The 57,671-nt window shown below is 64.2% G+C and carries 44 protein-coding genes and 5 pseudogenes (2 of these 49 only partly in view); 36 read left to right on the top strand and 13 right to left on the bottom strand.

What is annotated here, in order from left to right:
* A protein-coding gene (locus tag ABIF91_RS26970) for an ABC transporter substrate-binding protein (protein WP_284282233.1) crosses the window boundary here: on the bottom strand, positions 1-885 show its 5' portion. 246 nt of this gene lie to the left of the window's left edge; only the first 885 of its 1,131 coding nucleotides appear in the window; the start codon lies at positions 883-885; the stop codon falls past the left edge of the window.
* A 172-nt stretch (positions 886-1,057) separates the two neighbouring features.
* On the opposite strand from ABIF91_RS26970, the gene ABIF91_RS26965 reads away from it, so the two are divergent.
* The 6 genes and pseudogenes from ABIF91_RS26965 (at position 1,058) to ABIF91_RS26940 (ending at position 4,225) form a co-directional block, all read left to right on the top strand.
* Entirely contained in the window at positions 1,058-1,669 is a 612-nt protein-coding gene (locus ABIF91_RS26965; RefSeq protein ID WP_050995282.1) for a TetR/AcrR family transcriptional regulator, read from the top strand.
* A 48-nt stretch (positions 1,670-1,717) separates the two neighbouring features.
* Positions 1,718-2,677: an alpha/beta fold hydrolase gene (locus ABIF91_RS26960; protein WP_424579481.1), complete on the top strand. Its 960-nt coding sequence runs from the start codon at positions 1,718-1,720 to the stop codon at positions 2,675-2,677.
* A 20-nt stretch (positions 2,678-2,697) separates the two neighbouring features.
* A pseudogene (locus ABIF91_RS26955) lies at positions 2,698-3,018 on the top strand (alpha/beta fold hydrolase); the annotation flags it as partial.
* A 34-nt stretch (positions 3,019-3,052) separates the two neighbouring features.
* The gene (locus ABIF91_RS26950; RefSeq protein ID WP_424578780.1) at positions 3,053-3,412 is read left to right on the top strand and encodes a transposase; all 360 of its coding nucleotides are present in this window, start codon (positions 3,053-3,055) and stop codon (positions 3,410-3,412) included.
* A pseudogene (locus tag ABIF91_RS26945) lies at positions 3,409-3,615 on the top strand (IS3 family transposase); the annotation flags it as partial. The gene ABIF91_RS26950 and the pseudogene ABIF91_RS26945, both read left to right, overlap by 4 nt.
* Before the next feature lie 49 nt (positions 3,616-3,664).
* Entirely contained in the window at positions 3,665-4,225 is a 561-nt protein-coding gene (locus tag ABIF91_RS26940; protein ID WP_424579083.1) for an IS3 family transposase, read from the top strand.
* Positions 4,226-4,324: 99 nt separating this feature from the next.
* Here the strand turns inward: ABIF91_RS26940 and ABIF91_RS26935 are convergent.
* The 3 genes and pseudogenes from ABIF91_RS26935 to ABIF91_RS26925 form a co-directional block, all read right to left on the bottom strand.
* Positions 4,325-4,684, bottom strand: a pseudogene (locus tag ABIF91_RS26935) (glutathione peroxidase); the annotation flags it as partial.
* 2 nt (positions 4,685-4,686) lie between these two features.
* Entirely contained in the window at positions 4,687-6,087 is a 1,401-nt protein-coding gene (locus ABIF91_RS26930; RefSeq protein WP_028177530.1) for an amidase family protein, read from the bottom strand.
* Between the two features lie 137 nt (positions 6,088-6,224).
* Entirely contained in the window at positions 6,225-6,482 is a 258-nt protein-coding gene (locus ABIF91_RS26925) for a DUF6894 family protein (protein ID WP_028177529.1), read from the bottom strand.
* A gap of 247 nt (positions 6,483-6,729) precedes the next feature.
* On the opposite strand from ABIF91_RS26925, the gene pqqA reads away from it, so the two are divergent.
* The 10 genes from pqqA (at position 6,730) to ABIF91_RS26875 (ending at position 16,919) form a co-directional block, all read left to right on the top strand.
* Entirely contained in the window at positions 6,730-6,810 is an 81-nt protein-coding gene (gene pqqA, locus ABIF91_RS26920; RefSeq protein ID WP_007595659.1) for a pyrroloquinoline quinone precursor peptide PqqA, read from the top strand.
* Between the two features lie 132 nt (positions 6,811-6,942).
* Positions 6,943-7,872 carry a pyrroloquinoline quinone biosynthesis protein PqqB gene (pqqB, locus tag ABIF91_RS26915; protein WP_284279185.1) on the top strand — a complete coding sequence of 310 codons (930 nt, stop codon included), beginning with the start codon at positions 6,943-6,945 and terminating at the stop codon, positions 7,870-7,872.
* The gene (gene pqqC / locus ABIF91_RS26910; protein WP_424579480.1) at positions 7,869-8,648 is read left to right on the top strand and encodes a pyrroloquinoline-quinone synthase PqqC; all 780 of its coding nucleotides are present in this window, start codon (positions 7,869-7,871) and stop codon (positions 8,646-8,648) included. Before pqqB ends, pqqC begins: the two co-directional genes overlap by 4 nt.
* Positions 8,649-8,660: 12 nt before the next feature.
* Entirely contained in the window at positions 8,661-8,972 is a 312-nt protein-coding gene (pqqD, locus tag ABIF91_RS26905; protein ID WP_028177526.1) for a pyrroloquinoline quinone biosynthesis peptide chaperone PqqD, read from the top strand.
* A complete protein-coding gene (pqqE, locus tag ABIF91_RS26900; protein ID WP_028177525.1) occupies positions 8,969-10,162 on the top strand; it encodes a pyrroloquinoline quinone biosynthesis protein PqqE in 1,194 nt (397 codons plus the stop codon). The genes pqqD and pqqE overlap by 4 nt, the downstream gene beginning before the upstream one ends.
* The gene (gene pip, locus ABIF91_RS26895; protein ID WP_028177524.1) at positions 10,152-11,138 is read left to right on the top strand and encodes a prolyl aminopeptidase; all 987 of its coding nucleotides are present in this window, start codon (positions 10,152-10,154) and stop codon (positions 11,136-11,138) included. Before pqqE ends, pip begins: the two co-directional genes overlap by 11 nt.
* A 24-nt stretch (positions 11,139-11,162) precedes the next feature.
* Positions 11,163-11,840 carry a DUF4286 family protein gene (locus ABIF91_RS26890; RefSeq protein WP_028177523.1) on the top strand — a complete coding sequence of 226 codons (678 nt, stop codon included), beginning with the start codon at positions 11,163-11,165 and terminating at the stop codon, positions 11,838-11,840.
* A gap of 240 nt (positions 11,841-12,080) precedes the next feature.
* Positions 12,081-13,880, top strand: a complete 1,800-nt coding sequence (locus ABIF91_RS26885) for an FAD-dependent oxidoreductase (protein ID WP_028177522.1) — start codon at positions 12,081-12,083, stop codon at positions 13,878-13,880.
* On the top strand, positions 13,850-15,697 hold the full coding sequence (locus ABIF91_RS26880; protein WP_028177521.1) for a 2-oxoacid:acceptor oxidoreductase subunit alpha: 1,848 nt from the start codon (positions 13,850-13,852) through the stop codon (positions 15,695-15,697). The genes ABIF91_RS26885 and ABIF91_RS26880 overlap by 31 nt, the downstream gene beginning before the upstream one ends.
* A 166-nt stretch (positions 15,698-15,863) precedes the next feature.
* Entirely contained in the window at positions 15,864-16,919 is a 1,056-nt protein-coding gene (locus tag ABIF91_RS26875; RefSeq protein ID WP_028177520.1) for a 2-oxoacid:ferredoxin oxidoreductase subunit beta, read from the top strand.
* Here ABIF91_RS26875 and ABIF91_RS26870 read toward each other — a convergent pair whose 3' ends face one another.
* A complete protein-coding gene (locus ABIF91_RS26870) occupies positions 16,920-17,369 on the bottom strand; it encodes a DUF4399 domain-containing protein (RefSeq protein ID WP_028177519.1) in 450 nt (149 codons plus the stop codon). It abuts the gene before it with no gap.
* Positions 17,370-17,487: 118 nt separating this feature from the next.
* Positions 17,488-19,017: an SUMF1/EgtB/PvdO family nonheme iron enzyme gene (locus tag ABIF91_RS26865; RefSeq protein WP_028177518.1), complete on the bottom strand. Its 1,530-nt coding sequence runs from the start codon at positions 19,015-19,017 to the stop codon at positions 17,488-17,490.
* Positions 19,018-19,345: 328 nt separating this feature from the next.
* Between ABIF91_RS26865 and ABIF91_RS26860 the strand changes: the two genes are divergently transcribed.
* From ABIF91_RS26860 to ABIF91_RS26835, 6 genes are all read left to right on the top strand, one after another.
* Positions 19,346-19,969, top strand: coding sequence for a hypothetical protein (locus tag ABIF91_RS26860; protein ID WP_028177517.1), 624 nt, complete (start codon positions 19,346-19,348; stop codon positions 19,967-19,969).
* 40 nt (positions 19,970-20,009) lie between these two features.
* The gene (locus ABIF91_RS26855; RefSeq protein WP_028177516.1) at positions 20,010-20,459 is read left to right on the top strand and encodes a DsrE family protein; all 450 of its coding nucleotides are present in this window, start codon (positions 20,010-20,012) and stop codon (positions 20,457-20,459) included.
* A 291-nt stretch (positions 20,460-20,750) separates the two neighbouring features.
* Entirely contained in the window at positions 20,751-21,074 is a 324-nt protein-coding gene (locus ABIF91_RS26850) for an ArsR/SmtB family transcription factor (protein WP_028177515.1), read from the top strand.
* Positions 21,071-21,502, top strand: coding sequence for an SRPBCC family protein (locus tag ABIF91_RS26845; RefSeq protein WP_028177514.1), 432 nt, complete (start codon positions 21,071-21,073; stop codon positions 21,500-21,502). Before ABIF91_RS26850 ends, ABIF91_RS26845 begins: the two co-directional genes overlap by 4 nt.
* A 42-nt stretch (positions 21,503-21,544) precedes the next feature.
* Positions 21,545-21,757 carry a hypothetical protein gene (locus ABIF91_RS26840; RefSeq protein ID WP_028177513.1) on the top strand — a complete coding sequence of 71 codons (213 nt, stop codon included), beginning with the start codon at positions 21,545-21,547 and terminating at the stop codon, positions 21,755-21,757.
* A complete protein-coding gene (locus tag ABIF91_RS26835; RefSeq protein WP_028177512.1) occupies positions 21,754-22,191 on the top strand; it encodes a DUF1801 domain-containing protein in 438 nt (145 codons plus the stop codon). Before ABIF91_RS26840 ends, ABIF91_RS26835 begins: the two co-directional genes overlap by 4 nt.
* A gap of 366 nt (positions 22,192-22,557) precedes the next feature.
* On the opposite strand, the gene ABIF91_RS26830 is transcribed toward ABIF91_RS26835, so the two are convergent.
* From ABIF91_RS26830 to ABIF91_RS26820, 3 genes are read right to left on the bottom strand one after another with little or no spacing between them, the layout of a single operon-like run.
* On the bottom strand, positions 22,558-24,096 hold the full coding sequence (locus ABIF91_RS26830; RefSeq protein WP_028177511.1) for a SpoVR family protein: 1,539 nt from the start codon (positions 24,094-24,096) through the stop codon (positions 22,558-22,560).
* A complete protein-coding gene (locus ABIF91_RS26825) occupies positions 24,093-25,370 on the bottom strand; it encodes a YeaH/YhbH family protein (protein ID WP_028177510.1) in 1,278 nt (425 codons plus the stop codon). The genes ABIF91_RS26830 and ABIF91_RS26825 overlap by 4 nt, the downstream gene beginning before the upstream one ends.
* 30 nt (positions 25,371-25,400) lie before the next feature.
* Positions 25,401-27,344, bottom strand: a complete 1,944-nt coding sequence (locus tag ABIF91_RS26820; RefSeq protein ID WP_028177509.1) for a PrkA family serine protein kinase — start codon at positions 27,342-27,344, stop codon at positions 25,401-25,403.
* Positions 27,345-28,279: 935 nt separating this feature from the next.
* Here ABIF91_RS26820 and ABIF91_RS26815 point away from each other — a divergent pair.
* The 6 genes and pseudogenes from ABIF91_RS26815 (at position 28,280) to ABIF91_RS26790 (ending at position 35,789) form a co-directional block, all read left to right on the top strand.
* Positions 28,280-31,129 carry a bifunctional transaldolase/phosoglucose isomerase gene (locus ABIF91_RS26815; protein WP_035672322.1) on the top strand — a complete coding sequence of 950 codons (2,850 nt, stop codon included), beginning with the start codon at positions 28,280-28,282 and terminating at the stop codon, positions 31,127-31,129.
* Between the two features lie 13 nt (positions 31,130-31,142).
* Entirely contained in the window at positions 31,143-32,150 is a 1,008-nt protein-coding gene (gene gnd / locus ABIF91_RS26810; RefSeq protein WP_424579479.1) for a phosphogluconate dehydrogenase (NAD(+)-dependent, decarboxylating), read from the top strand.
* Positions 32,151-32,187: 37 nt separating this feature from the next.
* Positions 32,188-33,701, top strand: a pseudogene (gene zwf / locus ABIF91_RS26805) (glucose-6-phosphate dehydrogenase).
* Positions 33,701-34,450, top strand: a complete 750-nt coding sequence (gene pgl / locus ABIF91_RS26800) for a 6-phosphogluconolactonase (RefSeq protein ID WP_028177505.1) — start codon at positions 33,701-33,703, stop codon at positions 34,448-34,450. The pseudogene zwf and the gene pgl overlap by 1 nt, the downstream one beginning before the upstream one ends.
* On the top strand, positions 34,437-34,979 hold the full coding sequence (locus ABIF91_RS26795; protein WP_028177504.1) for a gluconokinase: 543 nt from the start codon (positions 34,437-34,439) through the stop codon (positions 34,977-34,979). The genes pgl and ABIF91_RS26795 overlap by 14 nt, the downstream gene beginning before the upstream one ends.
* Positions 34,976-35,789, top strand: a pseudogene (locus ABIF91_RS26790) (Cof-type HAD-IIB family hydrolase). The gene ABIF91_RS26795 and the pseudogene ABIF91_RS26790 overlap by 4 nt, the downstream one beginning before the upstream one ends.
* 190 nt (positions 35,790-35,979) lie before the next feature.
* Here ABIF91_RS26790 and ABIF91_RS26785 read toward each other — a convergent pair.
* Both ABIF91_RS26785 and malQ read right to left on the bottom strand, forming a co-directional pair.
* Positions 35,980-37,779 (bottom strand): glycoside hydrolase family 15 protein, encoded by a 1,800-nt coding sequence (locus tag ABIF91_RS26785; protein WP_284279184.1) that lies wholly within the window; start codon positions 37,777-37,779, stop codon positions 35,980-35,982.
* Positions 37,780-37,810: 31 nt separating this feature from the next.
* The gene (malQ, locus tag ABIF91_RS26780; RefSeq protein WP_028177502.1) at positions 37,811-39,772 is read right to left on the bottom strand and encodes a 4-alpha-glucanotransferase; all 1,962 of its coding nucleotides are present in this window, start codon (positions 39,770-39,772) and stop codon (positions 37,811-37,813) included.
* Between the two features lie 205 nt (positions 39,773-39,977).
* On the opposite strand from malQ, the gene ABIF91_RS26775 reads away from it, so the two are divergent.
* The 6 genes from ABIF91_RS26775 to treY are packed head-to-tail and all read left to right on the top strand — an operon-like array spanning position 39,978 to position 53,975.
* On the top strand, positions 39,978-41,924 hold the full coding sequence (locus ABIF91_RS26775) for a maltotransferase domain-containing protein (protein ID WP_028177501.1): 1,947 nt from the start codon (positions 39,978-39,980) through the stop codon (positions 41,922-41,924).
* An 11-nt stretch (positions 41,925-41,935) separates the two neighbouring features.
* Positions 41,936-45,229, top strand: coding sequence for a maltose alpha-D-glucosyltransferase (gene treS / locus ABIF91_RS26770; protein ID WP_028177500.1), 3,294 nt, complete (start codon positions 41,936-41,938; stop codon positions 45,227-45,229).
* Positions 45,222-47,360, top strand: coding sequence for a 1,4-alpha-glucan branching protein GlgB (glgB, locus tag ABIF91_RS26765; RefSeq protein WP_028177499.1), 2,139 nt, complete (start codon positions 45,222-45,224; stop codon positions 47,358-47,360). The genes treS and glgB overlap by 8 nt, the downstream gene beginning before the upstream one ends.
* A 3-nt stretch (positions 47,361-47,363) precedes the next feature.
* Positions 47,364-49,442: a glycogen debranching protein GlgX gene (gene glgX, locus ABIF91_RS26760; protein ID WP_035672299.1), complete on the top strand. Its 2,079-nt coding sequence runs from the start codon at positions 47,364-47,366 to the stop codon at positions 49,440-49,442.
* Entirely contained in the window at positions 49,439-51,187 is a 1,749-nt protein-coding gene (gene treZ / locus ABIF91_RS26755) for a malto-oligosyltrehalose trehalohydrolase (protein ID WP_424579478.1), read from the top strand. The genes glgX and treZ overlap by 4 nt, the downstream gene beginning before the upstream one ends.
* Position 51,188: 1 nt before the next feature.
* A complete protein-coding gene (gene treY / locus ABIF91_RS26750) occupies positions 51,189-53,975 on the top strand; it encodes a malto-oligosyltrehalose synthase (RefSeq protein WP_284279183.1) in 2,787 nt (928 codons plus the stop codon).
* Positions 53,976-53,977: 2 nt separating this feature from the next.
* On the opposite strand, the gene ABIF91_RS26745 is transcribed toward treY, so the two are convergent.
* A complete protein-coding gene (locus ABIF91_RS26745) occupies positions 53,978-54,295 on the bottom strand; it encodes a polyhydroxyalkanoic acid system family protein (protein WP_028177495.1) in 318 nt (105 codons plus the stop codon).
* Between the two features lie 181 nt (positions 54,296-54,476).
* Here ABIF91_RS26745 and ABIF91_RS26740 point away from each other — a divergent pair, with 181 nt between their 5' ends.
* Entirely contained in the window at positions 54,477-54,641 is a 165-nt protein-coding gene (locus tag ABIF91_RS26740; protein WP_074117325.1) for a DUF3309 family protein, read from the top strand.
* Between the two features lie 126 nt (positions 54,642-54,767).
* Here the strand turns inward: ABIF91_RS26740 and ligD are convergent, their stop codons facing one another.
* Positions 54,768-57,446 carry a DNA ligase D gene (gene ligD / locus ABIF91_RS26735; RefSeq protein ID WP_028177494.1) on the bottom strand — a complete coding sequence of 893 codons (2,679 nt, stop codon included), beginning with the start codon at positions 57,444-57,446 and terminating at the stop codon, positions 54,768-54,770.
* Positions 57,447-57,562: 116 nt separating this feature from the next.
* Between ligD and ABIF91_RS26730 the strand changes: the two genes are divergently transcribed.
* A protein-coding gene (locus tag ABIF91_RS26730) for a Ku protein (protein WP_028177493.1) crosses the window boundary here: on the top strand, positions 57,563-57,671 show its 5' portion. The gene runs 776 nt beyond the window's last position; 109 of the gene's 885 nt are visible here — the first part of the coding sequence; it begins with the start codon at positions 57,563-57,565; its stop codon lies off the right edge, out of view.

Here is a 57,671-nt window from a genome sequence, read left to right as displayed (position 1 = left end):
CGGTGCAATTTCGTATCGATCACGATAGTTGGAGCTGAACCAGCGGTTCAACTCAGTGTCATGCGCCAGCAGTCCGTGCGAACCACGGCCCCCAACGATAGTGCCATCGGGAATTATCCCCGCCAACCGATGAAGGCCGCTCTCACCGGACACCAACAGCAAGCGTGCATCCGGTATCTTTGTTCGTGCGACTTCGACCAGACGGAACAGATCCACTCCCCAATTTCCGGAATGAATGAGCTGAGCACCCTGCTCCTTCAGAAAGTTGATAGGGGTTTCGACAGAACCGGAATAGAGCGGCGCAAAGTGACCTCCGACCTCCTGCGCATCGGGCTGGAGGACCTGCAAGGCGGCGCGAAATTCTCTCCAGCTATCCGTCCCCCAGAGATATTTTTGGTTGATACCACCAAAAGCCAGGCCGCAGATCCCGAGTTGGGCAGCCACGTAGCGCGCTGCGCCGACAGAATCAGCCGTTGTCGTCGTCTGGGTACGAAAGACCCAATCCCACTGGCGTGCAAACAACTGACTTGCGCCGCCGCCGGAAACTACCGTTAACAAGCCAAGTTCTTCGGCAACTGGCGCAATGGCCATCGCGACAGCGCTGCCCGCGTACCCGACCACGATATCCGCACCGTCAGCATGTATACGCCGCAATAGCGCGATCTGTTCGTCTTCCGAGCCACTCTCGTCGTAGACCCTGAGAGACAGCTTGCGACCAGCGAAGCCCGAAGCAGCGTATGGTTCTGGGAGCTCGCCTCCGGCATTGATGGCTTCGACCATGAACTCCGCGGCGTTGCGCGCTGGAAAGCCAAAAGGCGCTGCTGCGCGCCCGGACACGTAGGTCACTACGGCGACATTCACAGGTCTGTTTGCATCCGTCGCCATCTGTGCACTCCGGTTATTGGACTCCTTATTTTTGGACCATTCGGTCGTTATTTGCAAGAGCTGTCCGTTAAGTTGCAAAGTCCGAATTGAGGCCCGTCTTGGCCTCGCATCTTCCTGCCTCCTCCGAGGAAACAGGCTTGATATTAACGACCGCTTAGTCTAGATGTTGATCATGATACGAGAGACTTCGCAGCGGATGCGCGGCCGTCCAAGAGAGTTCGATCCCGATGACGCTATCGAAAGCGCCATGGGCGTGTTCTGGACATCAGGTTATCATGCGACGTCGCTTCCGGAGTTGCTTGAGGCGACGAATCTTTCTCGTGGAAGTCTCTACGCCGCCTTCGGCGACAAGCATGGGCTATTCTTGCGTGCGCTCGACCGATACATCGCAGACTCCTTGACACGCCTGGATGCCGACCTTGATCCGCGCAAAGACGTGTTGGACGGCATCCGGGCGTGCCTTGCAAGATACGTCGAGCGAACCAGCGGGGCTGGCGCCAAGCGCGGATGCCTGATTGTGGCAACCGCCATGGAATTGGGAAGTCAGGACGTCGAAGTGGAACAGCGCATTCGACGCTTCTTCAAGGCGATGGAAGCGCGGCTGACGACGGCATTGGAACGCGCGAAGTCCGAGCGACGATTGGCTGATGAGGTCGAGCCCTCGACCGCCGCGCGTCTCATTATGTGCCTGCTCGAAGGCATGCGCGTCGTCAGCAAGACAAACGCCGACCGCGGCTCATCGCAAGCCGTCGTTCAAGCCCTGCTTGATCGTTTTGCAAAATGAGGTTTTCGATGGTTTCGTCGCCAACGGCCTTGCGCATTTTTGGACCACATGGTCGTCAAATTGCCTTCGCTCCTTTTTCAGCCGTTTGCCGTCCAACCATCGCGGGGAAGCGCCATGGACGCTGAGTTATACCCCTACCGATCACTACGGGCCGGCGACATTCGCTTTGTCTACTATCGGATGGGCTCAGGTGGTCCCCCGATCATTCTCCTTCATGGCTGGCCGCAGACATCGCATGCCTGGCGCCGCGTGGCGGGGCCTCTCAGCTCTGCGTATGACGTCGTGGTTCCGGATCTGCCGGGTTTTGGCTACACGTCAAAGCCCGACGCGGGCTTCGATAAAAAGACAATTGCCCGTCGCCTTAGAGAATTCGCGCATGGGCTCGGTTTGTCTCGTGTCGCTCTTGCCGGACACGATCTGGGTGGACACGTCGCGTACGCCTACGCGGCACAATGGCCTGAAGAGGTCAACAACCTGATTTTTATCGAGAGCAGTCTTCCGAGCTTCGGCCAGGAAGAGGCAATGGATGTTTCGAAAGGCGGAAGCTGGCACTTCGGCTTCAACATGGCCGGTGACATCTCGGAGGAATTGGTCCGGGGACGAGAGAAATTGTTCGTCGATCACTTCATGAGACGCGAGAAAGTCGGTCTGTTCGATGCCAATTCAGTGAGCGACGCGGACATTGAATTTTACGCGCGCGCGCTTCAGCGGCCTGGAGCACTGAGATCGTCGTTCAGCTATTACCGCACGTTGCCGATCGACCGAAGAGACAATTCGGCCTGGGGACAAACGCCGCTTCCGATGCCAGTTCTCGCGATCGGGGCTGACTGGGGTTACGGAGCCGCATCCGAGCAGACGGTACGTCGGGTCGCCAAGGATGTTCAAGGAGCCGTCATCGAACGCTGCGGGCACTATCCCGCGGAAGAACGTCCGGACGAACTAGCTCGCTTGATCGCCGATTTTCTGGCGAAGACGCCATCGGCCACACATCCAGCGCCGCAACGCTAACTTCAATGAAGGGGTCAACAATGAATTCTGAACTAAACGGCTTCCGTCACAAATTGCTACGTGTGGGCGACGTAAAGATCCATGCTGTCGTAGGGGGCGATGGACCCCCGCTCGTACTGCTCCATGGCTGGCCACAGACTTGGTGGGAATGGCGCAGGATCATGCCGGTACTCGCCGAACATTATACCGTGGTTGCCCTCGATCTACGCGGGGCGGGGCATTCCGACTGCCCCCAGAGCGGCTATGACAAGGCAAGCCTGGCCGAAGACGTGCACGGGGCGATGGTCGTACTCGGTTTTAGCCGCTACGCCGTCTGCGGCCATGACATCGGGGCGATGGTTAGAGCTGGCCCCGCAAATTCGGACAGTAGCTTGAGTGGATTTTCTGCCTGACAGCGGCGAGGATTCTTGCTGCGAATCAGGAGCGAAGATGACGAAGAAGAGCCGCCGGACGCATTCTCCGGCATTCAAGGCGAAGGTTGCTTTGGCTGCGGTCAAAGGCGACAAGACACTGGCGGAGCTGGCGCAACTGTTTGATGTTCATCCGAACCAGATCACGATCTGGAAAAACCAGCTCCTGGAAGGCGCCGCCGGCGTGTTTGGGCATGACAAGACATCGGCCGAGACGCCGGTCGATTTGAAGGCGTTACATGCCAAGATCGGCGAGCTGGCGTTGGAAAACGATTTTGTGTCCGGCGCGCTCACCAAGGCGGGCCTGCTGAGCGCAAAGCGATGATCGACCGCGATCATGATCTTTCTATCGTGCGCCAGGCGAAGGTCCTGAAGCTGGCTCGCAGCACGGTCTACTATGAACCTCGGCCAGTTTCGGCCGAGGACCTTGCCTTGATGCGTCGGCTCGATGAGCTGCATCTCGATTATCCCTTCGCGGGAGCGCGTATGCTGCGATCGTTGCTGCGGCGGGAGGGCGTATACGCCGGTCGCCGCCACATCGCGACGCTGATGAAGCGCATGGGGATCGAGGCGGTCTATCGTCGCCCGAACACGAGCAAGCCGCAAGATCTACCCGTACCTGTTGCGCGGATTGAAGATCGAGCGGCCCGACCATGCGTGGGCAATGGACATCACCTACATTCCGATGCGGCGTGGCTTCGTCTATCTCGCGGCGGTCGTCGATGTGTTCAGCCGACGGGTCCTGGCCCATCGCGTCTCGATCACAATGGAGGCGGCCTTCTGCGTCGAAGCGGTCCAGGAGGCGTTGGCGAAGCACGGCAGGCCCGAGATTTTCAACACGGATCAGGGCAGCCAGTTCACCAGCCTCGAGTTCACCGATGTGCTGCTGGACGCGAAGATCGCCATCAGCATGGACGGCAAGGGCGCCTGGCGCGACAACGTGTTTGTCGAGCGGCTCTGGCGCACGGTCAAATACGAAGAAGTATATCTCCGCGCCTACGACAGCGTGTCCGAGGCGCGAGCGTCAATTGCCAAGTATCTGGCCTTCTACAATCAGGGACGCCCTCACTCGAGCCTTGACGGGCGCACGCCCGACGAGGCTTACTTCGGCACGCAAGCTATGGTGATGGCCGCATGACCGTCGCCGACGGTTTTGTCGTCGCTCTGGTCGGGCTACGCCCTCCCGACGCAACGACAAAACCGTAAAGCCCCGCGTTCAGCATAACCCGGCAGGAATCCACTTAAATCCAGCGGGGCGCTGTCCAAACAACCGGGGCCAGCTCTGATGCGCCTTCGGCCCGTTGACGTCGATCTTCTCGAACAGGGGAAAGGTGACGTCGTAATTAGTCGAGCAGAACTCCTGGATCTCGCTCGCCTGCCCCGGCTCCTGCGCCCCGAACTGGTTGCAGGGAAAGCCGAGCACGGAGAAGCCGCGCGGCGAGAGATCGCGGTAGAGATCCTCGAGGCCGCGATATTGCGGCGTGAAGCCGCATTTGCTCGCGGTGTTGACGATCAGCAGCACCTGCCCCTCGAAACGCCTCATCAGCACCTCCTCGCCGGCAAGCGAGTTGGCCTTGAAGTCGTAGATGGCGGTCATCGCTAGCCCACGGGATCGATCGGCGACGGCGGCACGCCACCGGCCTCGATCGCTTCGCCCGCGAGCAGGCAGAGGTCTTCGCGATAGCGGCCGGAGACGATATGCACGCCGACGGGCGACTTGCCGACGAGGCCGGTCGAGACCACGAGGCCCGGCAGGCCCATGAAGGGAATGGCGATCTGCGGCAGCTGCGCTTCCCAGACCCGCTTGAAGGATTCGTCGTCCTTGCGGTCGAGATGATCCGGGAACGGCAGCTCGCCGGAGACCGGCGTCAGCAGCACCGCATATTTCTCGAAGAACAGCATCCACTCGCGGGTCAGCGCGGCCCTTCGGGTCAGCGCCTTGGCGTAATCCGCCTGGTCCATCGGCGTGACCCTGGCGCGGTTGCCGCGCAGGCAGGCCAGCGCACCGGGATCGCCCTCGCGCTCGGCCATCTCGAGCTGCGCCTCATAGCCGTCGCCGAGCCAGAGCTTGATCTGCCACTCCACCGCCTCGCGCATCGGCGGCGTGTCTTCGATGACGTCGACGGTCCAGCCGGCGCGTTCGAGGCGCTTGCCGGCATCGCTCACCGCCGCCTTCACCTCCGGCGTGGTGGCAAGGCCGCCCGGGTTGAGACAGAGCGCGGCGCGCTTGTCCCGCGCGGGGCCTTGCAGCGGCGTCGGCACGAACCAGGGATCGCGGATGTCGCGGGCCGACATCGCCTCGAGCGAAATCCTGATGTCGTTGACGGTGCGCGCCAGGGGTCCCGACACCGCCATGATCTGCGGCCCGATCGGGCGCTCCGGCAGCGCCGGGTTGAAGGCGGGGATCCGGCCGAGCGTCGGGCGCAGGCCGTGGACGCCGCAGGCATAGGCGGGATAGCGGATCGAGCCGGCGATGTCGGTGCCGTGGGCGATGTGGCCGATGCCGGCCGCGACCGCCGAGCCGGCGCCGCCGGAGGAGCCGCCCGGCGTCAGCGCGGCGTCGCGGGGGTTCTTGGTATCGCCATGAATGAGATTGGTGGTGAACCAGCGGTAGGAGAAGGCCGGGCAATTGGTACGGCCGAGCAGGACGGCGCCGGCTTTGCGGAAATTGGCGACCACCGGATTGTCCTCGCGCGCGATGACGTCGCGCTGGAGCTTCAGGCCGTTGGTGGTGGCAAAGCCTTCCTGGTCGACATTGGCCTTGATGGTGACGGGCACGCCGGCGAGCACACCGGGGTCCTCCCCCCGGGCGATGGCGGCATCGACGGCATCGGCCTGCCTGAGGACATCGTCCGGCCGGTGATCGATCACCGCGTTGAGCCGGGGATTGACGGCATCCAGGCGCGCGAGGCCGGCCTGCGCGGCCTCCCTGGCGGAGACCTTTTTGGATTTGACGAGGGTGGCGAGGTCGGCGGCCGACAGGCGCCAGAGATCTTGCATGGCTTGCTCCGTGTAATCGGCGTCTTTTAGCGCCGGGAACGCGGCAAAGCCATGCGGATTTCGCGGGGGTGAGGAGGTCGCTCACCTCTCCCGTAGGGTGAGGTGGACACCGCCGCCCCAGCCATGGCTGACCCGCGCTAATGCCTCGTCGCGGACTGGTCGGGGATGTCGAGCAGCGCCTCGGTGAAGGGAAACTCCAGCACGATTTCCCCATCATCGTCGGTCACCTCGATGACCGCCTCGAGCAGCGCCGGTTGTGCACCTTCAGACTTCACCACCTCCAGGATCATCTGGCGGGCGACCTCCCAGGCGCGGTCGGGGTTGCGCAGGTCCTCGCCGTCGGGGTCCACGATCAGCTCGTCGCCGATACGGGTGTTGAAGAAGTATCTGGGCATATCGAGATCCAGTTGGTTCGCCTGTATCGGATTTAAGCTGCACTGCACTCCACAACAGCTTTATCAGGGCAGGGTTCGCGACCGAATGCGTCTGACGCAAGGCAGCGCTTCAGAAGTGAAGTTCCAGTAGCATTTTTCGCGGCGCAGCATGACTTTCTCGGGAAAATTTCACTGGCGAAGTTCTCCGCCAGCATTAGTCTAACGGGTGGGCGGATACGTCCCGAATTCGCGAATATGGAGAGCCGAAATGGCCTGGAAAGCCCCGAAGATCGTCGAAGTGCCCTGCGGCATGGAAATCAACATGTATGTGAGCGCCACCCGCAAGTAAGCGGTTGGTGAGTGCGTTCCGCGCAGGTGGATCTTTCGGCCCGAACTCTTTCGGTCACGATACGTTTCCGGAAGACAGGATTTGTGTGGGCCTGAGATCCACCTCGCGACTTTACCTTCCAGGAGACGGATCATGCTTCGCGTCGTCGTCCTGGGCGCCGGGGCCGGCGGCGGAGTTCCGCAATGGAATTGCGGCTGCGAGGGCTGCCGAGCGGCTCGTAGCGGCGGCCACGAGCTTCAAAGGACGCAAGCCTCGGTCGCCTTCAGCGGCGACGGCGAGCACTGGTTCCTGATCAATGCCTCCCCCGACCTGCGGCAGCAATTGAATGCCACGCCACAGTTGCACCCCAAGGCGGGCGCACTGCGTCACTCGCCGATTGCGGGCGTGATCTTGACCAATAGCGAAGTCGATGCGGTGGCGGGCCTGCTGTCGATGCGCGAAGGCTCGCCCTTTACGGTCTATGCGCATGAGAAGGTGCTGGCGATCCTCGCGAGCAACAGCATCTTCAACGTGCTGAACGAAAAGAACGTGCGGCGCCAGCCGATCACTCTCCGCGAGCCGTTCGAGCCCCGCCTGCCGGATGGTGCGCGCTCAGGCCTGGAAGTGCTGCCCTTCGCGGTGCCGGGCAAGTCGGCCTGGTATCTGGAAGGCAAGGCACATCCGGGCGGCGAGAGCGGCGACGGCGACACGCTGGGCCTTGAGATCACCGACAAGGCGACGGGCAAGTGCTTCTACTTCATCGCGGCCTGTGCCGAGGTGACCGACGCGCTCAAGGCCCAGATTGACGGCGCCGCGCTGGTGTTCTTCGACGGCACGGTCTGGCGCGACGACGAGATGATCAGGGCCGGCCTCGGCCACAAGACCGGCAAGAGCATGGGACATGTCGCCATGTCTGGCGACGACGGCGCCATCGCGCGGCTGGCCGACCTCAGTATCGACAGGAAGATGTTTCTGCATATCAATAACTCGAATCCGGCGCTGCTGCCCGGCTCGCCCGAGCGCAAGGCCGCTGAGCAGGCGGGCTGGCAGATACCCGCGGATGGAACGGAGATCGTGCTGTGAACGCCGCATCACTGACTGGAATGACCGCGCTCTCGATCGGCAAGGACATCAGGCTCACCAGCGCCGAGGAGCTGGAGGCGACGCTGCGCCATATCGGGGCGACGCGCTATCACAGCCTGCATCCGTTCCATAAGCTGCTGCATGGCGGCAAGCTGAACAAGGGCCAGGTGCAGGCCTGGGCGCTCAACCGCTACTATTACCAGAGCACGATCCCGATCAAGGACGCGGTGGTGATCTCGCGCTTCCGCGACCGCGCCACGCGCCTGGAATGGCGCCATCGCATCGAGGACCATGACGGCGATGTCGGCAGCGAAGGCGGCATCGAGCGCTGGCTGAAGCTGACCGAAGGGCTCGGCCTCGACACGGCGTACGTGGAATCCACCGAGGGCATCCTGCCGGCGACGCGCTTCGCGGTGGAGGCCTATGTCCACTACTGCCGCGAGAAGAGCCCGCTGGAGGCGATCGCCTCGTCGCTCACCGAGCTGTTCGCGCCGAACCTGCATGAAGAGCGCATCGCCGGCATGCTGGAGCATTACGATTTCGTCAACCCCGACATCATGAGCTACTTCAAGCGCCGCCTGACCCAGGCGCCGCGCGATGCCAATTTCGCGCTCGACTATGTCAAGACGCATGCGAGAACGCCGGAGGAGCGCGCCTCCGTCTGCAATGCGCTGATCTTCAAGACCAACGTGCTGTGGGTGCAGCTGGACGCGCTCCAGCACGCCTATGTCGAGAGCCACATTCCGCCGGGCGCGTTCGTGCCCAAAGCGAGCTGAGGGACAAGAGCAATGGCCGGGCCGCGGAACATCAGCGTCAGCGAGGCAAGCCGCCCCGTGCTGCCGCGGCATGCCAAGCTGAAGTATGACGAGACGCGAAAGGTCTGGGTGATCCTGGCGCCGGAGCGGGTGCTGGCGCCCGACGAGATCGCGGTCGAGGTCCTGCAGCTCTGCGACGGCCAGCGCAACGTCGGCGAGGTCGCCGATCAGCTCGCGGCGAAATACGCCGCGCCGCGCGAGGCGATCCTGGCCGACGTCATCGTCATGCTGCAGGACCTCGCCGACAAGGGCTTCCTCACCGAGATCAGGGAGAAGACGCCATGAGCGACGTGCTCCCGAACATGCCCCCTGAAACCAGCGACAGCCTCGCAGTGCTGGAGAAGCAGCGCTCGACGGTGGAGACCTTCGGCATCCCGCTCGCGGTGCTGCTCGAAATCACCCATCGCTGCCCGCTGCAATGCCCCTATTGCTCCAACCCGGTCGAGCTCGACCGCTCGGCCAAGGAGCTGACCACCGGGGAATGGAAGAAGGTGCTGAGCGAGCTCGCCGAGATCGGCGTGCTCCAGGTGCATTTCTCCGGCGGCGAGCCGACCGCCCGCAAGGACCTCGTCGAGCTGGTGAAGCACGCCAGCGACGCCGGCCTCTATACCAACCTGATCACCTCGGCGGTGCTGCTGACGCGCGAGAAGCTCCGCGATCTCGCAGATGCCGGGCTCTGCCATGTGCAGATCTCTTTCCAGGGCATCGAGGAAGGCCTCGCCGATCGCGTCGCCGGCTACAGAGGCGGCCACCGCAAGAAGCTCGAAGTCGCGAAATGGACGCGCGAGCTCGATCTGCCGCTCACCGTGAACGCGGTGATGCATCGGCAGAACCTGCATCAGCTCCCCGACATCATCCAGATGGCGCTCGACCTCGACGCCGACCGGCTCGAGGTCGCCAACGTGCAATATTACGGCTGGGCGCTGAAGAACCGCGCCGCGCTGATGCCGACCGTGGCGCAGCTCGACGAGTGCACCCGCACCGTCGAGGAGGCGCGCGAACGGCTGAAGGGCCGGCTGACGATCGACTACGTCGTGCCGGACTATTACGCGCTGCGGCCGAAGAAATGCATGGGCGGCTGGGGCCGGCAGTTCTTCAACATCTCGCCCGCCGGCAAGGTGCTGCCCTGCCACGCCGCCGAGAGCATCACCGGGCTCGACTTCGAATCCGTGCGCTCCAACCATTCGATCGCCTGGATCTGGCAGAACTCGGAGGCCTTCAACCGCTATCGCGGCACCGGCTGGATGAAGGAGCCGTGCAAAAGTTGCGAATTCCGCGAGATCGATTTCGGCGGCTGCCGCTGCCAGGCCTTCGCGCTAACGGGCGATGCCGCCAACACCGATCCGGCCTGCGCGCTGTCGCCGCTGCACGAGACCATCTTCAAGCAGGCCGAGCGCGAGGCCGAGGGCGAGACTAACCGTTTCCTCTATCGAAATTTCGCCGGCGGCACTCTGGAATCCGAGAATGATGCCTGACGCCGACGCGGCCAGTTCGGTCAGGCGCGCCGATCCCTTTGCGCCGCTGACCTCCGAGATGCTCGATGTCGGCGACGGCCACGAGCTCCATGTCGAGAGCGTCGGCCGCGCTGACGGAATTCCTGCGGTCTATCTGCATGGCGGGCCCGGCAGCGGCTGCCAGCCCGACCATCGCCGGCTGTTCGACCCCGATCGTTTCTGCGCCATATTGTTCGACCAGCGCGGCTGCGGCCGCAGCCGGCCCAAGGGATCGCGCGAGCACAACACGACGGCGCATCTGGTCGCGGACATGGAGAAGATCCGCGAGAAATTCGGCTTCGAGCGCTGGATGATGGTCGGCGGGTCCTGGGGCGCAACGCTGGCGCTGGCCTACGCCGAGGCGCATCCGGAGCGCGTCTCCGGCATTGCGCTGCGCGCAACCTTCCTCGGCACGCGGGCAGAGGTCGAGACGGCCTTCACCTCGCGCCTGTCGCAGTTCTATCCCGCGCTCTACGAGGATTTCCTCAGCGTGCTGACGCCCGAGGAGCGCGAGCAACCGGTGGGCGCCTATTGGCGCCGTATCCTCGATGCCGATCCTGCCGTGCACGGTCCCGCGGTGCGAGCCTGGCACGACGCTGAACGAACCTTGTCCGAGCACAAGCCGGCACGGACCCGGCTGGACCTCGCCGCGCTGAACGTCTGGCGCACACTGCCGGCGACGCCTTTCATGGAGGCGCACTACTTCGTCAACGACAGCTTCATGAGCGAAGATCAGCTGTTGCGGAACGCGCATCGGCTCGCCGGCATTCCCGGCATCATCGTGCAGGGCCGCTATGACCTGCTATGTCCTCCCGGGACATCGCAGGCGCTCGCGAAAGTTTGGCCGGGTTCCGAGATTCGCGTCGTGGAAGAGGCCGGACATTCGCTCTATGATGGCGGTGTGAGGGATGCCGCCATGAAGTCGATTGCGGACCTCGCGTCGAAGGCCGCGCGCTAGCGCGCATAACAGGACGACAAGAAAATGTCGCTCGCCGCGAAAGGCATGCTGCTGACGTCGATGAATATCGACGCAGCCGATGAGGCCGATTTCAACCGCTGGTATGATCGCGAGCATCTGGAAGAGCGCGTCGCGATCGAGGGGTTCCTCGAAGCGCGGCGCTATGTCGCGCATGCCGCCAATCCCAAATATCTCTCATTGTATTCGACCGCGACGCTCGACGTGCTCGACAGCCCTGCCTACCGGGCGCGGCTCGCGAGCCCGACCGACTGGTCGCGGCAGACCATGGCGCGCTTCAAGGACATGCTGCGCGTCGTCGCGCGCATCACCATCAGCAAGGGCACCGGACGCGGGGCCGCGCTCGGCCTGGTGCGTCTGCGGCCGACGCCCGACAATGCCGGAGCGTGGCGTGATGCACTGCAAGACAGACTGATGCCGGAGACGCGCGACGGCATCATCTCCATGCATCTGCTCGAGAGCGAGCCGGAACTGTCGGGTGCAACGGCAGGGATTCCGGCGACAGCTAACGAAGGCGCGCGCGACTGGTTCGTGCTGATCGACGGCACGCGTATCGGCGCAGTCTCGGCCGTCATCGCCGAGCGCTTCACCGGTCCTGCGGCGGCGCCCTTCCCGCTTCCGATCTCGGTCGGCACCTACTGCCTGATGTGGGACCTCGCGAAGAGCGATATCGCGCACGGCTGAGGCAGTCATCCGCAACGCAACATATTGCACCGCACATGCTGCGCGCGGCGCGTTAATGCTGTGCGCGCGCAGCTCCCATGAAAGGCGATGATCGCACAAATTTGCCGTTGTACTTCGGAACGGTTCTAATAAGCTAACCCAATGACGTCATTCAGAAACCGGATCGAGACGCATTAAGCGTCCACCAAGCTCAAACAAAAAAGGCCGCGGGGTCTTTGAGCCTGCGCGGACAGGGTAGGAATGAAACCGACCGATATCGCGGCCCCCGACTACTTTCACAAAGTGGTCGATTGCCAATGGGCCTGTCCTGCGCACACCCCCGTTCCCGAATACATCCGACTGATCGCACAAGGCCGCTACAGCGACGCCTACATGATCAATTGGAAGTCGAACGTGTTTCCCGGCATCCTGGGACGCACCTGCGACCGTCCGTGCGAGCCCGCGTGCCGCCGCGGACGCGTCGAGGAGACTCCGGTGGCGATCTGCCGCCTCAAGCGGGTCGCCGCGGACTTCAAGGACGACATCAGGCAGCGCCTGCCGCGGCCCGCGCCGAAGAACGGCAAGCGTGTCGCGCTGGTGGGCGGCGGTCCCGCGTCGCTGACGGTGGCGCGCGATCTCGTGCCGCTCGGCTATCACTGCACGGTGTTCGATGCCGATCCGGAAGCCGGCGGCATGATGCGCACGCAGATCCCGAAATTCCGCCTGCCCAATTCGGTGATCGACGAGGAGACCGGCTACATCCTGGGTCTCGGCGTCGACTTCAAGGGCGGTCACCGCATCGACAGCATGAAGGCGCTGCTCGCGGAAAAATATGATGCGATCTTCGTGGGCTCCGGCGCACCGCGCGGCCGCGAGCTCGACATTCCCGGCCGCAAGGAAGCCGCCGGCAACATCCATATCGGCATCGAATGGCTGGCCAACGTGTCGTTCGGCCATGTCGACAAGATCGGCAAGCGCGTGATCGTGCTCGGTGGCGGCAACACCGCGATGGATTGCTGCCGAACCGCGCGCCGCCTGGGCGGCGAGAAAGTCACGGTGATCGTTCGCTCCGGCTTCGAGGAGATGAAGGCCTCGCCGTGGGAGAAGGAGGACGCGATCCACGAGGATATTCCGATCCTCAACTACATGGTGCCGGTGGCATTCAAGCAGGTCGCCGGCAAGCTCATCGGCGTCACCTTCCAGCACGTCAAAGCCGAATATGACGCCAAAGGCCGCCGCAACCTCGTGCCTTCGGGCGACCCCGATCAGACCATTCCCTGCGACGACGTCCTGGTCGCGGTCGGCCAGGAGAACGCCTTCCCCTGGATCGAGCAGGATTGCGGCATCGAGTTCGACAAATGGCACATGCCCAAGGTCGACCCCAAGACCTTCGCTTCGACCAACCCGAAAGTATTCTTCGGCGGCGACGCCGCCTTCGGTCCCAAGAACATCATCTGGGCGGTCGCGCACGGCCATGACGCCGCGCTGTCGATCCACAAGATGCTGTCGGGCGAGGATATCAGCGAGCGGCCGCTGCCGGAGGTGCATGTCTCCTCGCAGAAGATGGGCATCCACGAATGGAGCTATGACAACGACATCTCGGTCGACAAGCGCTACAAGGTGCCGCATCGCGACAAGGTGGTCGCGCTCAAGGACATCCGCGCCGAGGTCGAGCTCGGCTATGACGTCAAGCTCGCGCTCGGCGAGGCGCATCGCTGCCTGAACTGCGACGTGCAGACCGTGTTCTCGACCTCGCTCTGCATCGAGTGCGATGCCTGCGTCGACATCTGCCCGATGGATTGCATCACCTTTATGGACAACGGCGAGGAAAGCGACCTGCGCCAGCGCCTGAAGGCGCCTTCACTCCATCCGGACCAGGACCTCTACGTCTCCAGCGACCTCAAGACCGGGCGGGTGATGGTCAAGGACGAGGACGTCTGCCTGCATTGCGGGCTGTGTGCCGAGCGCTGTCCCACCGGCGCCTGGGACATGCAGAAATATTTGATCGAGATGACCTACGCAGGTTCGACATGTCCGACAAAAAGCCGATCAGCAGCGTAAACGACTTCGTCGTCCGCTTCGCCAACGTCAACGGCTCGGGCTCGGCCAGCGCCAACGAGATGTTCGCCCGCGCGATCCTGCGCCATGGCGTTCCGGTGTCTCCGCGCAACATCTTCCCCTCCAACATCCAGGGCCTGCCGACCTGGTATGAGGTGCGGGTGACGGAAGCCGGCCATCTCGGCGCCCGCGGCGGCGTCGACATGATGGTGGCGATGAATCCGCAGACCTGGGACAAGGACGTCGCCGGCATCGAGCCCGGCGGCTATCTGTTCTACGATTCCACCAAGCCGATGCCGTCAACCAAATTCCGCGACGACATCACCGTGATCGGCGTGCCGCTGACCGCGATCACCAATTCGACCTACACCGATCCGCGCCAGCGCCAGCTGTTCAAGAACATCATCTATCTGGGCAGCCTCAGTGCACTGCTCGACATGGATCCGAAGCTGATCGAGCAGCTGATCGGCGAGCAGTACAAGGGCAAGGAGAAGCTGCTCTCCTCCAACGTCCATGCGCTGCATCTCGGCCGCGACTGGGCGCTGCAGAATTTGAAATGCCCGATCGGGCTCAGGGTGAAGAAGTCCGACAAGGTCGGCGACCGCATCTTCATCGAAGGCAACAGCGCCGCCGCGCTCGGCGCGGTCTATGGCGGCGCGACCGTGTGCGCCTGGTATCCGATCACGCCGTCCTCGTCGGTGGCGGAGGCTTTCACCGCCCACTGCAAGAAGTACCGGCACGATCCGGAGACGGGCAAGGCGAAGTACGCGATCGTGCAGGGCGAGGACGAGCTGGCCTCGATCGGCATCGTCATCGGTGCGTCCTGGAACGGCGCCCGCGCCTTCACCGCGACCTCGGGCCCCGGCATCTCGCTCATGACGGAATTCATCGGCCTCTCATATTTCGCCGAGATCCCGGCCGTGATCATGAACATCCAGCGCGCCGGCCCCTCCACGGGCATGCCGACCCGCACCCAGCAATGCGACATCATCGCCTGCGCCTATGCCTCGCATGGCGACACCAAGCATGTGCTGCTGTTCCCGGAGGATCCCGCCGAGGCGTTCGAGTTCGCGGCAGCGGCGTTCGATCTCGCCGAACGGCTCCAGACCACGATCTTCCTGATGCTCGATCTCGACATCGGCATGAACCACCGGCTTTGCCGTCCGCTGAAGTGGGACGACGCCCGGCAGTACGACCGCGGCAAGATCATGACCGCACAGATGCTGGAGGAGGGTCGCGACTTCGGCCGCTATCTCGACGTCGACGGCGACGGCATTCCCTACCGCACCTATCCCGGCACCCATCCGACCAAGGGCTCCTACTTCACCCGCGGCACCTCGCGTGACCGCTATGCGCGTTACTCCGAGGAAGGCACGGTCTACGCCGACAACATGCAGCGCCTTGTGCGCAAGTTCGAGACCGCGCAGGACTTGGTGCCGCGGCCCCTGCAGGCCAATGCGGAACGTCCGACCAAGTATGGCGTGATCTATTTCGGCTCGACTTCGCCGGCGATGGACGAGGCGATCGGATTGCTCGAGGCGCGCGGGCATCAGCTCGACCGCCTGCGCATCCGCGCCTTCCCGTTCCATTCGAGCGTCGCGAGCTTCCTCGCCGAGCACGATTTCGTCTACGTGGTCGAGCAGAACCGCGACAGCCAGCTGCGCCAGCTGATCGTCAACGAGAACGGTATCGACCCGGTGCGGCTCGTGCCGATCGTGCATTACGACGGCACGCCGATCACCGCCCGTTTCATCGCAAAAGCCATTGGCGACCACCAGGATCACCTCAAGGTGACCCCGCTCCGCAAGGCCGTGTCATGATTTGCGCGTCACTCTCTCCGTCGTCATGCCTGGGCAAAGCCGTCCCAAGGACGGCGCCGCTTCCGCTCGCCTATGCCCGGGCATCCACGCATTTCTTCTTCCTGGCCAAGACGTGGATGGCCGGGACAAGCCCGGCCATGACGCCGCGGAAGCTTCAGGTGCTCGCATGACCTACATTGCAAAGCCGAAATTCCATCACCCCGGGCTGAAGAAGAACGAGCTCGGCTACACGCATCGCGACTACGAGGGCAAGATCTCGACGCTGTGCGCCGGCTGCGGCCACGATTCGATCACCGCCTCGATCATCGAGGCCTGCTACGAGCTCTCGATCGAGCCGCACCGGGTGGCAAAGATCTCCGGCATCGGCTGCTCGTCGAAGACGCCGGACTATTTCCTCGGCAATTCGCACGGCTTCAATTCCGTGCACGGCCGCATGCCCAGCGTGCTGACCGGGGCCAACCTCGCCAACCGCGACCTGATCTATCTCGGCGTCTCCGGCGACGGCGATTCCGCCTCGATCGGTTTCGGCCAGTTCGCGCATTCGATCCGGCGCGCCGTCAACATGACCTATATCGTCGAGAACAACGGCGTATACGGCCTGACCAAGGGCCAGTTCTCGGCGACCGCCGACCGCGGCTCGAAGAGCAAGAAGGGCGTGATCAACACCGACAATGCGATCGACCTCGTCGCGATTGCCCTGCAACTCGGCGCCACCTTCGTCGCGCGCTCGTTCTCGGGCGACAAGACCCAGCTGGTGCCGCTGATCGCGGCCGCGATCCGCCACAAGGGCGCGTCCTTCATCGACGTCATCAGCCCCTGCATCGCCTTCAACAATCACGCCGGCTCGACCAAGAGTTTCGATTATGTCCGCGAGCACAACGACGCGGTGAACCGGCTCGACGTGCTGGTCGGCCGCGATCCGATCGCCGTCGATTACGCGCCGGGCACGGTGCAGGTGGTCGAGCAGCACGACGGCAGCAAGATTGCGCTGCGCAAGATCGATGCCGACTACGATCCACACGACCGTCTGGGAGCGATGACCTTCCTGCAGAAGCACGCCGCCAAGGGCCAGATCGTCACCGGCCTGCTCTATGTCGATCCCGACGCCGAAGACCTGCACGAGCATCTCAACACGGTCGAGACGCCGCTCAACAGCCTGGAGGCGGACACGCTGTGCCCGGGCTCGGCGGCGCTCGACAAGTTCAACGCCAGCCTGCGGTGATCATCGGCGCCGGACCAGACCGGGCTGCCTCACTCGCACGGTGATCTTGTCGGACACGACGGGCGGTTCGAACGGATAGTGCTTCGCATCGCCGAGCACCAGCTGCAGCGTGTGCGTGCCGGGCGGAAGCTCGAGAAAAGTCTCGGTCTGCCCTGCTCCGAAATGCAGATGGGACTTGTCCTGCGGGATCGGCTCCTTGGGATCGATGGGAGCGTTGACGTCGACCAGCAGATGATGATGACCGGCGTTCTGGTAGTCGTCGCCGGCATGCGTCACGCCCATGTTGCGCAGGCCGAACCGGACCCAGAACCCACCACGGATCTTCTGCCCGTCCTGCGGAGTGATGAAATAGAGCTTGGCGTCCTTGGGAGCGGTCTTGCCCTGAGAGTAGGCCGCGCCCGGCAACAATGCGAGCGCCGCCGCCAGCGCGGCGCAGCAAATGATCTTCATCAAACCTACTCCAGCTCAAAAAGCGCGATGCGATCAGGAAGAATCGTCATCGCGATTTGGGTTATTGTTTGAGCATGATCCTTTCGGAAGAGCGCTGCACGCTTTTCCGGATCATGCGTCAGGGACTGAGCGCGATCCGGAATCCATGCGTGGGATAACGGACATTGGTATCGTAGCCATCGCGGTTGGAAGGCCGCACGTATCTCGAATCGTTCTTCCATGAGCCCGAGCGCAGGAGGTGCGATGAGCAATCACCGCTCGTCCATGCCGAACCGTCGACCGGCGCACCCTGATAGTTCTTGTGCCAGCAGTCCTCGACCCACTGATCGATGCCGCCGCCCATGTCGTGGAGTCCGAATGGATTGGGCTTGAAGCTGCCGACCTTCGCCGGCTGCTCGGCGGCGAGGTCGCCGCAGTCCTTGCATCCGGCCATGCCCGGCTGGAGCTTGTCGCCCCACCAATACTTGGTTTGCGTTCCGCCGCGGGCCGCGTATTCCCATTCGGCCTCGCTCGGGAGCCGATACTGCTTCTTCGTCGCCTGCGACAGAAAGGCGGCATATTGCTGCGCGTCAGTCCAGCTCACGTTGCTGACCGGCGCATCGTCCTTGCCGGTCGCGGTGAAACCACAGGCGCCCGCAGCCGCGCATTCGTTCCACTCCCGCACGGTCACCGGATATTTTCCGATCGAGAACGGCTTGACCGTGACCTGGTGGACGGGACGCTCGGTCGGATCATCATTGCTTCCCATCGCGAAACTGCCGCCGCGAATGGCGATCATTTCGGGCTCGCGTATCGGCGTCGCGGACGCGCTTGGCGCCGGTGCGGGCGATGAAGGCGCCGAAGCCAATGAGGGAGATGGTTGCGGCGCCTGCGTCGCCGCTTCGCGCGGCGGAGCTTGCGGGACCGGGGATGGCGCCGGAGAAGCGGCGGGCGTTGCGACCTGCTCGCCCACCTTGCCCTGAGGCTGTGCCAGCAAATACCAGAGTGCGCCGGCGGCAATGACGAGCAGCGTGATGCCCAGGAGAAAGATCAGCGTGTTCTCGCGCCGGCTTCTTGTCTTGCCGACGGCATCTGCATCCGGCAGCACCCGATAGACGCGCACGGGATCGGTGATGTTCTTGACCTTGCGGTCTCCGAGCGACTCATAGCCGCACACGACCTTGTGCTTGATCTGTTCGTAGATCGCGCCGGAGATGTAGACCTGCCCCGGCTCCGCGATGCCCTCGATACGCGTGGCGATGTTGACGCCGTCACCATAGATGTCGTCCGGCTCCACGATGACATCGCCGAGATTGACGCCAATCCGATATTCGAGCCGGGAATGCTTGGGAAGCGAGGCGTTGCGGCCGATGAGATTCTGCTGGATGACGATGCTGCATCGAACGGCCTCCACCGGACTGTCGAAGATGGCGATGAAGCCGTCGCCGGTCGTCTTCACCAGGCTTCCATGGTGCTCGATGATGCTGGGCTGGATGAGATCTCGCTCGATCCGCTTGACGCGAACATGCGTGCCTTCCTCGTCGGCCTGCATCAACCGACTGTAGGAGGCGATGTCACCGACGATGATCGCGGCGAGTCGACGAGGCACTCCGCTGTGTGGCGGCGGCTCATCCTGATTTCCGGATCTGAAGTTGCGAATTTCGCCCATGCGGGGGGACTCCAGAAACTTGCGAGGCAGTCCCAGCTTACGACAGCCAAAGGCAGCCGTCTGTGAAGGCTATCACATTGACGAACCGAGACAATGTCGCAGCGATCGCCGGCGTCGGGTTCCAAAGAACCAGGGCGCGTGCACCCATTGAACCTTCTTGATCGCAGCAATGACTAAGGCCCGACGAAGGGCTACTGGCCCGCGTCCCCTGCACGCTGCTCACACGCGCGACGTGCGAACGTTGAACGCAGTGCATCTGCCGGGCGTCTAACGGACAGCAGTTCTGTTGTGCTGCGGTAAAGTCGTCCCCCCCCCCCCCGAGGCCATCATGAAGCTCTCCCTCATTGCTGCCCTGGCTTTCGCTGCCCTGACCGGCGTCGCCCATGCGGATGAGGCCGACAACGTCCGGGAGACCACAAAGGCCGAAGCCGACGCCTTCAACGCGCGGCTCTATGCGGAGATGCCCGGCACCAAGTCCTATGCCTGCTTCGTCCGTCGCTACGATGCCGAGCATCTGGCACGGCATCCCAAGCAGAAGGTGGCTTCCATGAAGCTGCTGATCTCGGCGGAAATCGACAAGGAGGACAAGCAGCTGCACAATTCCTTCCGTCTGGGTTTTCGCTATCGCCATCGCTCCGGCGATTTCGACTCCAGCGGCTCGTGCGGCAGCCACGCGGTGCTTCTCAGCCAGGGGGACGAGGTCCGCCTGGGCTGCGGCGTGGACTGCGAAGGCGGCGGGATCGAAGTGGCACTGTCCAAGGACAACAAGTCCGCGATCGTCCGCCTCGAGCGGATCAGGGTCTGGCAGAACAACAAGCCGGACGACGACGCCGAGCAATCGCTGGTCGCCGGCGCCGACGACAAGATTTTCCGTCTCGACCGCATCGACAACAGCGAGTGCGCCTCGCTCGTGACTGACCGCAAGGAACTCGCCGCATTGCGCCACAAGTGATATCTGTCGCGCGAACTCGGTCGAGCCGAAGGAGATCGCCATGAACCGACGGAACATCTTGTGGAGCGCCGTCTCGGCCCTGGGCGCGGCGCTGAGCACTTCCAGCGCGAAAGCTGCGACGGAAGCCGGCACGGGCAACAAGCTGAAGGTCGTCTATCATCTCAACGATGCCGAGAAGGTCAACTTCGTGCTCGGCAACATCCAGAACCACATCGATGGCGTCGGCGGTCCCGAGCACGTGACCCTTGCGCTGGTGATCCATGGGCCGGCGCTGAAAGCGTTTCACGCGGCGCAGGCCAATCCCGATGTCAGCAAGCGCGTCGGCGCGTTCTCCAAGGACGGCGTCGAGCTCGCCGCCTGCGGCAACACCATGAAGGCGCAGAACGTGACGCTGAAGGAGCTGCTGCCTGGCTTCGTCAGCGCGGAGAACGGTGGCGTGGTCCGCCTCGCCGAATTGCAGTCGCAGGGATATTTGTATCTGCGGCCGTAAGGCACTGCACTTGCCACGAGAGAGGTGCGCTCCCTGCCCCGCCGGCGGGGGAGGGTTGGGGAGAGGGTGTCTCGGCGATGGGACAACCCCCTAGAAGAAAGAGCCCTCACCCGGCGCACGGGACGATGCTGCGCATCGCCCGGGCGCGCCGGCCTCTCCCGCAAGCGGGAGAGGTAGGAGGAGCCCGCGGATGCCTTCCGCTTCAAAGCAACCAGCGCTGCAATCTCACTTGACTTACCCATAACTCCACGGTTATGAATTAACCCATAACTTCCCAGTTATGGATCCCGCATGTCCGCCACCCACGACCTCCTGTTCAGGACGCTCGCCGATCCGACCCGGCGGGCGATCTTCGAGCGGCTGTGCCGCGAGGGAGAGCAGACCGTCGGGGCACTGACGGCGCGATCGGGCGTGTCCCAGCCGGCCGTGTCGAAACATCTCGGCGCCCTGAAGCAGGCCGGCCTGGTGCGCGACCGCCACGAGGGACGCCAGACCCATTACAGCGCGCGGCCCGGTGCGCTCAATCCGCTGATCGACTGGACCGGCCAGATGGCCGGCTTCTGGCAGAACCGGCTCGACGCGCTCGACGATCTCCTGAAGAGGATGGACCAATGATCGAAACCGCGACCGAGAAGCGTTCAGTCGTCATCGAGCGCGAATTTGCCTATCCGGCTGAACGGCTCTGGCGCGCGCTGACGCAGCCGCATCTGATCGAGGAATGGCTGATGAAGAACGACTTCAAGCCGACCGTCGGTCATCGCTTCAACCTGCGCGGTGAATGGGGCGGCGTGCTGGACTGCGAGGTGCTCACCATCGAGCCGCAGAAGACGCTCGCCTACACCTGGAATTTCTCCCACGAGGACGCCGCGTTCGACCTCAAGAGCGTTGTGACCTTCACGCTGACGCCGACGAACGCTGGCACGCATTTGCGCGTCGAGCAGGCGGGCTTCAGCCCGACGCAGAAGCAGGCTTTCGGCGGCGCGCATGCCGGCTGGAAGCAGTTCTTGGTCAGGCTGGACGAGGTGCTGGCGCGGGCAGGCTAGCTCCGCCGGCGCCAGCTTTAATAAGTTTCGAGGGAGGACCCAATGAGCACGCATATGTGGATTCGGCAGATTCATCGCTGGCTGTCGATGGCCTTCACGCTTGCGGTCGTCGCCAACATCGTGGCGATGATCATGCAGGTCCAGGCCGTGTGGATCGGCTTCCTCGCGCTCGTGCCGCTCATCCCGTTGCTTGCGACCGGGCTCTTCGCGCTGCCCTATGTCCGCCGCGGCACCCGCGTGAACGAGGCGCAATGATGAAGACGACGAAGAAGACCGGCACGAAGGACGCGAATGCGGCTTCGCCTTCCAAGATGATCGACGGTCGGATCGAGGAGCTCGGCGACTGGCGCGGCGCGATGCTGGGGCGAATCCGCGGCCTGATCAGGGAGGCCGACCCTGATGTGGTCGAAGAGTGGAAATGGCGCGGCGTTCCCGTATGGGAGCACGACGGCATCATCTGCACCGGCGAAACCTACAAGGAAGTGGTGAAGCTGACCTTTGCCAAGGGCGCGGCGCTGGAGGATCCGTCAGGCCTGTTCAATTCCAGCCTCGATGGAAATGTGCGCCGCGCGATCGATATTCGCGAGGGCGAAAAGATCAACGAGAAGGCGTTCAAGGCGCTGATCCGGGCGGCGGTGGGGCTGAATGCGGCCAAGGCGAAGAAGACGGCGAAGAAGCGATCGGCCTAAAGCGCGATGCGATTAGGATGAATCGTCATCGCGCTTTAGGTTGTTGTTTAAGCATGATCTTTTCGGAAAACCGCTGCGCACTTTTCCGGATCATGCTTTAGAACAGCCATTGTGCAGCCGCGGAGGCCTTCCTTCTCTCCTTGTGGGAGAAGGTGGCATAGGCAGCCTTCGGCCGCCGTTCTAAAGTGGACGCCGAAGCAAAGCTTCGGCTATGGCGCCGGATGAAGGGTCCATCGGCACGGGAAAGTGCGGAGAGATACCCCTCACCCCAGTGAGCTTATGTCTACCGGCGTCGCTGCCCTCTCCCACAAGGAGCGAGGGCACATCAACGCGCATCTCGCCTGGTACCCCACGTAGCCAGCGGCCTTACGCCACCGCGGCCGGGATGGGGCGCGGGCTCACGACATATTCGCGCAGGACCTTGTCGTTGGCATCGACCTCGATCAGCGCGACGTCGTAGGTCCAGAGATCTGCAAGGTGCTGGAGCACGCGCTTGGCGTCGGTCTCGTTGAGCTGCGAGCCCTTGATGACGTGGTGATGCAGGATCAGCCGGCGGTCGCCGGCGAGATCGACGTCGACCACCTCGATGTTGGCGTCGATATAGCCGACATCATGCTGCCGCGCCAGTTCGCGGCGGACGCGGCGGAAACCGCGCTCGTCATGGATGGCATCGACGCGGATGCCGGCGCGCTCCTCGGGATCGTCGTGCAGATGGAACATGCGGAAGTGCCGCATCAACTTGGGACTCAGGAACTGGCCGATGAAGCTCTCGTCGCGGTAATTGGCCCAGACGTCGCGCAGCACGCCCATGACGTCGTTCTTGCCGGCGATGTCGGGGAACCATTCGCGGTCCTCGTCTTCCGGCCTGGTGACGATGCGCTCGATGTCCTGCATCACGGCAAAACCGAGCGCGTAGGGGTTGAAACCCGAGAAGCGCGGGTCGTCGAATTCGGGCTGGAACACCACGTTGGTGTGCGATCCCAGGAATTCGAGGAAGTTGCCGTCGGTGATGCGACCCTGCTGATGCAGCTGGGTCATGATGCGGTAGTGAACGTAGGTCGCCGTCCCCTCGTTCATCACCTTGGTCTGGCTCTGCGGATAGAAATATTGGGCGATGTGGCGGACGATGCGCAAGAGCTCGCGCTGCCAGGGCGCCAGCCGCGGCGCGCTCTTCTCCAGGAAATAGAGCAGGTTCTCCTGCGGCAGGCCGAGCAGCTTGCGGCGGCGCTCGATGCTGAGCGCGGACCGGCTCTTGGCGACGCCCTTGGGCACGGTGCGCCAGAGATCGTTGAAGACCTCCTCCTCATGCTGGCGGCGGCGCCCTGCCCGCTTCTCCTCGGCGCGCAGATCGAGCTTCTTCTTGCCGGGATAGCGGTCGATGCCGTGCGACATCAGCGCATGCGCGGCATCGAGCGTGCGCTCGACCTCGATGCGGCCGTAGCGATCCTCGCACTGCATGACGTAGTTCTTGGCGAAGTCGAGATAATCCAGGATGCCGTCGGCATCGGTCCACTGCTTGAACAGATAATTGTTCTTGAAGAAATGGTTGTGGCCGAAGGCCGCGTGCGCGATCACCAGCGTCTGCATCGTCGCCGTGTTCTCCTCCATCAGATAGGAGATGCAGGGCGAGGAGTTGATCACGATCTCATAGGCGAGCCCCATCAGGCCCTTGCGATAGGACGCCTCATGGAAAGCGAAGTGCTTGCCGAACGACCAGTGCTTGTAGAACAAGGGCATGCCGACCGAGGAATAGGCGTCCAGCATCTGCTCGGCCGTGATGACCTCGATCTGGTTCGGATAGACGTCGAGCCCGAGATCCTTCAACGCCACCTCTTCGCAGGCATCGGTGATGCGCTGCAAGGTGTGGAAATCCCAATCGGCGCCTTCGAACAATCGTTCCGTCATGGAGCGGTCTTCTCCTGGGCAGTTTCGCGGCGCTGGAACAAGTCGTGGAACACCGGAAAGATCTCGCTGCGCTCCGAGACCTTGCGCATCGAGAGCGGTGCACCGTTGTTGCGCAGGCGCTCGTAGAGGGTCCAAAGCGAGGAGTCGGAGAGATCGAAGGCGCTGCCGCCTGCTTCCCCGACCTCGAGATAGGCAAAGAACTGGCAGACCGGCAGGATCTTCTCGGTCAGCAGGAGCCCCGTGAGCTCGCCGTCGGAATAGGAATTGTCGCCGTCGGAGGCTTGCGCGGCGTAGATGTTCCAGTCCGACGGGTTGAAGCGCTCGCGCACGATCTCATGCATCGCCTGGAGCGCGCTGGAGACCAGCGTGCCGCCCGAGGCCGGGCCGTAGAAGAAGGTCTGCTCGTCCACCTCCTCGGCGCGGTCGGTGTGGCGGATGAAGACGATCTCGACATGCTTGTAGCGGCGCTTCAGGAACACGTAGAGCAGCATGTAGAAGCGCTTTGCCAGATTCTTCATGTGCTCCGACATCGAGCCGGAGACGTCCATCAGGCAGAACATCACGGCCTGCGCGACGGGCTTCGGCACCGTCTCGAAGCGCCGGTAGCGGATGTCGAGCGGATCGATGAAGGGGATGCGCTTGGACTTCGCCTTCAGCCTTTCCAGCTCAGCGACCAGCTCCGCGCGCTCGTCCTCGTCGGTGCATGCTTCGACCGCGGCTTCCAGCTCCTCGATCTCGTCCTTGCGGGGACGCTTGAGCGCGATGCGGCGCGCAAGCGCGAGCTTCACCGTCCGGCTCACCGAGATGTTGGCGGGCGAGCCCGACATGGTGTAGCCGGCGCGCTGGATGCCCTCGCTCTCGGTCTGCGCGATCTTGCGCTTGGCGAGATCCGGAAGCTCGAGGTCGTCGAGGAAGAGATCGACGAACTCGTCCCGGCTGAGCACGAAGCGGAAGGCGTCCTCGCTGTCGCCTTCGCCGGGGCCGGAATCCTTGGCGCTGCCCTGGCCGGAGCGCTGCAGATAGTCGCCTTCGACGAACTTCTTGTTGCCGGGCAGGACCATGTCCCGCGTTCCGCCTTCACGGCGGAAGCGCGGCTCGTGCATCCCGTCGAGCGGAATCGTGACCTCACCACCCTCCAGGACGTCCTTGATGTCGCGTTCCTGCGAGGTCTTCTTGACGGCGCCCTGCACCAGGGACTTGGCCCGACGCAAGAACCGCTGACGGTTCTCAAGACTCTTGCCGCCTGGATTCAGGCGCCTGTCAATAATGTGGATGGGCACTTTTCCATTCGCCTCCCAGGCGCCTCAACCGGCCTGCTTCACGCGCATGTACCATTCGACGAGCCGGCGAACCTGACGCTCGGTGTAGCCGCGCTCCACCATGCGTGCCACGAACTCGCCGTGCTTCTTCTCCGTCTCGCCGTCCTTCTTCGACCCGAAGGAGATGACCGGAAGCAGGTCCTCGACCTGGGAGAATATCCGCTTTTCGATCACATCGCGAATCTTCTCGTAGGAGGTCCAGGTCGGATTCTTGCCGCCGTTCTGGGCCCGCGACCGTAACGAGAATTTGACGACCTCGTTGCGGAAATCCTTGGGGTTGGCGATCCCCGCCGGCTTCTCGATTTTCGTCAACTCCTGGTTCAAAAGCTCGCGATCGAGCAGCTGGCCGGTGTCGGGATCCTTGAAGTCCTGGTCCTCGATCCAGGCGTCGGCATAGTCGACGTAGCGATCGAACAGGTTCTGGCCGTAATCCGAGTAGGATTCGAGATAGGCCTTCTGGATCTCGTTACCGATGAACTCGGCATAGCGCGGCGCCAGCTCCGCCTTGATGAATTCGAGATAGCGCTTCTCGGTCTCCTCCGGCAGCTGCTCGCGGCGGATCGCCTGCTCCAGCGCGTACATCAGATGAACGGCGTCGGCGGCGACCTCCTGCGGATCGTGGTTGAAGGTCGCAGCCAGGATCTTGAAGGCGAAGCGGGTCGAGACGCCGTCCATGCCCTCGTCGACGCCGGCGGCGTCGCGGTATTCCTGGACGCTGCGCGCCTTCGGGTCGGATTCCTTCAGGCTCTCGCCGTCGTAGACCCGCATCTTGGCGAACAGGGTGGAATTCTCGTGCTTGCGCAGGCGCGACATCACCGAGAACCGAGCCAACGTCTCCAGCGTCGAAGGCGCACAAGGAGCCGCCGCGAGCTCGGAGCCCTGGATCAGCTTCTCGTAGATCTTCTGCTCTTCGGTGACCCTGAGGCAGTAGGGCACCTTGATCACGCAGATGCGGTCGATGAAGGCTTCGTTGTTCTTGTTGGCCTTGAAGCTCGCCCACTCCGCTTCGTTGGAGTGCGCGAGGATCACGCCCGTGTACGGGATCGCGCCGATGTTCTCGGTGCCGATGTAGTTGCCTTCCTGCGTTGCGGTCAGCAGCGGGTGCAGCATCTTGATCGGCGCCTTGAACATCTCGACGAACTCGAGCACGCCCTGGTTGGCGCGGTTGAGGCCGCCGGAATAGCTGTAGGCGTCGGGATCGTTCTGGGCGTAGGTCTCGAGCTTGCGGATGTCGACCTTGCCGACCAGCGAGGAGATGTCCTGGTTGTTCTCGTCACCGGGCTCGGTCTTGGCGATTGCGACCTGACGCAGCCGCGACGGCTGGATTTTTGCGACCCGGAACTGGGAAATGTCGCCGCCGAAGGCCTCGAGCCGCTTGTAGCACCACGGGCTCATCAGGCCGGTGAGACGACGGCGCGGAATGCCGTACTTCTCTTCCAGCATCGGGCCGAGCTGATCGGGATCGAACAGGCTGAGCGGGCTTTCGAACACGGGCGAGAGTTCGTCGCCGGCCTTGAGCACGTAGATCGGATGCACTTCCATCAGCGACTTCAGCCGCTCGGCGAGCGAGGACTTGCCGCCGCCGACCGGACCGAGCAGATAAAGGATCTGCTTGCGCTCCTCCAGGCCCTGCGCCGCATGACGGAAGAAACCGACGATGCGCTCGATCGTTTCCTCCATGCCGTAGAAGCCGGCGAAGGCTGGATAGGTGCGGATCGTGCGGTTCAAAAAAATACGGCCAAGGCGTGGGTCCTTGGCCGTGTCAATCGTCTGGGGCTCACCGATCGCCGCTAGCAGTCGTTCGGCCGCGTTCGCGTATTTCATGGGATCGCTTCGACACGATTCCAGATATTCCGCCATCGACATGTCGTGCTGGCTTCTCGCCTCGAACGACCGAGCGAAAGCGTTGAATAAAGAATCGTTGTACATGATCCCTCTCCGCGTGAGTTCCGCTACAAGCTGAAACGAAAGCAGTTACCGGACCGTTCCTCAGGCCGTTTCGAATCAGCGTGAGCACATGACGATCATTGGACACCCGGGTGCCAACTCGACGCAACGCACAACGTAGGCACTCTATGAGTTACGAACAGGCACATGCCTGTAATTTGTGCGAATCTTTGTCTATATTGGCTCATTTCCAGAAAATGTCACTCGGTCGCAACATCCGGGCATTCCCGGGGATACGTCCATCCGGCAATGCAGCATAGCGATCCGGGCGCGGCGATCTTATGACACTTGTACGGCGAAGCCTTGTACGCCGAGCCTTGCACGCCGAGCCTTGGGGACCGCGTTCATCTTCCTGCTGCAATGCAGTGCGCGGGCTGCTGGCCGCGTGACAGTCGCGGCAAGCGCGCAGCAGTGTATCAAAATCGGTCGCCAGGCCCTCCGACCGGATGACGATGCGATCATCCTGGCGATCATCCTGCGGCTGCAGCATTCTTCAAGGTCATCGTCGTCTCGTCGTCGCCGAGACCATCTCACCAGTCGATGGCAGGGAGCAAGATCAAGGCTTGCACTGAGCAAGATCGTGGCTAGGCCCGCCGCGACCAGCAGCCGCAGTCGCATCGACTGGAATTTAGAGATCACGCAATCCGTCGGCGCAGACGCAACCTCCCGCTGGCTATTGGCAACAGCCAGCGCCAAATCTTCACGGCGGGCGAACATGTGTTTCCCAGCATGGCCCTTCGCGGCCACACGACATCACAACGCCCGCCTGGATCGCCATGATCGCGACGGAGTTACACCGGAGGGTATGACGCACATACCCTTGATTGGTTCCCTCCCGGGAGCATGTAAGCTAGAGGATAGCGCGTCAGGACCGGCGCGGAAACCCCTCGTCCGCAGGCTTGGAGAAAATAAGCATCATGAATCCCGTCAAAGAACTGGAAAAGCACGGACAAGCGGTCTGGCTGGACTTCCTGGCCCGTGGCTTCATCGCCAAGGGTGACCTGAAGCGGCTGATCGACACCGACGGCGTCAAGGGCGTTACCTCCAATCCGTCGATCTTCGAGAAGGCGATCGGCAGCTCCGACGAATACGATGCCCCGATCGGCAAGGCGCTGAAGCGCGGCGACCGGAACGTGGCCGACCTGTTCGAGGCCGTCGCGGTCGAGGACATCCAGAACGCTGCCGATGTGCTCCGGCCGGTATATGACCGCCTCAAGGGCGGCGACGGCTATGTCAGCCTGGAGGTCTCGCCCTATCTCGCGATGGACACCGCCGGCACGGTCGCCGAGGCGCGGCGGCTCTGGAAGGACGTCGGTCGCAAGAACCTGATGGTGAAGGTGCCGGCAACGCCGGAGGGCCTGCCGGCGATCGAGCAGCTGATCGGCGACGGCATCAGCATCAACATCACGCTGCTGTTCTCCAAGGCGGTGTACCTCGAGGTGGCCGAAGCCTACATCGCCGGGCTCGAAAAATACGTCGCAGGCGGCGGTGACCCCTCGCATGTCGCGAGCGTGGCAAGCTTCTTCGTCAGCCGCATCGACTCGGTGGTCGACAAGCAGCTCGACGAGAAGATCGCGCGTGCCAACGATCCATCCGAGAAGGAACGGCTCGCCGCGCTCAAGGGCAAGGTCGCGATCGCCAACGCCAAGCTCGCCTATCAGGACTACAAGCGCCTGTTCTCGGGTCCCCGCTGGGAGAAGCTCGCCGCCAAAGGCGCCAGGCCGCAGCGCATGCTGTGGGCCTCCACCGGAACCAAGAACAAGGACTACAGCGACGTCCTCTATGTCGAGGAGCTGATCGGTCCCAACACCATCAACACCGTGCCGCCGGCGACGCTGGATGCGTTCCGCGACCATGGCAAGCCGCGCGACAGCCTGGAAGAAAATATCGAGGACGCAAGGCGCGTGCTGGAGGAGCTGGAGCGCTCCGGCATCTCGCTCGAGGCGATCACCGAGGAGCTGGTCAAGGACGGCGTCAAGCTGTTCGCGGATGCCGCCGACAAGCTCTACGGCGCCGTCGCCCACAAGCGCGCGGTCGTGCTCGGGCCCGCACTCGACCGCCAGTTGCTCTCGCTCGGCGACGGGCTGGGCAAGGCCGTGGCCAAGAGCACCGAGGACTGGCGCGCCTCGGCCAAGATCCGCAGGCTGTGGCAGCGTGACAAGTCGGTCTGGACCGGTGCGGACGAGGACAAATGGCTGGGCTGGCTCGACAGCGCGGCCAAGGCCGACATCGCCGACTACGAGGACTATGCGGGCCGCGTGAAGGGTCAGAAACTCTCCGATGCCGTCGTGCTCGGCATGGGCGGATCGAGCCTGGGGCCCGAGGTGCTGGCCGAGACCTTTGGCAAGAAGCCCGGTTACCCGAAGCTGCATGTACTGGATTCCACCGATCCGGCGCAGGTGCGGGCGATGGAGGCGAAGATCGACATCGCCAACACCGTGTTCATCGTCTCCAGCAAGTCCGGCGGCACCACCGAGCCGAACGCGATGAAGGACTATTTCCATGAGCGGGTTGCCAAGGCCGTCGGGCCGAAGGTGAAGACCGGCCATCGCTTCATCGCGGTGACCGATCCCGGCTCGTCGCTGGAGAAGGCGGCGAAGAAGTTGAGCTATGCCCGCATCTTCCATGGCGAGCCCTCGATCGGCGGCCGCTATTCGGTGCTATCGCCCTTCGGCCTCGTGCCGGCGGCGACCGCGGGCGTCGACGTCAAGACCTTCATCAAGCAAGCGCTTGCGATGGCCCGCTCCTGCGGGCCGGACGTGCCGCCAGCCGAGAACCCGGGCGTGCAGCTTGGCCTCGCCATGGGCCTCGCAGGCCTCGAGGGCCGCGACAAGGTAACGATCCTGGCGTCGAAGAAGATCGCCGATTTCGGTGCCTGGGCAGAGCAGCTCATCGCGGAGTCCACCGGCAAGGAGGGCAAGGGCCTGATCCCGATCGAGGGCGAGCCGCTCGGCGATCCCAGCGTCTATGGCAACGACCGGTTCTTCATCGACATCCGTGTCGACGGCGAAGCGGACGCCGCCCATGACTCCAAGCTTGCCGCGATCGAAGCGGCCGGTCATCCCGTGGTGCGCATCGTCATGAAGTCGATCGAGCATCTCGGCCAGGAGTTCTTCCGCTTCGAGATGGCGACGGCGGTTGCAGGCGCGGTCCTCGGCATCAACCCGTTCGACCAGCCGGACGTGGAAGCGGCCAAGATCAAGACGCGCGAGCTCACCGCCGCGTTCGAGAAGACCGGCGCGCTGCCGGAAGAGCAGCCGGTGGTCAGCACGGATGAGGCAGACCTCTACACCGACGAGGCCAACGCCACCGCGCTGCGCGCGGCGGGCGCCAATGGCGATCTCACCTCCTGGCTGAAGGCGCATCTCTCCCGCTCGAACCATGGCGACTATGTCGCCCTGCTCGGTTATATCGCGCGAGACAGGGCGACGATCGACGCACTCCAGGCCATGCGGCTCGAAGTGCGCGAGAAGCGGCACGTCGCGACCTGCGCCGAGTTCGGGCCGCGCTTCCTGCATTCCACCGGACAGGCCTACAAGGGTGGCCCCGACAGCGGCGTGTTCCTCCAGATCACGGCGGACGATGCCAAGGATCTGCCCGTGCCGGGGCAGAAGGCCAGCTTTGGCGTCATCAAGGCGGCGCAGGCACGCGGCGATTTCGACGTGCTCACCGAGCGCGGCCGGCGTGCGCTGCGTGTGCACCTGAAGGGCGGAGTCAAAAAAGGCCTCGCGGCGCTCAATGCGGCGCTCAACGACGCACTGAACTAAGGGAATCTCTCACATGCAACTCGGCATGATCGGCCTCGGCCGGATGGGCGGCAACATCGTTCGCCGCCTGATGCGCCAGGGACATTCGACGGTGGTCTACGACAAGGACGCCAAAGCCGTCGCCGGCCTTGCCGCCGACGGTGCGACAGGTTCGGCGACTCTGGAAGAGTTCGTCGCGAAACTCGAGCGGCCGCGCACGGCCTGGGTGATGCTGCCTGCGGGACGCATCACCGAGACGACGATCGACGCGATCGCGGGCGTCATGCAGGCGGGCGATGTCATCATCGACGGCGGCAACACCTTCTGGCAGGACGACGTCCGCCGCGGCAAGGCTCTGAAGGAGCGCGGCATCCACTATGTCGACGTCGGCACCTCCGGCGGCGTCTGGGGCCTCGACCGCGGCTATTGCATGATGATCGGCGGCGAGAAACAGGTGGTCGACCGGCTCGATCCGATCTTCGCCGCGCTCGCGCCCGGCGCCGGCGACATTCCGCGCACCGAAGGACGCGAGGGCCGCGAGGGCCGCGATCCCCGCATCGAGCAGGGCTACATCCATGCCGGCCCGGTGGGCGCCGGCCACTTCGTCAAGATGATCCACAACGGCATCGAATACGGCCTGATGCAGGCCTATGCCGAAGGTTTCGACATTCTCAAGAATGCCAGTATCGAGGCTTTGCCGCCAGATCACCGCTACGATTTCGATCTCGCCGACATTGCCGAAGTGTGGCGCCGCGGCAGCGTGATTCCGTCCTGGCTGCTCGACCTCACCTCGACGGCACTCGCCGACAGCCCGCAGCTGTCGGAATATTCAGGCTTCGTAGAGGATTCCGGGGAAGGCCGCTGGACCGTGAATGCCGCGATCGACGAGGCGGTGCCGGCCGAAGTCTTGACCGCGGCGCTCTACACACGTTTTCGTTCCCGCAAGGAACACACCTTCGCCGAAAAAATTCTCTCTGCGATGCGTGCAGGGTTCGGCGGCCACAAGGAGCCGAAGCAGCCGGGCGCGGCGAAGCCCAAATGAGATCAAGCAGGACGTAACAAGCGAAGGCCGAACATTCGTGACAAAAGACCCGCAGCCAAAGCGCAAGCCGGAAAATTGCGCCTTCGTCATCTTTGGCGTGACCGGCGACCTGACCCATCGGCTGGTGATGCCATCGCTGTACAATCTGGCGGCCGAGAATCTGTTGCCGGAAAAATTCTGCGTCGTCGGCGTCGCCCGCAAGAGCCAGTCGGATGACGAGCTGCGCGACGGCCTGATGAAGGGCCTGCGCAAATTCGCGACGCGGCCTGTCGACGAGGACATCGCCAGGCAGCTGCTGCAATGCGTCACCTTCGTCGAGGCCGACCCGAAGGACCCGCCGTCGTTCGACCGCTTGCGCGAGCATCTGGATTCTCTGGAATGCTCGCAAGGCACCGGCGGCAACCGCCTGTTCTACCTCGCGACTCCGCCGGCCGCATTCGCGCCGACCGCGCGGGAGCTCGGCCGCACCGGATTGATGAAGGAGAACGGCGCCTGGCGGCGGCTGGTGATCGAGAAGCCGTTCGGCACCGATCTCGCCTCGGCCCGCGCGCTCAACGCCGAGCTCCTGAAGATCATGGACGAACACCAGATCTACCGGATCGATCACTATCTCGGCAAGGAGACGGTGCAGAACATCCTGGTGCTGCGCTTCGCCAACGGCATGTTCGAGCCGATCTGGAATCGCAACCACATCGACCACATCCAGATCACGGTGGAGGAGAAGCTTGGCGTCGGCCACCGCGGCGGCTTCTATGATGCCACCGGCGCGCTGCGCGCGACATGGTGCCGAACCACCTGTTCCAGCTGATGTCCCTCGTCGCGATGGAGCCGCCGACGCGCTTCGATGCCCATTCGGTCCGCTCCGAGAAGGCCGAGGTGCTCACCGCGATCCAGCGGCCGAGCCGGGAGGAAGCGCTTAAAAGCTCGGTACGCGCGCAATATCTCGCAGGCCGCATCGGCGACGATGAGATTCCGGACTATCGCAAGACCGCGGACGTCAAGCCCGGCAGCACCACCGAGACCTATGTCGCGCTGAAGCTGATGATCGACAATTGGCGCTGGGCCGGCGTGCCGTTCTATCTGCGCACGGGCAAGGCGCTGGCGCACAAGCGTACGGAAGTCGCGATCAAGTTCAAGCAGGCGCCCCTGTCGATGTTCTCGGGCACGGCGGTCGACCGCCTGTCGCAGAACTTCCTCACCATCGGCATCGCGCCCACGGAGACCATCGAGCTTCAGTTCAACGCCAAGATCCCCGGACCGAGCGTCACCATCGACGGCGTCGAGATGAAATTCCGCTACGGCGACTATTTCCGCGCCGATCCCTCGACCGGCTACGAGACGCTGATCTACGACTGCATGATCGGTGACAATATCCTGTTCCAGCGCGCCGACGGCGTCGAGGCCGGCTGGCAGGCGGTGCAGCCGTTCCTGGACGCCTGGACAAGTGCCGGCACCAACGGCATCGAAACCTATGAAGCCGGAACCGACGGCCCCGCCTGCGCCGATGAGCTGCTGCGGCGCGACGGGCGAAGCTGGCGGAAGTACTCGTGATGGCGGCGGCCGACCAGCCGAAGCTGATCGTCGAAGCTGATGCCGAAGCTCTTGCCCGCGCCGCGGCCGAACGGGTGATGGCGCGGCTCGCGGCCAATCCCGGACGGATCGCGATCTGCCTCACCGGCGGCTCCAGCCCGAAGAAGCTCTATCAGTTGCTCGGCAGCGAAGCCTGGCGCGGCAGGATTCCCTGGGACCGCGTGCACTGGTTCATCGGCGACGAGCGCTTCGTGCCCGAGAGCGATCCGCTCAACAACATGGCCGTCGCGCGCGCGATCTTTCTCGATCGCAATGCGCCCGCCGGCCATATCCACCCGATCCCGACCACGGCAGAGAATCCCGACGCCGGCGCTGACGCCTACGCACGCGAGCTGCAGGCCTTCTATGGCGCGGACCAGCTCGATCCGGAGCGCCCGCTGTTCGATCTCGTCCTGATGGGCGCCGGGCCGGACGGCCACACCGCCTCGCTATTTCCGGGTTATCCCGAACTCGAAGAGACCCGACGCTGGGTCGTCGGCGTCGCCAAGGCCAATGTCGCGCCCTTCGTGCCGCGGGTCTCGCTCACCCTGCCCGTTCTGGCCTCCTGCCGCGAGATGATGTTCGAGATTGCCGGTCACGACAAGCAACCGATCTTGACGCGCCTGCTCAATGGCGAGAATCTGCCGGCCTTGCGCGCGCGCTCGAATGGCGAGACCGTCTGGCTGGTCGACCAGGCCGCGCTTCCGGAGGAAATTCGTGGGCCGCGCTGAAGCACCTTGTGCATTGATCGTGATGGGCGTGTCGGGTTCGGGCAAGAGCACGGTTGCGAAGGCGCTCGGCGAGCGGCTGGGCTGGCGTTTCGAGGACGGCGACAGCTTCCATCCCGCCAGCAACGTCGAGAAGATGCGGGCCGGCCATCCGCTTACCGACGAGGACCGCTGGCCCTGGCTCAATGCCATCGCCGACGAGATCGCGCGCGTGTGCGGACGCGGCGAGCACGTCATCATCGCCTGCTCGGCGCTGAAACATACCTATCGCGACGTGCTGCTGCGCGGTCGCGACGACGTGCGCTTCGTCTTCCTGAAGGGCACCAAGGAGCTGATCGCCGAGCGGCTGGCGCACCGCAAGGGGCACTTCATGCCGCCCGAGCTGCTGACGAGCCAATTCAACGCGCTGGAACCGCCGGAGGCGAGCGAGCACGTCATCACCGTCTCGATCGACGAATCCGTCGAAGCGATCGTGGACGGCGTCGTGCGGCAATTGAAGCTGAGCGGCGCGATACCCAAGGTCCTGCCATGACGCAAATCTCACTCGTGGTCTCCGACGTCGACGGCACGCTGCTGACCAAGGACAAGACGCTGACCGAGCGCGCGAGAGGCGCGGTGCAGCGGCTGCACCAGGCCGGCATCGGCTTCACCATCACCTCCAGCCGCCCCGCGATCGGCATGCGCTTCCTGATCGAGCCGCTGACGCTGTGGCTGCCGGTCGGCCCGTTCAACGGCTCCTCGATCGTCGATCCCGAGATGAGGCCGGTCGAGCAGCACCTGATTCCCGCGAGCGCAGCCGAGCGGTCCCTGCAGATCCTTCGTGAGTTTGGGGCCGACATCTGGCTGTTCACCACCGACAAATGGCTGATCGACAATCCCAGCGGCAGCTACGTCGCCCACGAGCAGCACACGATCCGCGCCGACCCCACCATCGTGTCCGATTTCTCGCCCTATCTCTCGAGCGCCTGCAAGATCGTCGGGCGCCAGTGCCGATGCGGCAGGCCTCGCGGCCTGCGAGAAGGCGATGCAGGAGGCGCTCGGCAGCGAGGCCACCGCGGTGCGCTCGCAGACCTACTATCTCGACGTCACCCCGCCCGGCTTCGACAAGGGTACCTTCGTCGAGGCCATGGCAAAGCGCCTGGGCATCGCCACCGCCGCGGTCGCCACCATCGGCGACATGCAGAACGACCTTGCCATGTTCCGCGTCAGCGGCACCTCGATCGCCATGGGCAACGCCGCCGACAACGTCAAGGACCAGGCCACCCACGTCACCGCGAGCAACGAGCAGGACGGTTTTGCGGAGGCGATGGAGATGATCCTGAAGCGGAATGGGGTTGGCTAGAGCTAATTGGCCTTGAACGGGCGGATCAAGCCGCGGGCTCGCTGTAACCTCTCCCGCTTGCGGGAGAGGTCGCCGCGTAGCGGCGGGTGAGGGTTCTCGCCTCTCGGGGGCTCTCGCCCGCAGAGAGAGCCCTCACCCCACCCCTCTCCCGCAGGCGGGAGAGGGAGCGCACCTCCCTCGGAGCGCCAGCTTACTTCGACCGTTGCACCGCCGGCTTCTCGCTCTCCTGTCTCGCCGCCGACAGGTTATGTGCGGTGTTGATCAGCGCGATGTGGGTCAGCGCCTGTGGGAAGTTGCCGGTTTGGCGGCGGGCCACGGAGTCGTATTCCTCGGCGAGCAACCCGACATCGTTCGCGACACCGACCACGCGATCGAACAATTCCTGCGCCTTGTCGAGATCGCCTGACAGCACGTAGGCATCGGCGAGCCACAGGCTACAGGCGAGGAACGCGCCTTCGAGCGGCGGCTGGTCCGCCGGCAGCTCGCGCGGATCGTGCCGCAGCACGAAACCGTCGCGCATCAGGCGTTTCTCGACCGAAGCAATGGTGCCGCGGATGCGCGGATCCGAGGCCGGCAGGAAGCCGACGGCCGGCAGCAGCAGCACGCTGGCATCGAGCAGTTTCGAGCCGTAGGATTCGACGAAGGCGTTCTCCTCCGCGTCGAAGCCCCTGTTGCAGACGTCGCGATGAATCGCATCGCGCAAGGTGCGCCAGTGCAGGAGCGGCGCCTTGAAGCCGAAGGTCTCGGCGCTCTTGATGCCGCGATCGAATGCGACCCAGGTCATTACCTTGGAGAAGACGTAGTGCCTGGGCTGTCCGCGCCGCTCCCAGATGCCGTGATCGGGCCGGTCCCAAACCTCGGCCAGATGATTGAGCACGGCACATTCCAGCGCCCAGGTCTCGTCGTCGAGCTGGAGCTTGGCCATGCGCGACTGGTGAAAGGCATCGATCAACTCGCCGTAGACGTCGAGCTGGAGCTGCGCGTGCGCTGCGTTGCCGACGCGCACGGGCTGGGCGCCCTCATAGCCGCCGAGCCAGCCCGCCTCCCATTCGAGGAGCCGCCGCTGGCCCCAGATGCCGTACATGATCTGCATGTTCGAAGGCGATCCGGCGGCCGCGCGCAGCAGCCAATTGTGCCAGGCCAAGGCTTCCTCGGTGTAGCCCGAATTCATCAGTGCGAGCAGCGTGAAGGTGGCGTCGCGCAGCCAGCAGAAGCGGTAATCCCAGTTCCTGTTGCCTCCGAGCTTTTCCGGCAAGGAGGTGGTGGGTGCCGCGACGATGCCGCCGGTCGGCGCGAAGGTCAGCGCCTTCAGCGTGATCAGCGAGCGCAAGACGAGCTCCTGATAGTCGCCGTCGCGGGTGCAACGGCCGCACCAGTCCTGCCAGAATTTCTCGGTCTCCTGGAGAGCGACCTCCGGATCGATCGACGCGGGCGGCTCGAGATGCGAGGGGCCGTAGGTCAGCACGAAAGGCACGGTCTCGCCTTCCTTCACCTCGAAGTCGGAGACGGTGGTCAGGTCCTCGCCGCGGGTCTCGACCGGCGTGCGCAACACCGTCATGTCCTGGCCGGCGATGGCCATCAAGGAATGGTCGATCCGTCGCACCCAGGGAATGTCCACGCCAAAGCCGAAGCGGATGACGAGCTCCATCCGCATTTTCACGGTGCCACGGATGCCGCGGACCAGCCGCACGATGTCCGACGCCTTGCCGCGCGGCGGCATGAAGTCGATCAGCGCGACGGTGCCGCTCTTCGTCTCAAAACGCGTTTCGAGAATGAGGGTATTGCCGAGATAGCGCCGCGAGATGCGGGGCGCGGTCTCGCTCGGCGCGATCAGCCAGCGTCCGTTCTTGTGCGTGCCGAGGATGGCGGCAAAGCAGGCGTCGGAATCGAAGGCGGGCCAGCACAGCCAGTCGATCGAGCCGTTGCGCCCGACCAGCGCCGCGGTCTCGCAATCGCCGATCAGCGCATAGTCCTCGATCCTCTGAGACAATGTCCTGCAACCCTGGGAAAACCCCGGCCGTTCAACTCCCGCCGGGCAACGAACGTTCCCGCGTCGCGGCCTTCAAGGCCGCGAGATCGATCCTGGACGCAATCTTGTCGAGCGCAACAGGAAGACGCTGGCGCCAGTTCGGGTGCTCGTCGATCGTGCCGGGAATGTTGGGCTGGTCGATCACGCCCAGCAGATCTTCCATTGACACCGCGAGCAGCCGGGATGGCGTGCGCGACAGGAAGGCGAGCACCGAATAGAGGTCGTTCGCTCGAATCCCGTTCTGGCGCAGGATCTCGTCGAGCCTGCCGAGCGCATCCCAGCGCGCCTGGTCGTTCTCGCCGGGATCGAGCCCGAGCGAGCGCTTCATCTTGAGATCGCTGAAGGAGCGCCAGCCGGCATACGTCGACAGGTCATGCGTGTTCAGCGTGACCAGCGCATTGGGCCTGTAGTGCTCGACATTGCGGAAATGGCCGGCATCGTCGCGCTCGAACATCATGACGAGATAGGACCAGATGCCGAAATCCTGCATCATCTCGCGAAAACCTTCCGGCACGGTGCCGAGGTCCTCGCCGATCACGATGCATCGATGGGCCGCGCTCTCGCGCGCCACGGCCGCCAGCAGCGCCTCGAAAGGCATCTGTACATAGGCGCCGTTGTCGGGCTTGAAGCCGCGCGGCACCAGATAAAGCCGCTTCAGGCCGAGCACGTGATCGAGCCTGATGGCGCCGGCATGGCGCATCGACGCCGCGAGCATGTCCGCGAACGGCACGAACGACTGCGCTTCGAGTCCCCCGGCGTTGAAGCCGGCGAGACCCCAGTCCTGGCCGATGGTGTTGAGCACGTCGGGCGGCGCGCCGACGGCGAGATGGCGGGAAATCGCCGTCTGCTCGTTCCAGGCATCGAAGCCGTTGGACTGCACGCCCACGGCGACGTCGAGATAAAGCCCGACCCGCATGCCGAGCTGGCTGGCGAGCGCCTTGGCGGCATGCAGCTGACTATCGGCGGTCCATTGCACGAATTCGACGAACTCGACCTCGCGCTTGTCCGGACCCTGGCGCAGCGCGGCGCATTTCGCCTCGTCCGGCTGCTGCCATTCCGACGGCCATTCCCACCAGGGGGCGGCGAAGCGATGGCGCAGCACCTCGAAGCAGGCAAAGCGGGACAGCAGCGGCGCGCGGGCGGCACGGAAGGCGTCAAACGCCTTGCGGCGCGCCTCGCTCGCGCGTGTCACGAAGCTGTCAAAGGCGGCGCGAAGACCCCGCCATTTCAACGCCGCCATGTCGGCATAGGGGACGCGGTCACCTTCGCGGAGGCGGGCGGCCGTCGCGGCCGCACCGGGCACGAGGTCTGCCAAGAATTCGGGAATCGCCTCGACATCGATATAGACCGGGTTGAGGAAAAGCCGGCTGTTCGGCGAATAGGGGCTGCAATCGGCCGGATGGTCGTCGAACAGGACATGCAGCGGATTGAGCCCGACGCCGTCGGCCCCGAGCTGCTTGGCAAGCCGGACCAGCCCTGCGAGGTCGGTAAAGTCGCCGATGCCCCAGTTGCGGTCCGAACGGACGCTGTAGAGCTGGACGGCGAGCAGCCAGCCGCGGTCGAAATCGCCGCCGAAGGCGCGCTCGGGCGCCACGATCATCGGCACCTCTTCCGTCACGCCTGCGGCATCGGTCAGTGTCAATCTGTGATACCCGAGCGCCAGGCCGGCGGGCCAGGCGATCACGGGCTCGCGTGTCTCGCCCTGGGCGATCACATTGCCGTTGCCGTGGATTTTCCATTGCAGCGGCGGCGCACCGATCGCCGCCAATTCCGTGCGCGGATGCCCCAATGCGCGGACCACGACCGGCCCGCTGACGAAGCGGTAGACCCGCCTCTCCGGCAGGGCGTCGAGGATGGATTTGAGCGCCTCGGGCGCGGTGACCCGCAACTTGCCGAGGGCGTCAACGAATTCGGACTGAACGCCCTTGATCCGGGCTTGAGCTAAAAGATCCATTCGGCACGCAGCTTGCAGGCCATTGTTTGGCCAAGGGCATCGATTTTAACGAGGTCGCGGAAGAGGTTAGCCAGGGGTAACTCGCAAACTGCGCTTGCCGTTCCCCAGGGAACCAATGACATACAAGCGGCTTTCTATAATGGTACCAAAGCGTCGGGTCCCGGCAAGGGAAACGGGCTCCTGCTTTCTTGTCAATGGCATCACCGTGAACAAGACAATTCAAACTGTCGAAAGTGCCGCAGCCGGCAGCGCTTTCCTGATCGAGGACGTCTATCCCTCGATCGATGGCGGCCGCTTCGCGGTGAAGCGGATCGCGGGCGAACCGGTCCAGGTCTGGGCAGACATCTATCGCGGCGGCGACGCCGTGATCGCCGCCGCCCTGATCTGGCGCCGCGAGCAGGAGCGCGAATGGCGGAGCGAACCGATGACCCATCACGGCAATGACCGCTGGTCCGGTGCGTTCACGCCCGTTGAGCCCGGCCAATATGTCTACGCGATCGAAGCCTGGACCGATGAGTTCGCCACCTGGTCTCACGCGGTCGCGCGCAAGCAGCGCACCGGGGCCGATGTCAGCCTCGATGCGATCGAGGGCGCCGGGCTCCTGACCAAGGCGCATGGCGCGCGACAGGACGCAGCGGCGGTCATCATCAGGCAGTGCGAGGATTATCTCAGGAACGGCGACGTCAATTCGCTGCTGGCAACCGAGCTCGGCGAAGCCATGGCCGAGAGCCAGCAGCGGCCCGACCTGACGCGCTCGCAGCTCTTCCCGCTGACGGTCGACCGCGACAAAGCGTGCTTCGGCGCCTGGTATCAGATGATGCCGCGAAGCCAGAGCGCCTTGCCGGGCCGCCATGGCACGCTGCGCGACTGCATCGCGCGCGTGCCTGACATCGCCGCCATGGGCTTTGACGTGCTCTACTTCACGCCGATCCACCCGATCGGCCATACAAGCCGCAAGGGCCGCAACAATGCGCCGGTGGCGCGTGACGGCGATCCCGGCTCGCCCTATGCGATCGGCTCGGCCGAGGGCGGCCACGATGCCCTGCATCCCGAGCTCGGCACGATCGAGGATTTCCGCGCGCTGGTCGCGACCTGCCTGGAATACGGCCTCGAGCTGGCGCTCGACTTCGCCGTGCAGTGCTCGCCGGACCATCCCTGGCTGACGCAGCATCCGGAATGGTTCAAATGGCGGCCGGACCGCTCGGTCCGGACGGCGGACGGCCCTTATTCCGACATCGTCATCCCCGATTTCGGCTCGGTGGATCGGGCCGGCCTGTGGAACGCGTTTCGCGATGCCATGCTGTTCTGGATCGACCATGGCGTGACCATCTTCGCCATCGACAATCACGACACCGCGCCGCTTGCATTCTGGGAGTGGCTGATCCGCGACATCCGCCACCGTCACCCCGAGGTAATCCTGTTCTCCAAGACCTACGCACGGCCGAAGCTGATGAAGGGCCTCGCCAAGCTCGGCTTTGCGCAGTCCTTCACCTATTTCCCCTGGCGCACCTCGCGGTGGGAGCTGGAGCAATATCTCGGCGAGCTGACGCGCTATCCCGAACGCGATTTCTATCGTCCGCACATGTTCGTCAACACGCCCGACCTGTTGCCCTACCACCTCCAGAGCGGAGAGGCCTGGGCATTCAAGTCGCGCGTCGCGCTGGCGGCGACGCTCTCGGGCAATTACGGCATCTTCGGCGGATTCGAGCTGCTGGAGCATGAGGCTATTCCCGGCCGCGAAGAATATCTCGATTCCGAGAAGTACCAGATCAGGCAGCGCGACTGGGACAAGCCCGGCAACATCAAATCCTACATTGCCGAGCTCAACCGCGTCCGCAACGAGAACGCGGCGCTGCAGCAGACGGCCAATGTGCGCTTCCTCGGCATCGAGGATGGCGAGACGATCACCTTCGCGAAGGAGGCGGCTGATCCGGCCAACACCGTCGTCATCGTCATCGCACTCTCGCGTCATGTGCGCGAATGCTGGCTGCCGCTCGGCGACGTCACCATTGAGGCCGGTGGACGGCGCCACCATGTGACGGAACTCGAAGACCTTCTCACCGGCGAACGGTCCCGCATCGAATGGGGCGGGATCAGGTTGCGTATCGATCCCGACCGCGATCCGGCGCTCCTGTTCCGCTGCCTGGCGTAAAGGTTCACGCCATGAATGTTCTGTCTTCCGTCGACACCAAGAAGGCTGAGGCTGCCGAGATCGTGGATGAGCTCTGGTACAAGGACGCCATCATCTACCAGCTCCACGTCAAGGCCTTCGCCGACAGCAACAATGACGGCATCGGCGACTTCGCCGGGCTGACCGAGAAGCTGCCCTATCTCCAGGAGCTCGGCGTCACCGCGCTGTGGCTGCTGCCGTTCTACCCCTCGCCCGGCCGCGACGACGGCTACGACATCGCCGATTACGGCTCGGTCAATCCCGATTTCGGGACGATGAAGGATTTCAAGCGCTTCATCCAGGAGGCGCAGAAGCGCGGCCTGCGCGTCATCACCGAACTCGTCGTCAACCACACCTCCGACCAGCACAAATGGTTCAAGCGCGCGCGGCGCAGCCATCAGGGCTCCAGCGCACGCAACTGGTATGTCTGGAGCGACACCGACCAGAAATACCAGGGCACGCGCATCATCTTCACCGACACGGAGAAGTCCAACTGGACCTGGGATCCCGAGGCCGGCGCGTTCTACTGGCACCGCTTCTTCTCGCACCAGCCGGACCTCAATTTCGACAATCCGCGCGTGGTCAGCGCCATCATCCAGGTCATGAAGCGCTGGCTGGACGCCGGTGTCGACGGCTTCCGGCTCGACGCCATTCCCTATCTCTGCGAGCGCGAGGGCACCTCGAACGAGAACCTGCCGGAGACGCATGCGATTATCAAGCGGCTGCGCCAGGAGCTCGACGCCTACTCCAAGGGCAAGCTGCTGCTGGCCGAGGCCAATCAATGGCCGGAGGACGTGCAGGAATATTTCGGCCGCGGCGACGAATGCCACATGGCCTACCATTTCCCGCTGATGCCGCGCATCTACATGGCGATCGCGCAGGAGGACCGCTTCCCGATCACCGACATCCTGCGCCAGACGCCGGATATTCCCGCGACCTGCCAATGGGCGCTGTTTCTGCGCAACCATGACGAGCTGACGCTGGAGATGGTCACCGACGTCGAGCGCGACTATCTCTGGACCACCTACGCCAACGATCCGCGCGCGCGCATCAATGTCGGCATCCGCCGGCGCCTTGCGCCGCTGATGGACAACGACCGCCGCAAGATCGAACTGATGAACTCGCTGCTGCTGTCGTTCCCCGGCACGCCGATCATCTATTACGGCGACGAGATCGGGATGGGCGACAACATCTATCTCGGCGACCGCAACGGCGTGCGCACGCCGATGCAGTGGAGCCCGGACCGCAACGGCGGCTTCTCGCGCTGCGACCCGGCGCGCCTCTACGCGCCGCTGATCATGGATCCCGTCTACGGTTATGAATCCGTGAACGTGGAGGCGCAGTCGCGCAGCCTGTCCTCGCTGCTCAGCGCCACCAAACGGCTGATTTCCGTGCGCAAGTCGACGCTCGCCTTCGGCCGCGGCAGCATGACCTTCATCCGCCCGGCCAACCGCGCCGTGCTGGCCTATGTCCGGCAATACCGCGACGAGGTGATCCTCTGCGTCGCCAATCTCTCGCGCGCCGCGCAGGCGACCGAGCTCGACCTGTCACCCTGGAAGGACCGCATCCCGCAGGAGATGCTCGGCCGCACCCGCTTCCCCGCGATCGGCGAGCTGCCCTACATGATCACGCTCGGGCCCTACGGCTTCTACTGGTTCCAGCTGCTGGAACGCGACAAGTCCGAGCCGGTGACGCCGCGCGCGGTGCCGGAGTTCGAAACGCTGGTCGTGCCGGTGAATTCGAACTGGGTCTCCCTCGCCCGCGAGCGGGGCGTGTTCGAGCGCGACGTGCTGCCGGGCTTCCTGTCACGGACGCGGTGGTACCCCGAGCACAATCCCAAGCAGATCAAGACCGCGCTGACCTCGGCGGTGCCGTTCTGCGACATCGGCGACAACAGGCCCTGGATCGCGTTCTTCGAGACCGGGCAAGGGGACGCGGCCGCACGCTACGTGCTGCCGCTGCAGATCGAATGGGTGCGCTTCGACCGCGAGCGCTTCAACCCCAGGGCGCTCGCTGCCGTGCGCCAGGGCGCGCGCGAGGGCACGCTGCTCGACGTCGCGACCGACCAGATCTTCATCGGCCTGTTCCTGCGCAATCTGTCGCAGCACCTGGTGGTCGAAGAAAACAATCTGCGGCTGGAGTTCAAGCCCACCAGCCGTTTCGCCGACTACACCATCAAGGAGCCCGAACGCATCCGCGCGATCGAGCAGTCGAACAGCACCGCGCTGGTCGACAACCAGTACGTCGCCAAGATCTATCGCCAGCTCGAAAGCGGCATCAGCCCCGAGATCGAGATCGGCCACTATCTCACGGAGGTCGCGCGCTTCGCCAATACGCCAGCGCTGCTCGGCAGCGTCGAGCTGGTCGAGGGTGACCAGCACAGCGCGCTCGGCGTGCTGCACGCCTATGTCGAGAACCAGGGCGACGGCTGGACCGTGACCACGGGCTATCTCGATCGCTACATCGACGAGCAGCGCGTGTTGCCGGCGGGCGAGAAGCTCCGCGAGACCCAGGAGCAGGCGCCTTACCTGCACTTCGTCGCGCAGATCGGCCGGCGGCTCGGCGAGCTGCATGTCGCTCTCGCCGCGGCAAAGCCGGACGATCTCGCTCCGGAGCCGATCGGCTCCGCATATATCGGGCGCCAGGTATCCGACCTCAAAGCACGCGCCGAACGGGTTCTGGACCGGCTGGCCGAGAGCCGCGACGGTCTGCGGGAGGCGGACCGCCGGCTGATCGATCAGCTCGCGGAGGTCCGTGCGAGCCTGTCCGACCGACTGAATGCGCTATTGCCTTCCGGCATCGGCGGGTTGAACATCCGTCATCATGGCGACTTCCGCCTGGGGCAAACTCTGATCGTGAAGGACGATATCTTCATCATCGACTTCGACGGCGATCCGCGTGTGCCGCTGGCCGACAAGCGGCGCAAGGCGCCGGCCGCGCGCGACGTCGCGGGCCTGATCCACTCGATTGACGTATCGATTGACACCGCCCTCAATCGCGCGCTCAAGGGCGCCTCCGACGAGCAGGGTCGGCTCACGGCGGCGCTCGACGAATGGCGCGAGCGCGCTACCGCAACCTTCTTGTCCGCCTATCACGAAACCATGACCGATCGGCGGCTCTGGCCGGAAGATCGGCAAGCCGCGGAAGGCCTGTTGAAGTTCTTCCTGCTTGATCACGCATTCAACGAAGTAGAGTACGAGCTGTCCCACCGGCCTGAGGGGCTGCATGCGCCGCTGACCGGACTGCTTCGCATTCTGTCCAGTGCCGAGAGCGAAGCCCATGCCTAAACTGCCTGCCGAGGCCTATGCGATCATCGAGGGCCGCCATTCCGATCCCTTCCACTATCTCGGGCTGCATCCCGAGGGTGGTCGAAGCGTGGTGCGCGCGTTTATACCCGAGGCCGTCAACGTCGAGGCGGTCGGCGAACATGGCGAGGTCGCCCCGCTCGACCGCGTCCACGACGCCGGCCTGTTCATCGGCGCCCTGCCCAATGGCTCGAAGCACTACCAGCTCCGCGCAAAGTTCGGCAACGACGTCGTCGAGTTCGAGGATGCCTACCGTTTTCCGCCGATCCTGACCGATTTTGATCTGTACCTGCTCGGCGAAGGCACCCATCAGCGCCTCTACGACAAGCTCGGCGCGCACCCGATGCAGCTCGATGGCGTCGACGGCATCGGCTTCGTGGTGCTGGCGCCGAATGCGCGCCGCGTGTCCGTGGTCGGCGACTTCAACTTCTGGGACGGTCGGCGCCATCCGATGCGGGTGCGCGGCAGCGGCTATTGGGAGCTGTTCATCCCGCATGCGAAGACTGGCGATCACTACAAGTTCGAGATCATCGGCCCGCATGGTCATCTGATTCCGCTGAAATCCGATCCGCTGGCATTCGCGAGCGAGGTGCGGCCGAAGACGGCGTCCATCGTGTTCGACGAAGCGCACCTGCCGCGGCCGCGGCCGGCGCCCGACGGCATCAATTCGCTGTCGGCGCCGATGTCGATCTACGAGGTCCATCTCGGCTCGTGGCGGCGCAAGAACGACAATGAATGGCTGACCTATCGCGAGCTGGCCGAGCAGCTGCCGGCCTACGCCCGCGACATGGGCTTCACCCATCTCGAATTCCTTCCCGTGAGCGAGCATCCCTTCGACGGATCGTGGGGCTACCAGCCGACCGGACTCTATGCGCCGACCAGCCGCTTCGGCACCCCCGACGAGTTTGCGACACTGGTCGATGCCTGCCACCGCGAAGGCATCGGCGTGCTGCTCGACTGGGTGCCCGGTCATTTCCCCGATGACCCGCACGGGCTCGGCCATTTCGACGGCACCTCGCTCTACGAGCACGCCAACCCGCTGCAGGGGCGCCACCTCGACTGGGGCACGCTGATCTACAATTACGGCCGCACCGAAGTGACGAACTTCCTGGTGTCGAATGCGCTGTTCTGGCTGGAGCGCTATGCGATCGACGGCCTGCGCGTCGATGCGGTCGCGTCCATGCTCTATCTCGACTACAGCCGGCCCCCTGGCGCGTGGATTCCGAACCAGCATGGCGGGCGGGAGAACATCGAGGCGATCGACTTCCTGCGCCGCTTCAACACGGAAGTGTTCGCCCGCTTCCCGCAGGCGACCACGGCCGCCGAGGAGTCCACCGCCTGGCCGCAGGTCTCGCGCCCGGTCGAATTCGGCGGGCTCGGCTTCGGCTACAAGTGGAACATGGGCTGGATGCACGACACGCTGAACTACATCAGCAAGGATCCGATCCACCGCAAGCACCATCACGGCGACATCCTGTTCGGCCTGCACTACGCCTTCTCGGAAAACTTCATCCTGCCGCTGTCGCACGACGAGGTCGTGCACGGCAAGCGCTCCATCCTCGGCCGCATGCCCGGCGACGAGTGGCAGCGCTTCGCCAATCTGCGCGCCTATTACAGCTTCATGTTCGGCCATCCCGGCAAGAAGCTGCTGTTCATGGGTGCCGAGATCGCGCAGAGCCGCGAATGGAATCACGACCAGTCGCTCGACTGGCACCTGCTCGAATACAAATACCATTCCGGCGTCCAGGCGCTGATCCGCGACCTCAACCGGCTCTATCGCGCGGTGCCGGCGCTGCACCAGATGGATTGCGACCAGGCCGGCTTCGAATGGCTGGTCACCGATGACGCCAACCGCAACGTGTTCGCCTGGCTGCGCAAGGGATTCGACGAGCACGCGCGGTGCCTGGTGATCGTCAACTTCTCGCCGAACGTCTACCAGAACTATCGCGTTCCCGTGCCCCTTGGCGGCAAGTGGAAGGAAGTGCTCAACTCGGATTCCGCCCATTATGGCGGCAGCAATGTCGGGAATATCGGCGAAGTTCATGCCGAGGACGGCGAGCTCCGCCTCACCATTCCGCCGCTCGCTGCGATCTTCCTCGTTCCGGAAAGCTGACTGATGCGCCTGACTGCTGGATCGCCCGCACGCCTCGGCGCAAGCTGGGACGGACGCGGCACCAATTTCGCGCTGTTCTCCGCCAACGCGCAGAAGGTCGAGCTCTGCCTGTTCGACGCACAAGGCCGCCGCGAGCTCGAGCGCATCGAACTGCCTGAGAAGACCGAGGATGTCTGGCACGGCTATCTCAACGACGTTTCGCCCGGCCAGCTCTATGGCTACCGCGTGCACGGCCCGTACGAGCCCGAGCACGGTCACCGCTTCAACGCCAACAAGCTGGTGCTCGACCCCTATGCCAAGCGGCTTGCCGGACGGCTGGTCTGGAGCGATGCGCATTTTGCCTACCGCACCGGGAGCCCGCGCGAGGACCTGTCCTTCGACCGGCGCGACAATGCGCGGGGCATGCCGAAGGCCGTCGTGGTCGACGAGACCTTCAACTGGGGCCGCCGCGAGATCCGCCCCAACATCCCCTGGGAGGACACCATCATCTACGAGGCCCACGTCAAGGGCCTGACGCAGAAGCGCGACGACGTGCCGCCGAGTCTGCGCGGCACCTATGGCGGCCTGTCCTCGCCGGCGATGATCGAGCACCTGAAGAAGCTCGGCGTCACCACGGTCGAGCTGCTGCCGATCCACGGCTTCGTCGACGACCGCATCCTCGTGGAGAAGAAGCTCGCCAATTATTGGGGCTACAATACGCTGTCCTTCTTCGCGCCCGAGCCGCGCTACGCCCAGGACAATGCACTGGATTCCTTCCGCACCACGGTGGCGCGGCTGCACGATGCCGGCATCGAGGTGATGCTCGACGTCGTCTACAACCACACCGCCGAGGGCAACCATCTCGGCCCGACGCTGTGCTATCGCGGCATCGACAACGCCTCCTATTACTGGCTGAACCGCGAGAACCCGCGCTATTACGACGACTTCACCGGCTGCGGCTCGTCGGTGAACCTCACCCATCCGCGCGTGCTGCAGATGGTGATGGATTCCTTGCGCTACTGGGTCGAGGTCTGCCACGTCGACGGCTTCCGCTTCGACCTCGCCACCACGCTGGCACGCGGGCCGAACGGCTTCGATCGCGGCAGCTCGTTCCTGACCGCGGTCCGGCAGGACCCGGTGCTGGCGACCGTCAAGCTCGTCGCCGAGCCATGGGACCTTGGCCTCGGCGGCTACCAGGTCGGCGCCTTTCCCTCGCAATGGTCGGAATGGAACGACCGCTATCGCAGCGCCATGCGCCGCTACTGGAGCGGCGAAGGCAGCCTGATCGGCGACATCTCCAGCCGCATGACCGCGTCGTCCGACCTGTTCAACCACGACGGACGGCGGCCGCGCGCCAGCATCAACCACATCACCGTCCACGACGGCTTCACGCTCGCCGACCTCTTCAGCTACAACGAGAAACACAACGAGGCCAATGGCGAGGACAATCGCGACGGCTCCAACGACAATCACAGCAACAATTGCGGCGTCGAGGGTCCGACCGACGATCCAGACATCATCAGCCTGCGCCGGCAGCTGCGCAAGAACGTGCTGGCCTGCCTGATGCTGGCGCAGGGCGTTCCGCTGATCCTTGCCGGCGACGAGGTCGGCAACTCGCAATCCGGCAACAACAACGCCTATTGCCAGGACAACGAAGTGGGCTGGGTCGGCTGGGACAATCTCGGCAAGGAGGGCGACGACATGGTCGACTTCGTCGCCCATCTCGCCGACATCCGCCGCCGGTTCTCGCAGCTCCGCAGCCATCGCTGGCTCGATGGGCGTCCCAAGGACGGCGTGTCGTACGGTGCGCTATGGCTGACCCCCGCCGGCCACGAGATGACGGAGAGCGACTGGAAATTCCCGGAAGGCCGGTTCCTCTCCTATGTCATGGGGCCGATGGAACCGGGTGGTGCTGCGATCTTTATCGTACTGAACGCCGCTCCCGAAGAGATCGCATTCAAATTGCCGCAAATGACCGAATACAAGAGCTGGCAGCAGATCCTGAACACGACCGATGCCATGCTGAATACGATCGACTTCCTGCCCGGGAGCGACAGCAAGGCGCCGCCGCGTTCCGTGCTCGCCTTCGCGGGGGCGCTATGAGACCGTCCTTCGGGGCGAGGCCGACGAAGGACGGCGTGTCGTTCCGACTATGGGCGTCCGCCGCGCGCCGCGTCGACCTCCTGCTCGACCGCGCGCACGCGATGCAGCGCCGGCAGGATGGCTGGTACGTCGCCGAGATCGCCGGCCTCACGGCCGGCAGTCCCTACAAGTTCAGGATCGACGACGAGATCGACGTGCCGGATCCTGCTTCGGCCTTCCAGCCCGAGGACGTGTTCGGCCCGAGCGAGGTGATCGATCACGACGCCTTCGTATGGCGCGCGCGCGAATGGCGCGGCCGTCCCTGGGAAGAGACGGTGCTGATCGAGACTCATGTCGGCACCTTCACGCCCGAGGGCACCTACCGTGCCATGATCGACAAGCTCGACCATCTGGCGGCGACCGGCATCACTGCGCTCGAATTGATGCCGCTGGCCGATTTCGCGGGCCGCCGCGGCTGGGGCTATGACGGCGTGCTGTGGTATGCGCCCGACAGCGCCTATGGCCGGCCCGAAGACCTGAAGACGCTGATCGACGAGGCTCATCTGCGCGGGCTGATGGTGTTTCTCGACGTGGTCTACAATCATTTCGGCCCGGAAGGAAACTACCTCGGCCGCTATGCGCCGACATTCTTCACCGATGCGCACACGCCGTGGGGCAGTGCGATCGACTATCGCGTGCCGCAGGCGCGAGCCTTTGCCGTCGAGAACGCGCTGTCCTGGCTCGGCGACTACCGCTTCGACGGCCTGAGGCTGGATGCCGCCAACCACATCATGGCGATCCCCGGCGAGCAATCGATGCTGCAGGACCTGAGCGTTGCCGCCGGCGAGCTCGCCAAGGCCACGGGACGCCACATCCATCTCGTGCTGGAGAACGGCGACAATCGCGCCAGCCTGCTCGACGCCGCGCAAGAGCCGCCGAACGGCAAATATCGCGGCCAGTGGAACGATGACTATCATCACGTCTGGCACGTGATGCTGACCGGCGAGCTCGCCGGTTACTACGCCGACTACCAGACGCCGCGCATGGACCTCGCGCGCGCGCTGGCCTCGGGCTTCGTCTATCAGGGCGAGATCTCGGAGTTCTGGGGCAAGAGGCCGCGCGGCGAGCCGAGCGGTGAGCTGCCGCCGGCGACCTTCGTCAATTTCCTGCAGAACCACGACCAGATCGGCAACCGTCCGCTCGGCGAGCGGCTGGAAAGTCTGGCATCGCCAGAACAGATCGAGGCTGCCCTCGCAGTGACCCTGCTCGCGCCGATGGTGCCGATGCTGTTTCAGGGCGAGGAATGGGGCTCGACAGTCCCCTTCCCGTTTTTCTGCGATTTCAACGGCGGACTCGCCGAGGCCGTGCGCAAGGGTCGCAAGCAGGAATATGCCTGGGCTTACGAAAAATACGGCGACGAAGTGCCCGACCCGCTCGATCCGGCAACGCTGCAATCCGCCGTGCTCGACTGGACCGGTCGCACGCCGCAACAGGACGCGCGGCTCGCGCTGGTGAAAGAGCTGCTCGCGCTGCGTCGCAAGGAGATCGTGCCCCGGCTCAAGGGCGCAAGCTTCGGCGACGCCGAGGCGGCCGACAACGGCCTGCTCACCGCGCATTGGCGGATGGGCGACGGCACGACGTTGCGCCTCATCGCCAATCTGTCGGATCACGAGATTACCTCCACCCTCAGCGCAGGCACCCCGATCTGGGGCGGCGCCAGCGAGCAGCTCCCGCCCTGGTCGGTGGTCTGGCGTCTCGGAGGTTGACATGCCTCCTGCCATTCCGCTCGCAACCTACCGGCTTCAGCTCACCGCGGATTTCGACTTCGACAAGGCCGCCGCGGTCGTCCCCTATCTCAAGGCGCTGGGGATCACGCATCTCTACGCCTCGCCGGTGATGAAGGCGCGCAAGGGCTCGACCCACGGCTACGACACCGTCGATCACAGCCAGTTCAATCCCGAGCTTGGCGGCGAGGCCGGCTTCGCACGACTGAACGAGGCGCTCGAGGCGCACGATGTCGGACTCATCATCGATTTCGTACCCAACCATGTCGGCGTGCATTTCGCCGACAACCCCTGGTGGCTCGACGTGCTGGAATGGGGCCAGGCCTCGCCGCACGCCGCTTCCTTCGACATCGACTGGGATCAACTGGCCTTTCGCGCCCGCGGCGGCGTGCTGCTGCCGATCCTCGGCTCGTCCTACGGCGAGGCGCTGGAGCGCGGTGACATCGAGCTGCGCTACGATCCCGATGAGGGAAGCCTTTCGGCCTGGTATTTCGAGCATCGCCTGCCGATCGCACCGGAGCGTTATGGCGAAATTCTGCGCGTGATCGTCAAGGAGGCGGACGCGGGGGAAACGGAGCCCGGCAAGCGCCTGCTGTCACTCGCGACCCGCTACACGGGGCTGCGCCGTCCCAATCGAAAGGAAGCTCCCGGCTTCAAGACCGAGCTCAAGGAGATCGCGGACGCCGCCGACCTCATCGATCGCGGCCTTGCCGTCTATCGCGCCGGCAAGGACCGCCCGGCGCAGACGCTGACGCTGCATCATCTGCTGGAGCGCCAGCACTACAAGCTCGGGCACTGGCGGCTTGCCTCCAGCGACATCAACTATCGCCGCTTCTTCGACGTCAACGGGCTCGCCGGACTGCGCGTCGAGGACGCGAGCACATTTGCCGCCACGCACCGGCTGGTGAAGCAACTCATCGTCGACGGCAAACTACAGGGAATCCGGCTCGATCACATCGACGGCCTGCGTGACCCCGCACAATATTGCCAGCGATTGCGCCGGCTGGTGCGCGATGCCCAGGGCAATACAAAGCCGTTCTATACCGTGATCGAAAAGATTCTGTGCGAGCACGAGCGCCTGCCGAAGTTCGCCGGCGTCCAGGGCACCACGGGCTATGAATGGATGAACGTCATCACCCATGTGCTGGTCGATCCCAAGGGCCTCGAAGCGCTGGACGAGACCTGGCGGCAGATCAGCAACCGGCCGCCGCGGCTTGCGCCTTACGTCAAGGAGGCCAAGCGGCGGGTTCTGGAGACGTTGCTCGCCAGCGAATTCACCGTGCTGTCGCGTCTGCTCGCGCGCATCGCCAACGGGCATTACTCGACACGAGACTTCTCGGCCGACAGCCTGCGACAGGCGCTCGAGCTCTATGTGCTGCATTTCCCGGTCTATCGCACCTACCTGACGCACAGCAGCCCGACGGCACCGGACCGCAAGCTGATCGAGGACACCATCGAGCGCGCCCGCGCGGAGTGGTTTGCCGCCGACGAAGGCATTTTCGACTTCCTGCGCGATGCCCTCACCATGGACCTGCTCAAGCCCGGCCGTCCCCCGCACGGCGCCCCGCGTGTGCGCCGCTTCGCGCTGAAGGTGCAGCAATTCACCGGGCCGATGATGGCGAAGTCGCTGGAGGACACCGCGTTCTATCAATTCCACCGGTTGCTTGCGCTGAACGAGGTCGGCGGCGATCCCGCGAGCAGCGGCCTCACCATTCCCACCTTTCACCAGGCCATGCAGGCCCGCGCCAGGGAATGGCCGCAAGGCATGACCGCAACGGCCACCCACGACACCAAGCGCGGTGAGGATGCCCGCACGCGCATCGCGGCGCTCAGCGAAATTCCGGGCGAATGGACCAGCGCGGTGGCACGCTGGAAAGTGTTGAACGCGCCGCATCTCGCACACCAGGGCAGTTTCCGCGCGCCGTCGGCGACGTTCGAATACATGCTCTACCAGACCTTGCTCGGCGCCTGGCCGCTCGAGGAGCCGGCCGATGCCGCTTTCGTCGAGCGCATCCAGGCCTATGCCCTCAAGGCCGCGCGCGAGGGCAAGGAGGAGACGAGCTGGCTCAACCCACATGAAACCTATGAGAACGGCATACGGGACTTCGTCGGGAAGATCCTCGATCCCGCCCGATCCGCGGAATTCCTGGAGGCATTGCAAACGCTGGCTCGCCGCGTCGCACTGCTCGGCACGTTGAACTCGCTGAGCCAGCTCACACTCAAGGCGACTCTGCCGGGCGTGCCGGACTTCTATCAAGGCACCGAGTTCTGGGACCTGTCGCTGGTCGACCCCGACAACCGCCGCCCGGTGGACTTTGCCGCACGCCACGCGGCGCTGAGCTCATTGGAAGCGCCGGACTGGAGCAGCCTGATCAAGTCCTGGCCGGACGGCCGGCTCAAGCTGGCCTGGACGCGGCATCTCCTCAAGCTGCGCAATGGACTCGCCGACGTATTCGCCCAGGGTGACTATCAGCCGCTCGAGGTGCGCGGCGCACATGCCGACCACGTGATCGCCTTTGCGCGCCGTCATGGCCGCGCGGCCGCGATCGTCGTGGTCGGGCGTCATTTCGCGCCGTTCACGCAAGGCGGCCGGGAATGGCCCGGGATGGAGAGCCTGGACGCGACTATCGACATCACGGGCTACACCGTGCCCGGCCTTGCCGGTAACGACTTGCCGCTCGCGCAGGCGTTCCGCGATTGTCCCGCCTCGCTCATCGAGGCCCGAGCCGCAAGCGCCATCAGGCCCTCGCGGCAGCGCGTGCGCGGCTGAGGCTACTTGCCGCCGTCCTTGGTCAGCAGCAACTGGCCGCGCTTCCTGATCGTGGCCTGCGCCATCTCGGCAAAACGCTGCAACAGCCAGGGCAGTACCACCTCGACCCGGACCTGGTCGTCGGCGACGTCGACCTGGCCGGTCGCGATCTGCCCGAGCGCGCGGATGCGGAAATTCATGCTGTCGCCGCTCCAGCGTTCCTCCTCGACCTGCATCACCGGAATGCTTGCAGCGGCGCGGCCAAGCCCCGTCTTGAGCCGGCGCACCGCCTCCTCGCGGCCGAGGCGGTGTGGGATCGAAACGACAAGCGGTGCTGACATGATTCCTGTCCGGTGGTGGCTCTTGCCACATAGTCATCCCCGCTGCACCTGCAAAGGTTCCATGCAAGTTGGATCCTCGGCCTTGTTTCAATGCGGGAACTTTACAACCTGCGGCAAGTTGCCCCCGCACGACGGGACAGGTGCAAACGACCCTTTCGACAAAGGGCTGGAGGAGACTCGTATGTCAATCGGCACGATCATTCTGATCATTCTGATCATCGCCCTGCTTGGCGGTTTCAGCGGCATCGGCGGCGGGCCGTTCTACGGCACCGGCTATTATGGCGGCGGCGGCCTCGGGCTCGTCATCATCATCCTGCTGATCCTGCTGCTGATGGGACGGATCTAACACAACGTGGATCGCGTAGGGTGGGCAAAGGCGCAACGCGCCTTCCTCGCCACGACAAGGAAAGACGTGGGCACGCTTCGCTTTGCCCACCCTACGAGACCGGCCTTCGCCGCAACAGCGACAAACCTACTTCACCTTCGCCGCCAGCTTCTTCATCGCCGCCTTGATCGAAGCGGCGGCATCGTCATAGCCCTCCCATGCTTTCGATCGCGCCAGCAGGCCCGGCACGGTGCGTAGCGTGTAGCGCTTCGGGTCGAGATCGCTCTTCACCTGCGCCCAGGTGACCGGCATCGATACCGTGGCCCCGGCGCGCGCCCGCGGGGACAACGGGGCCACCGCGGTCGACATGCGGTCGTTGCGCAGATAATCCAGGAAGATCTTTCCCTCGCGCAGCTTCTTCGACATGTTGAGCAGATAGCGTTCGGGATCATCGTCCGTCATCCACTGACAGACGCCTTGCGCAAACGCCTTGGCTTCCTTCCAGCTCACCTTGTCGCGCGCGCCGTGAAGCAGCGGCACCACGACGTGCAGGCCCTTGCCGCCCGTGGTCTTGCAGAAGCTGTCCATGCCGATGTCGGAAAGGCGCTGCCGCATCTCCTTGGCCGCCTCGACGACGTCGGCGAAGTCGACGTCGGGCGCGGGATCGAGATCGAACACCAGCCGACCCGGCGTGTCATAGGCATAAGGCGCGCAATTCCAGGGATGCAGCTCGACGCCGCCGATCTGCGCCACGGCGGCGAGCCCCTCGATCCGATCGATCTGAAGGTAGGGCTTGCGGTCGCCGGAGACCCTTGCGAGCTCCAGAAGGCTCGACGTCCCCTGCATCGCATGGCGCTGGAAGAAGCATTCGCCCTTGATGCCGTCCGGCGCGCGGATCAGCGAACACGGCCGGCCCTTGAGGTGCACGATCATCCATTCGCCGACGGCTTCGAGATAGCGGGCAAGGTCCAGCTTTGTGACGACGCCGCCATCGCCGTCGTCGGGCCAGAGCTCCTTGTCCGGCTTGGAGATGACGACACCCATGACCTCGGCATTTTGAGCGGTCTGCTTCGACTGCCGCCCCGCCTTCGTGCGCGCCGCCTTCCTGGCGGAGGGCCTGGCGAGCTCGGTGTCGACGGGCGTCTCCGCCTCGACCTCCTCGGCAGGCTTGTCCTGCCGCAGTCCCTTGAACGCCGCCTGGCGAATGTTGCCGTCGGCGGTGAAGCCGGCGAACTCGATCTCGGCGACGAGCTCCGGCTTCAGCCAGTGCACGTCGCGGGTCTTCTTCGGCGCATTCTTGCCGCCGAACGGGCTTTGCTTGGCCTCCAGCGCCTTCAGGACAGGCATGATGCGCTTGACCTTGTCCGCTCCGAAGCCGGTGCCGACCATGCCGACGAAGGCGAGATGATCGCCGCGCTGCACGCCCGCCATCAGCGAGCGGAACTTGCCGCTCGTGGTCTTGTAACCGCCGATCACCACCTCGTGGCCGGCGCGACATTTCGACTTGACCCAGCTGTCGGTGCGGCCGGAACGATACGGCGCGTTCAGCTTCTTCGAGACCACGCCCTCGAGCTCGAGCTTGCAGGCCGATTGCAGCACGGCATCGCCGCCGCTCTCGAAATGCTCGACATAGCGGAGCTGGCTCGATTTCCGCTTGCGCGATTCCAGCAGTTTCTTGAGCTGCGCCTTGCGTTCGCCGAGCGGCAGGCGGCGGTAGTCCTCGCCCTCGGCGAAGAGCAGGTCGAAGGCAAAGAAGATCAGCTCGTCGGTCTTGCCGTCGGACAACGCAGCCTGCAGCGAGGAGAAGTTCGGCGCGCCGTTATGGTCGAGCGCGACGATCTCGCCGTCGATCATCGCGTCGGGCAGCGCAGCCGCTTCCTTGGCAATGGAGGCGAACTTGCCGGTCCAGTCGAGACCCTTGCGCGTCTTCAGCGTCGCCTCGCCGTCCTCGACCCGGAGCTGCACCCGGTAGCCGTCGAACTTGATCTCGTGGCACCAGCCCTGGTCGGCCGGCGGCCGCTCCACCAGCGTACAGAGCTGCGGCGCGACGAAATCCGGCATCTCCGGGACCTTCCTTGCGTTCGCCGCAGTCGTGGCGCTCTTCTTCGCCGCTCTGCCGCCCTTCAGCGCGGTGCGCGGCGCCGGCTTGACCGTGCGCCCTTTCGTCTCCTCGGCACGGTTGGATTGCCAGACTGCATCGGCCTTGCCCCTGGAACCCTTGGCCAGCATGAACGGCTTTGGCGCGCGGCCCTTGCCTTCGGCAATCTGCTCCATCGCGCGGCCGGAGGCGACGGACTTGTCCTGGTCGAGAACGTCGTTGTCCGCGCCTTCGCGGACATATTCGTCACGATGCTTGATCAGGAGCCAGTTGGTGCGCTTGCCGCCGGTGCGGTCGTTGCGCATGCGCACCAGGACCCAGCTTCCATGCAGCTTCTCGCCGTGCAGGGTGAACTTCAGATCGCCCTTCTTGAAGCCGGCTTCCGGATCATCCGATTCCCACGTGCCGCGGTCCCACAGCATCACCGTGCCGCCGCCATATTGCCCTTCCGGAATCGTGCCTTCGAAATCGCCATAGTCGAGCGGATGGTCTTCCACCTCGACCGCCAGCCGCTTGTCGTGCGGATCGAGGGAGGGTCCTTTCGTCACCGCCCAGGACTTGAACACGCCGTCGAATTCGAGCCTGAGATCGTAGTGCAGGCGGCTGGCGTCGTGCTTCTGGATCACGAAGCGCCGCTGCTTCGATGGCGCGACTGCGGTTTTGCCCGATGGCTCCGGCGTCTTTCCGAAATCCCGCTTCTGTCGGTAAGTGGAGAGTTTTTGCAGCACGACCGGTCCCGCTTCTCTTTCGGCATTTAGCCTATCACGGCGAAAGTCCCGCCCGGAACCAAAACCCTATGGGGCGGTTGGGGTTCCAAAATGCCTTGAAAACGCTGGAGAATGGAATGGCCCCGCGCGCCTATTGGAAGGGAACGTTGAAGCTGTCGCTGGTCAGCTGCCCGGTTGTGCTTTATCCGGCGACCACGGCGGCGGAGAAGACGCGGTTTCACCTGA

Origin of the sequence: Bradyrhizobium sp. USDA 241, assembly GCF_049739505.1 — a bacterium.
GTDB classification, from domain to species: domain Bacteria; phylum Pseudomonadota; class Alphaproteobacteria; order Rhizobiales; family Xanthobacteraceae; genus Bradyrhizobium; species Bradyrhizobium liaoningense.
The sequence above is the reverse complement of the archived record's forward strand: the minus strand, read 5'-3'. Positions and strand labels throughout refer to the sequence as shown.

Bases quoted from the DNA above. Each gene is read 5' to 3' on its own strand.
- pqqD (WP_028177526.1), top strand. From the start codon at position 8,661: ATGGCCGGGCCGCGGAACATCAGCGTCAGCGAGGCAAGCCGCCCCGTG.
- ABIF91_RS26830 (WP_028177511.1), bottom strand. From the start codon at position 24,096: ATGACGGAACGATTGTTCGAAGGCGCCGATTGGGATTTCCACACCTTG.
- ABIF91_RS26870 (WP_028177519.1), bottom strand. From the start codon at position 17,369: ATGAAGATCATTTGCTGCGCCGCGCTGGCGGCGGCGCTCGCATTGTTG.
- pqqE (WP_028177525.1), top strand. From the start codon at position 8,969: ATGAGCGACGTGCTCCCGAACATGCCCCCTGAAACCAGCGACAGCCTC.
- ABIF91_RS26850 (WP_028177515.1), top strand. From the start codon at position 20,751: ATGTCCGCCACCCACGACCTCCTGTTCAGGACGCTCGCCGATCCGACC.
- ABIF91_RS26745 (WP_028177495.1), bottom strand. From the start codon at position 54,295: ATGTCAGCACCGCTTGTCGTTTCGATCCCACACCGCCTCGGCCGCGAG.
- ABIF91_RS26880 (WP_028177521.1), top strand. From the start codon at position 13,850: ATGTCCGACAAAAAGCCGATCAGCAGCGTAAACGACTTCGTCGTCCGC.
- ABIF91_RS26865 (WP_028177518.1), bottom strand. From the start codon at position 19,017: ATGGGCGAAATTCGCAACTTCAGATCCGGAAATCAGGATGAGCCGCCG.
- ABIF91_RS26845 (WP_028177514.1), top strand. From the start codon at position 21,071: ATGATCGAAACCGCGACCGAGAAGCGTTCAGTCGTCATCGAGCGCGAA.
- ABIF91_RS26855 (WP_028177516.1), top strand. From the start codon at position 20,010: ATGAACCGACGGAACATCTTGTGGAGCGCCGTCTCGGCCCTGGGCGCG.
- pqqB (WP_284279185.1), top strand. From the start codon at position 6,943: ATGCTTCGCGTCGTCGTCCTGGGCGCCGGGGCCGGCGGCGGAGTTCCG.
- ABIF91_RS26885 (WP_028177522.1), top strand. From the start codon at position 12,081: ATGAAACCGACCGATATCGCGGCCCCCGACTACTTTCACAAAGTGGTC.
- ABIF91_RS26840 (WP_028177513.1), top strand. From the start codon at position 21,545: ATGAGCACGCATATGTGGATTCGGCAGATTCATCGCTGGCTGTCGATG.
- glgX (WP_035672299.1), top strand. From the start codon at position 47,364: ATGCGCCTGACTGCTGGATCGCCCGCACGCCTCGGCGCAAGCTGGGAC.
- ABIF91_RS26740 (WP_074117325.1), top strand. From the start codon at position 54,477: ATGTCAATCGGCACGATCATTCTGATCATTCTGATCATCGCCCTGCTT.
- ABIF91_RS26925 (WP_028177529.1), bottom strand. From the start codon at position 6,482: ATGCCCAGATACTTCTTCAACACCCGTATCGGCGACGAGCTGATCGTG.
- malQ (WP_028177502.1), bottom strand. From the start codon at position 39,772: ATGGATCTTTTAGCTCAAGCCCGGATCAAGGGCGTTCAGTCCGAATTC.
- ABIF91_RS26965 (WP_050995282.1), top strand. From the start codon at position 1,058: ATGATACGAGAGACTTCGCAGCGGATGCGCGGCCGTCCAAGAGAGTTC.
- gnd (WP_424579479.1), top strand. From the start codon at position 31,143: ATGCAACTCGGCATGATCGGCCTCGGCCGGATGGGCGGCAACATCGTT.
- ABIF91_RS26875 (WP_028177520.1), top strand. From the start codon at position 15,864: ATGACCTACATTGCAAAGCCGAAATTCCATCACCCCGGGCTGAAGAAG.
- treS (WP_028177500.1), top strand. From the start codon at position 41,936: ATGAATGTTCTGTCTTCCGTCGACACCAAGAAGGCTGAGGCTGCCGAG.
- ABIF91_RS26890 (WP_028177523.1), top strand. From the start codon at position 11,163: ATGTCGCTCGCCGCGAAAGGCATGCTGCTGACGTCGATGAATATCGAC.
- ABIF91_RS26860 (WP_028177517.1), top strand. From the start codon at position 19,346: ATGAAGCTCTCCCTCATTGCTGCCCTGGCTTTCGCTGCCCTGACCGGC.
- treY (WP_284279183.1), top strand. From the start codon at position 51,189: ATGCCTCCTGCCATTCCGCTCGCAACCTACCGGCTTCAGCTCACCGCG.
- ABIF91_RS26835 (WP_028177512.1), top strand. From the start codon at position 21,754: ATGATGAAGACGACGAAGAAGACCGGCACGAAGGACGCGAATGCGGCT.
- ABIF91_RS26815 (WP_035672322.1), top strand. From the start codon at position 28,280: ATGAATCCCGTCAAAGAACTGGAAAAGCACGGACAAGCGGTCTGGCTG.
- ABIF91_RS26960 (WP_424579481.1), top strand. From the start codon at position 1,718: ATGGTCGTCAAATTGCCTTCGCTCCTTTTTCAGCCGTTTGCCGTCCAA.
- ABIF91_RS26820 (WP_028177509.1), bottom strand. From the start codon at position 27,344: ATGTACAACGATTCTTTATTCAACGCTTTCGCTCGGTCGTTCGAGGCG.
- treZ (WP_424579478.1), top strand. From the start codon at position 49,439: ATGAGACCGTCCTTCGGGGCGAGGCCGACGAAGGACGGCGTGTCGTTC.
- ABIF91_RS26930 (WP_028177530.1), bottom strand. From the start codon at position 6,087: ATGCAAGATCTCTGGCGCCTGTCGGCCGCCGACCTCGCCACCCTCGTC.
- pip (WP_028177524.1), top strand. From the start codon at position 10,152: ATGATGCCTGACGCCGACGCGGCCAGTTCGGTCAGGCGCGCCGATCCC.
- pqqA (WP_007595659.1), top strand. From the start codon at position 6,730: ATGGCCTGGAAAGCCCCGAAGATCGTCGAAGTGCCCTGCGGCATGGAA.
- pgl (WP_028177505.1), top strand. From the start codon at position 33,701: ATGGCGGCGGCCGACCAGCCGAAGCTGATCGTCGAAGCTGATGCCGAA.
- glgB (WP_028177499.1), top strand. From the start codon at position 45,222: ATGCCTAAACTGCCTGCCGAGGCCTATGCGATCATCGAGGGCCGCCAT.